Here is a 56,802-nt window from a genome sequence, read left to right as displayed (position 1 = left end):
TCTTCTCGCCCTGCGCAAACGTGCTGTTTCCAGCGGTGCCGGGAAGGAACCGGCTGAGAAGGGCTTGGACGGCAGGGACAGGCTGCTGGTGGACTTCCGGGATCCCGAACAGTTCGCCGAGGAATTGGCCTCGTATGGCCCCCACCTCAAAGTGGTTGAACCTGCCGAGCTGCGTGCCGCCGTCGTACGCCGGCTCAAAAGCGCTGCGGAGTTCAATGCGTCCCCGGCCATCCCCGTGGAATTCCCCGAAGCTGCGCGCGCGCAGCGATCAAGGAAACGCACGTCCGAAGACCAACTCACGCGCATGCTGCAACTGGTGCCCTTCCTGGTCCACCATCAGGGCCTGCACGTACAGGAGGTAGCTGACCGCTTCGGCATCAGCCGCAAAGCACTTATCGACGACCTGAAAATCCTGATCTGTTCCGGGCTGCCCGGAGGCTACCCGGACGATCTCCTGGACATCCAATGGGAAAACGACCATGTGTACATCACGGAGCATTTGGACCTGAACCGTCCTGTTCGCTTCAGCGAGGACGAAGCCGCGGCGCTGCTGACTGGATTGTCGATGCTCGGCGATCTGCCTGCACTTGCAGGTTTGCCCGAAGACGAACCGGGCAGCGCCCTGGAGTCTGTGACCATCAAATTGACGGGTGCCGCAGGACAGGCCGGACGCTTGGCCGGTGCCGTTGCAGGCCAGTCGGTGGCACCCGAGCAATCGGAAGCCTTCGCCACCATCACGCACGCCATCAGGGACGGCCAACAACTGCGCCTGAGCTACCTTTCCCCGCAAAGGGATGAAGTAACCGAGCGCGACGTGGACCCCCTGCGGCTCTACTCCCTGGACAACACCTGGTACTTCGAGGCCTTCTGCCATAGCAAGTCGGGACTCCGGAATTTCCGGCTGGACCGTGTGCAATCCCTGGAACCCAATGGCCGTCCTGTCTCCGGGACAGCAACTGCTGATGCAGACTTTCCGGCACGGCTCTTCACGCCCAGTGACGACGACGTCCTGGTGGTGCTTGAGTTGACCCGGCAGGGTGCTGGCCTGGCTGACGACTACTACGCCGAGCGCACTGCCGAATTGCCCAATGGCGGACTGCTCGCCGAGGTGCGCTTTGGAAATGTGGAGTGGTTACCAATGTTTGTGTCCCAACATGGAGGGACGGTGCGGGTGCTGGACCCTGCGCAGTTGCGCCAGAAAGTCCAGGCGTGGCTCACAGCGGCCCTGGACCAATACGGTGCCGTTTCCTCGTCGGACATCGTGGCTGGCTAGACTACTCAGATGCCTTGGTGGTTTTGGATCCTGCTGTGGATCGCGCTCATAGCCCTGTCGTTGCTCCTCCATGTGACCTTGGGTTTTCGGCTGTTCAGGAAATTCATGGCCACTGTTCACGAATTAGGGGACGCTGGGAAACGTTTCAGCCATGTTTCTCCTGCCGCAGAAACCTCCGATGTTGAGGCCCCGGAACGCCACCCGGAGGCGGGATCCGCAATTTTTGCCTCGCCGGAGCAGATGCGTCATGATTACCTGACGGCCAAAGCCTTCCGCCAGGAAGTTCGTCGCCAGAAGCGCGTTCAGCGCAAAGCAGAGCGGGGTCAGCCCCAATCCCTGCACGACATTGAATTCAGATAGACGTAGGATGTATCCAAAAGGAAAGGACCTCCCCACATGAGGCTCGAAGGCTGGCATCTCATCATCATCATCGTCCTGGCTCTGGTGCTTTTCGCTGCACCGAAGCTGCCGTCCATGGCGCGCAGCATTGGCCAGTCGATGCGTATCTTCAAGTCTGAAGTCCGGGAAATGAAGAAGGACGGGTCCTCCGAAAAGAAGGAAACCCAAGACCCCTCTGACGCCGTCGAAGGCAGGGTTGTAGACCACCCCGACGTAAAGGCCAAGAACACCGGCGAGACCGACGTTCCGCCCTCCAACCGCGTCTAAGAAGAAGTGGTAGAGACGAAGGGGCGCAAGGCCAACCCCGAAGCCCGGATGGCGCTCCTTGACCATCTTAAGGAGCTGAAGAACCGGCTCTTCAAGGCTGCCATCGGCGTTATTCTTGGGACGGTGCTGGGCTTCATCGTCTATCAACCCCTCTTGGAAGCTTTGATCAAGCCGATCAAAGACCTCAACGAAAAAGAGGGCCGCGCTGCCAGCCTCAACTTTGATGGCGTAGCCAGCTCATTCGACCTCATGGTGCAGGTCTCCGTATTCCTTGGCGTGATCCTTTCCAGTCCTGTCTGGATCTACCAGCTGTGGGCCTTCATAGTCCCTGGCCTGCACAAAAAAGAGCGTCGGTTGGCTCTGTCGTTTGTAGCAGCTGCCGTTCCGCTGTTTATCGGCGGCGTCCTGTTGGCATGGCTCGTGCTCCCCAACGCAGTGCGTGTCCTGACGGACTTCACGCCCACCGGCGCTTCGAACTTCATTAGCGCCGAAATCTACCTTGCGTTTGTCCTCAGGCTTCTTCTGGCCTTCGGAATCGCTTTCCTGGTGCCGGTGGTACTGGTCGGGCTGAACCTGGCCGGAATCGTCAAGGGCAAGCAACTGGTTAAAAGCTGGCGGATCACTATTTTCCTGGTCTGCCTTTTCGCGGCCATGGCTGCCCCGGGTGCCGACGCCATGAGCATGTTCTACTTGGCGGCGCCCATGCTGCTTCTGTTCTTCGCTGCCATCGGCGTTTGTCTCTGGAACGACCGCCGGCGGGAACGCCGTGCCATCAAGCGTGCTGCTGAGACCGAAGCCACGGCAGATATTGCTACCCCGGCCTCGGATCTGGAGAATCTCTAGACCTCAGGCCATTAGGCTTGGTGCATGTCCTCCATTTCCGGGTCTCCATCACCATCAGACCGCTTTCAGGCGGCAGCTCACCGGGCAGCTGAGGCCAAGACATATCTTGGTGCCTTTGCCCGGACGCTGGACTTCGAATTGGATGACTTCCAACGTGAGGCGTGCCGCTCATTACAGGAGGGCCGCGGCGTCCTCGTCGCGGCTCCCACGGGGGCGGGAAAAACGATCGTTGGCGAATTTGCCATCTATCTGGCTTTGGAACGTGGCCTCAAAGCGTTCTACACAACACCCATCAAGGCGCTGAGCAACCAGAAATTCTCCGAGCTCGCCGCCAAGTATGGCTCTGCCAACGTTGGCCTGCTGACGGGCGATACAACCATCAACGGTGAGGCGCCCGTTGTGGTCATGACCACCGAAGTCCTCCGCAATATGCTGTACGCCGACTCGGAGACGCTCGGTGACCTCGGCTTCGTCGTGATGGACGAGGTCCACTACCTCGCAGATCGCTTCCGCGGAGCCGTCTGGGAGGAAGTCATCATTCACTTGCCCAGTGAAGTACAGGTTGCTTCGCTGAGCGCAACGGTCTCCAATGCCGAAGAGTTTGGTGCATGGCTGGATACCGTTCGGGGCGATACCGACGTCATCGTGTCCGAGCACCGGCCCGTGCCACTGTGGCAGCACGTCATGGTGGGCAGGGAGATCGTTGACCTCTTTGCCGGTGATACCACTTTCGATGAAATCGCTCCCCAGATACCGGACACAGAAGTTCCGGACCTTAGCGATGCTGACGACGCCGTGGACGAGGCCACCCTCCCGGCAGAAACCCGGAAGACCGCCGTCAAGAGTTCCGTGGCATCTCCGGTCCGCCAGGCAGTGACCGGCCCCGAGTTCGAAGTGAACCCGGATCTGCTGGCAATGGCCCGCTCCGAGAGCCGGATGAACTTCAACGGCCGCTTCGGCCACGGTGGCCGGAGCCGCCGTCGGCAGGACCGCTCCAGGGATGAACGGCAGAACACTGAACAGCGCAGCCCAGTCCGGAAGGCAAGCCGCCCCCAGGTTATTGAAAGCCTCAACCGTCAGGGCCTGCTGCCTGCCATTACGTTCATTTTTTCCCGGGCCGGTTGTGATGCTGCAGTGGCCCAGTGCGCGGCATCGGGACTATGGCTCACTACCGAACGCGAACAGCAGATCATTGCGCAGCGGGTGGATGAAGCAAGCCATGAAATCCCTGCCGATGATCTCGATGTCTTGGGATTCTGGGGCTGGCGCGACGGCCTCATCCGGGGCTTCGCGGCTCATCACGCGGGCATGCTTCCCACCTTCAAGGAGGTAGTGGAGAAGCTGTTTGCGGATGGCTTGGTCAAGGCAGTTTTTGCCACCGAAACGTTGGCGCTCGGGGTGAACATGCCCGCGCGTTGCGTGGTGTTGGAAAAGCTTGAGAAGTTCAACGGCGAAGCCCACGTCAACATTACGGCGGGGAGTACACGCAGCTCACTGGCAGGGCTGGACGCCGCGGTATCGACGTCGAGGGCCATGCCGTAGTGCTGTGGCAGCCGGGAACGGATCCCGCTGCCGTGGCTGGCTTGGCGTCCCGCCGCACCTACCCGCTGAATTCCAGCTTCAGGCCCACGTACAACATGAGCATCAACCTGATTGCCCAGTTTGGCCGGGTCCGGGCACGGGAAATCCTCGAGTCGTCCTTCGCGCAGTTCCAGGCGGACCGCTCCGTCGTAGGGCTGGCGCGGCAGGTCCGTGGCCGCGAGGAGTCGTTGGCAGGATACGCGAAATCCATGGAGTGCCATCTGGGCGACTTCACCGAATACGCCAGGCTCCGGCGGGAGCTCAGTGATACTGAACAGTTCGCTGAACGGAACTACCACCGCGCGCGAAAGTCCAGGGTGGCGGATTCACTGACGAGGCTCATCCCAGGGGACGTCATCAGCGTCTCCAGCGGCAGGCTGGCGGGCTACGCCGTCGTGCTTGATTCCGATGCCAACGCCCGCGAGCCGAGGCCTTCTGTCCTCACCTCGGACAATCAACTGCGCCGGATCGGCGTCCACGACGTCGATGCCCCGGTGTCTCCTGTGACCCGGATCAGGATCCCGAAATCCTTCAACGCCAAGGTCCCCAAATCGCGGCGTGACCTCGCTTCCTCCATGCGCCATGCCATCAGTGACGATGCTCCCAAGTCGCGCCGCAACAGCAGGCATGAAGACTTTGGCCTGGGTTCCCGGCTCCCGGACCAGGAACAGAAGATCACTGAACTACGCAGGGCGCTCAGGGCGCATCCTTGCCATGGTTGCAGTGAACGCGAAGACCACGCCCGCTGGGGCGAGCGTTGGTGGAAACTTCGCAAGGAGACAGACGGCCTGATCCGCCAGATCCAAAGCAGGACCAACACGATTGCCAAAACTTTCGATCGCGTATGCGACGTCCTTTCGGCCTATGGGTACCTCGAAACCAACGACGCCGGCAAGGTCACCATCAGCACGGACGGGCAGCGGCTGCGGCGCATTTACGGTGAGAAGGACCTGCTCATTTCACAATCCATCAGGCGTGGTGCCATCAACGATCTCGATGCTGCCGAGCTGGCCTCCTTGGCCAGCACCCTGGTGTACCAGGCAAAGCGTGAAGACCGGGGCCTTCGCCCGAGGATGCCATCGATTGCGCTGGAAACGGCGGTCGACATCGTCGTCCGGGAATGGTCCCAACTTGAGGACACCGAGGAACAGAACAGGCTTCCGCTGACCGGCGAACCGGAGCTGGGGCTCATGTGGCCCATGTACAAGTGGGCCAAAGGCCGCCATCTTCAGGACGTGCTCAGCGGCACTGACCTTGCTGCAGGCGACTTCGTCCGTTGGGCAAAGCAAGTGGTTGACCTCCTGGACCAACTCGCCAAAATTCCACAACTGGATCCCCGCTTGACGCGGATCTGCCGTGAATCCATCGATCTGGTCCGCCGGGGGGTCGTGGCTTACTCCACCATCGCCTGACCCGGAACCGTTTTCGAGACCCCAGACCTTCTTCAACGCTCGAGGAGCACACCGCATGAACCAGCCAGGCCTGTCCGCCGGCGACCGCCCCCACGAAAACGTCCGCAAGGTGACCCTTTACCGGAACGGTTCGATCTATACCGCTGCCGATCCGTTCGCTACCGCCATGGTGGTGGACGGTGACACGGTCGCGTGGGTGGGCTCCGAGCAAGCAGCGACGTCCATCGCGGATTCCACCATGGACATCATTGATCTTCGGGGAGCCCTCGTGGCGCCGGGTTTTGTTGACTCCCATGCTCACTTGACGGAGACGGGCCTCGCTTTGGCTGGACTGTCCTTGACGGGCGTGCGCTCTGCCCGGGAACTGCTGGACGCCGTTGCTGCCGCTGGCGGTACCGGGACTGTCTTTGGGCATGGCTGGGACGAAACAACCTGGCAGGATGCCACCCTTCCAACGCTTGAAGGGCTGGAACAGGCCTCGGGCGGCAGGCAGGTTTACCTTTCCCGCATTGACGTTCACTCCGCCCTCATTTCATCCTCCCTTGCGGCGGCGGCAGGCCTTGCTGGCATGGACGGCTTCACGGGGGACAGCGCCCGCGTAGTAAGGACTGCCCACACCGCCGCCCGCCTCGCGGCGCGGCGCTTCAGTGAGGCCGAACGGAGCGGGTATCAGGAACAGGCCCTGCATTATGCGGCTTCCAACGGCTATGTTGCCCTTGCGGAAATGTCGGCCCCACACATTTGCGGGCCGGAAGATCTTCAGATGGCCATGTCCTGGAACAGGCAAGCCGGCAAACCGCAGGTGCTGCCGTATTGGGGCGAGCTGGCGTCATCGGAAGATCACGCCCGCAGGATCCTGGACAGCGTGGGCCCCGACGTCCTGGGCTTGGCGGGAGATCTGAACATCGATGGTTCCATCGGTTCGCGGACAGCTGCCTTGAGGCAAGACTATTCCGATGCGCCAGGTCAACGGGGCAACGTGTATCTTTCAGTGGATGAAGCCGCCAAGCACCTTGCTGCATGCTCGCTGCTGGGAATCCAGGGCGGTTTCCACATCATCGGTGATGCAGGACTTGATGTTGCGCTTGAGGCATTGGACGCCGCAGCTGACGAGGTGGGGGAGCAGCGGATCCGCGCGGCGGGTCACCGCTTTGAACACGTTGAGCTCGCCGACCAGTCCGCCGTCGAGAAGCTGGCCAAGTACTCAGTGACTGTCAGCATGCAGCCGGCATTCGACGCTCTCTGGGGAGGCCCTGGGGGACTCTACGAGCAACGACTCGGCGGCCGCAGCCAGGCAATGAACACGTTTGCGTCCTTCTACGCCAGCGGAGTTCCGATCACCTTTGGCAGCGATAGCCCGGTCACACCGCTCAGCCCTTGGTCCAGCATCCGGGCCTGCCTGGAACACAGCAACCCGGACCAGCGCATTTCAGCGCGCGCGGCTTTCCTTGGCCATACGAGGGCGGGCTGGCGGGCCACCAAACACAGGAACCCTCTCATGGGCCAACTCGTCCCTGGTGCGCCAGCCAGCTTCGCGGTATGGGAAATTGAGGAACTCATGGTGCAGGTAGCGGATAGCCGTGTGCAGTCCTGGAGCACCGATCCCCGTGCCCGCACCCCCTTGCTCCCGGCCTTGGATACTGGCAACGATCCTGTATGTCTGCAGACGGTGAGGGAAGGCCAGGAGCTCTTCGCGCACGAATCCCTCCGGGTCTGAGCCCATTGTTTCCTTGAGGTTTGAACTCCCCGCCTGAACTGGGACGATGCACGAACGCGCAGGTCAAGCCCTGGTTGACAGCTTTTGTAAAGTCCGTAGCATTGAGGCTCAACAGATTGTTAAGTCCTGGGGCTTTCCCGGGAGTAATTATCTGGTTCGCGGCCAGGATATGGCTTGGTGGCGGTACGCGAGTGGGCAGGCCCATAGGGCCCTAGAAAACAGTTCGTCCGGCAAAATGCCTGTCCGGACAACACTGGTCCTGGGTCTATGGACCTGCCCGCAGCGCTTAAGTCTGTGTGGCCGGGGCCACAGCTGCCCGTAGTAGTGCACAGGATCGTCCTATAATGGAGAGTTGCGCCAGAACGCCAGCCCTGAGGCTGGTCCGGCACACTGACCGCTCCATCAAGGAAAGGCCTCTTCTTGCGTGTCCTGACGATCATCCCTACCTACAACGAGCTGGAATCGCTCCCCAAGACATTGGGCCGGCTGCGGACCGCAGTGCCTGAGTCGGACGTCCTGGTGGTTGATGACAACAGCCCGGACGGCACGGGACAACTTGCTGACGGTATTGCCGCCGAGGACAAGCAAGTGCACGTGCTGCACCGCAAAGGCAAGGAAGGCCTTGGCGCGGCCTACATCGCCGGCTTCAAGTGGGGCCTCGCCGCCGGGTATGACGTTCTGGTCGAGATGGACGCCGATGGCTCCCACAAGCCCGAGCAGCTGCCCCTCCTCCTTGATGCGGTCAAAGAGGGCGCCGATCTTGCCATGGGCTCGCGCTGGGTACCGGGAGGCAGTGTTGTGAACTGGCCTCTCTACCGCCAGGCAATCTCCCGTATTGGCAGCACGTATGCCCGCATCATGCTTGGCTTGAAAATCAAGGACGTCACGGGCGGCTACCGTGCTTTCCGCCGCAGCACACTTGAAGCCCTCAAGTTGGATGAAGTGGATTCAGTGGGTTATGGCTTCCAGGTTGATCTTGCCTGGCGCGTGGCAAAGCTCGGCCTGCGTATTGAGGAGCGTCCCATCACCTTCGTTGAGAGGGAACTCGGTGCATCGAAGATGAGTGGCAACATTGTGGTGGAAGCCATGATCAACGTCACCAAATGGGGCTTGGCGGCACGGTGGGCCAAGCTCACCGGAAAACAGCCTGCCCTCGCAAAATAAAGGTAGCTTTCATAAGAAAAGGCCGGAGCGGTTCCCAAAGGGAACCGCTCCGGCCTTTTTGCTTGAGTTTGAAGACTAAGCTGAGCGACGCTCTCCGCGGCGCTCACGCAGGATGTTCAAACGATCCTCAAGGATCTGCTCCAGCTCCGGAAGGCTGCGGCGTTCCAGAAGCATGTCCCAGTGGGTACGGACGGCCTTCTCGTTGGCATCCACGGGACGCTCGCCGTCTACGAGCAAGGCTTCCTTGCCAGTCTTGGAAACCCAAACAGGGGGGATCTCGGCTTCAGCAGAGAAGGTGACGAAGACCTGCTCGCCGTCCTCGCAGCGGTATTCAACCCGCTGGCGCGGTGCCGGTTCAACGCCGGACTCGGTTTCCATGCTTTGGGCGCCAAGACGCATACCCCGCAGGCTGCGATCGCTCATGATTACTCCCTCTGTCTGTTCGCGGAGTCTGAACTCCGCGCTAGCCGTAAGCCGTTTTCACGGTCCCTACGGACTACTTCTGCACACCTTGCATCACTAATTGCAACGCCTGGCCAAGCTTTAATGTTCCATCCACACTGAACCAGCCGGACAAATATCCCATTATACGCGGATGGATGGTAAGTACCCAAAAGCAGTACAAAATGCGATGAGCGGCCAGCCGTTTGGCTGACCGCTCAACTGCCTGAGAACAGAGTTATTCCGCGGGCCTTGACTGTGCTGCCGTGGTGGATTCCACGGGAGCTGCCGGCTCCGAAGCGGCAGCTTTGTTGCTGCCGCCAAAGAAGCCAGCAGCATCGGAGTCACCGTTGGCGCCTCCGAGCGCACTGCCAATGCCCTTCAAGGCCTCGCCAACTTCACTGGGGATGATCCACAGCTTATTGGAACTGCCCTCGGCGAGCTTGGGCAGCGTCTGAAGGTACTGGTAAGCCAAAAGCTTCTGGTCCGGGTTGCCCTTGTGGATGGCGTCAAAGACTTTCTGGATGGCCTGGGCTTCACCGTCCGCCCGAAGGATGGCGGCCTTCGCATCACCTTCAGCTGCGAGAATGGCCGCTTGGCGCTGGCCTTCTGCTGTAAGAATTTGCGACTGCTTGGTTCCTTCAGCAGTCAGGATGGCTGCTCGACGGTCGCGCTCTGCACGCATCTGCTTTTCCATCGAGTCCTGGATGGAGTGGGGCGGATCAATAGCCTTCAGTTCCACACGCGAGACGCGGATGCCCCAGCGGCCTGTGGCTTCATCCAACACTCCACGCAGCTGGCCATTGATCTGGTCACGGGAGGTCAGTGCCTCTTCGAGGTTCAGGCCACCCACAACGTTACGAAGCGTGGTGGTGGTCAACTGCTCTACCGCCTGGATGTAGTTGGCGATTTCATAGGTAGCCGCCCGGGGGTCCGTTACCTGGAAGTAGACCACGGTGTCGATCGAAACCACGAGGTTGTCCTCGGTGATGACTGGCTGCGGCGGGAAGGACACCACCTGCTCACGGAGGTCGAGCAACGGCAGGAGCCTGTCGACGAACGGAATCAGGATGGTAAGGCCCGGGTTGAGCGTGCGCTGGTACTTGCCGAGGCGTTCAACGACGCCGGCACGTGCCTGCGGGATGATCCTTACCGAGCGGACCAACACGATGATGACAAAAATGACGAGAACAATCAGCACAACTGCTGCCGCTGTTCCTCCTAAACCGTCCATGCGTCTCCTTGATTCCCCAATTGCGTGGCTTGCTTTGGCCTTTTGCGGGCAGGCTGCCAGCCTGTTATCCGCAGAATTCTGGTTTTCCGGTTCGAATCAGCGCGGGCTGTTTTCGGCAGGCGAGGCTACTACCGCCGTCGCGCCGTCAATCCTGGTGACCTGAACGGTAGCTCCGGCGTCGAGGACTCCCGCGGTGCTGCGGGCGCTCCAGACATCGCCGCCGATCTTTACCAGCCCGCTGGTGCCCGTGACGGCTTCAATGACAAGTGCGGGCTGACCGATGAGCCGGTCGATATTCGTCCGTTGTTCTGCCGGTCCCTTATGCAGGTGTTTCAAGGCGACCGGCCGGACGAAGGCGATCATCAAGAGGGAGACCACGCTGAAGATGACGATCTGGAGCCAGAAATCCGCCCCGGCGAAGTCGGCAATGAGCCCTGCCAGTGCGCCGCCACCGAGCATGATGAAGAAGAGGTCGAGGGTTAGCATCTCCACCACCGCGAACGCGAGGAAGACCGTGAGCCAGAGCGCCCACCAATTCTCGCCGAGCCATTCAAACATCATTTCCCCCTTGGTCCCGGACCCCGCCGCAGACGGGGTCACAGTCGCTGTTCCTCCATCCTAGCCCGACGCTGAGTCCCTCGTCAGGAAGCCGAAGCACCCACCGTAAAGAGGCTGATTCGGAACTTCGCCGTGGTCGCTACGGTTCCATCCGCATCGGCCAGCAGAGCGAGTTCTTCGGGCTTGATGTGGTGACCGGCCGGCCCCATATAGGCGATGTCAGCCAGCTCGGAGCCCGTGAGGGTGAGCGGCACGTCCAGGTTGTACGTTGAATCAGCGTGGAAATAGCCACCCAGGGATTCAGCCAAGCGCTCGGCTTTGCCCTCCTCAATGCTGAGCATTCCGGTGCGGGCAGCGATTTCAGCCAAGTGTCCTGGCTGCGGTGTCACCACAATCAGCTCTCCACCAGGCCGCAGCACCCGGGCGAACTCTGCCGGATTCCTTGGAGCGAACACCACCAGGACCACGTCCACCGCGTCATCGGCAATGGGCAGCGGACGCCAAATGTCCCAGACGAGGTTGGCAGCATCCCCGTTGAGCCGTGCAGCGCGGCGGAGCGCGAATTTGGAGATGTCCAGACCTATCGCAGAAGCCGGAGTCCTTTCCAGGACACGGTGGAGGTAGTGCCCGGTGCCCGTTCCGGCGTCGAGAACCACGGCCCCGGGCCGCTGCAGCGATGCGGCTGCCAGACCCGCAACGCGCTCGGCCAAAGCAGCGTAGTGTCCGCGGTCCAGGAATCGATGCCGGGCTCCCACCATCTCCGCCGAATCAGCTTCGAAGACTGTGCCCTTACCTGTCAGCAGGTTGAAGTAACCCTGTTTGGCGGCATCGAATACATGCCCGGAACCGCAAACAAGCCTCCGCTGTGGGTCCTCGACAAGCTGAAACCGCCCTTCGCAAACGGGACAACGGAGGGCGGCAACGGCATCGGACAACATGGATTCAATCCTACGGTGGGCCGGAGTGTCTGGTGCCTGCGCCAGGGCGGCGGGGCTAGGCTCACCAAGGTGAAACCCGAGCAGCTGCCTTTGTTGAACTCCGTCTCCGCCCCAGCCATCCATCCGGACGGCACTAAAGCGGTGGTATCCGTCGTCAGGCCTGATTTCGACGCCGATACTTACGTCGGCCAATTGTGGAACGTACCGCTGGACTCCAGCAAGCGCCCACGACGTATCACCCGCGGGTTCAGGGACACTTCGCCGGCTTTCTCGCCTGACGGCCTCGTTTTGGCCTTCCTGCGGAGCGACGCAGAGGGAAAAGCACAACTGTTTGTTGTGGAGTCGGCAGGGGGCGAACCACAGCAGGTCACGGATCAGCACGGCGGGGTCAACGGGTTTGCGTGGGCGCCCGATTCCCATCGGGTGGTCTTCACCAGCCGTGTTGCAGAACCGGGCCGCTATGGAACGGTCGACGGCGTTGCTTCCGGCAGTGAAGACGCCCGGCTTATCGCCGTGAACCAGTACCGGATGAACGGTGTGGGGTACGTCCTGGACCAGCGCCAGCAACTGTTTGTGGTTGACGTGCCGGAATTGGGAGGCGAGCCTGTTGTCATTCCCCGCGGCAGAGCCGCCCACGAACGGCCGGGTGCCAAGGTAACCGGGGTTCCCGATGCCAGGCAGATGACGTTCGGCGAATCGGACCATGAGGCGCCATGCTTCTCGGCCGACGGCAGATTCCTCTATTTCGTAGCCGCTCTCCACGACGGGCATGATGAGGACCTCGTAACGTCCGTGTACCGGATTGACGCAACAGGCGGCGAACCCGAGCTCGTCAAACCCCACAACCCAAAACTGCAGACCGTCACGGCGGTGCGGGCGTCCACTGATGGCCGCTCGCTCTTCTTCACCGCGCAGGACCTGGGCGATACAGGACGGGATTTTGTCGCGCGCAACAGCGTTCTCTACTCAATGCCTGTCATCGGGGGAGATGCCGTGGCCCTCACCGACGTCGAGCATTTGGACGTCTCAGGTCCGCTGGAACCGAGCGGACCGGACAGCGTCCTGGTCTTGAACACAGCATTGGGCAGCGTGGAGCTCCTCGATGTCACGGCGGCGGGTAGCATTACGCCACTGGTCCATGGCGCCCGCGTGGTTATTGGAGCCACAGTTGGTGCCAATGGCGAAATTGCCGTGAGCTTCCTGGATGCGGCCACCGCTGGCGACGTCGCCTCCCTGGAGCGTGGTGAACTGCGTCTGCTGACAGACTTCTCGGCGGGACTTCGGAACAGCTCACGGGTCAGTGAGCCTGTGGATTTCCAGGCAACCGCCGACGACGGATACCCCGTGAACGGTTGGTTGGTGCTACCCGACGGCCCCGGACCGCACCCTGTCCTGCTGACCATCCACGGGGGTCCGTTCTCCCAATACAGGGGAGCCTTCTTCGACGAAGCGCAAGTCTATTCAGCTGCAGGATACGCAGTAGTGATGTGCAATCCGCGGGGCTCCTCAGGCTATGGACAATCCCATGGACGGGTCATCAAGGAGCGGATGGGAACCGTGGACATGCAGGACGTGCTCACTTTCCTGGACGCTGCCTTATCCGCCCACGCAACCTTGGACGCGGACAGCGTGGGCATCATGGGTGGATCCTATGGCGGTTACCTTACGGCGTGGACCATCGCACACGACCACCGTTTCAAAGGGGCAATTGTCGAACGCGGATTCCTGGACCCAGTCAGCTTTGCGGGCACGTCCGATATCGGCTGGTTTTTTGGCGGCGAGTACGCTGGAGCCGCACCCGCTCAGCTTATGGCTCAGAGCCCCTTGGCCGTAGGCGGCTCCGTCGTGACACCGACCCTGGTGATCCACAGCGAAAACGACCTTCGGTGTCCTCTCGAACAAGGGCAGCGGTACTACGCGCTCCTCAAGGAGAGGGGAATTGAGACGTCGTTACTCGTCTTCCCGGGCGAGGACCATGAATTGTCGCGTTCCGGGACACCGCATCACCGCAAGCAGCGGTTCCAACACATCCTTGGGTGGTGGGCCAGGTATCTGCCGACTGCATCAAACCATATGGCGGACTGATGCAAGCCACGGACCAGCTAGCCGTGCAGGAAGCCGAGGGTCCGGCGCGCGTCCTCAATGTCCGGGTTGGTCCACCGTAATGAGTGTTCCGCGTTGCTGGAAAGCGATCGCATTTCTGCTTTGTCCACGTAAAGGATTCCCTGCAGGTGGTCCGTTTCGTGTTGCACTATGCGTGCCTGCCACCCTGAGAACCATTCCTCCACAGGGCGGCCCTCTGGCGTGAGGTAGCTCAATTCCACATTGCGGGTTCTCGTGACCACCGCTTGGTAGCCGTTAACAGACAGGCACCCCTCATAGAAGGACGCTGTCTCGTTTCCCAGAGGCCGATATTTCGGGTTGAGGACAGCCATAAACTCCAGCGGCTCCCTGTGCCGGACAGTTGCCGACTCCGGATCCACCTCGTACTTGTCTTCAAGGACTGCCAACTGCAAGGGAATGCCCAACTGCGGAGCCGCCAGTCCAACCCCCGGTGCCGCATGCATGACCTCACGCATCCGCTCGATGAACGCCGCCAATTCAGCGCCATCAAGCTGGCCGTCATATGGCGCGGCCTGTTGCCGGAGGACCGGGTGCCCGGCTTGAACGATCGGCGGAAGTTCCTCTGTTTCAAGTAGCCGCAGGACTGCGTCCCTGATCTGGAGGGGATTAAAGTCAGTAGCCGGGCTGGGCGCCTCGGAGTGAGGTTGCTGCGTCATGACTTGAGCCTAACGCGAAGGCTCCTCTTCGCGCCTGTGTCCTGCGCCCGGGTGCGCCCTTACCAGGCCTCGGTCTCCGCGTTCAGCTAGGCTCGTCGGATGACTGAAAGCAACGCCCTGGACCATGTACTCGGGTTTATCAGGACGGTTGAGTCCGGCGGCGGCGCCGCTGAGATCAGCCCGTACCTGGCCCACGACTTCACACTGACGGAATGGCCGCACGCACTATCCAAGACCGGTTCCACCAGGTCCCTTCAGGAGACTCTCACTGGCGCGGATCACAGTAAGAACATCGTGGCGAACCAGAGCTTTGAGGTGGTCCGGACCACCTGCGAAGGCAACCGGGTAGTCCTGGAGATGAACTGGTCAGCCACGTTGCTCCTGGACCTCCCACACTGGGACGCCGGCGAAACCATACGTGCGCGGAGCACCGCTGTCTTTGAGCTGCGGGACGGTTTGATCATCAGCCAGGACACCTACGACTGCTACTACACACTCCCTGAACAGGCAACGTCCTGAAGGAACGCGCACGAGCTAGCGCATGGTGAAGCGCCGCTCCACCAACGCTGAGACAGCAGGAAACTCCAACGCATAGCTAAAAAACGAGTTCCTGGCCGCCATGATTGCCGGAGGGAGGGGCCTTCCAAGTGCCATGTTCAATCCCGCCTGCAAGGATGCGCGGGCCGCTGCCCGGCGTCGGTCCTTCTCGAACACCTGAAGCTGGCGACCGACAGCCTGTCCCCTGAGGGAGGCATCAATAAGAGGCGCCAGGGCAGCCGCATCAAGCCATCCAAGGTTCATTCCCTGGCCACCAATGGGACTGATCTCGTGGGCGGCATCGCCCAACAACACCGTTCGGCCATGGATCATGCGGCCCGCAAGCCTGGACTGGACATCAAATGCGCTCAACATGGTGTTGCTTTCCGGATCCAGCACGGCGCCGGTCCGGGCTTGGACCATGACAGCGAGGTCAGCCGCCGTCGCCCCATCCGCCGGGGCTCCAAGCCGTACCACCCATCGGCGAACATCCCCAGGCAAGGGGAAAGACTCCACGATCCCCTCGGGTTCCAGATACAGGACCGCGTTGTCTCCGTGGCCTGTCCCATCAAGGAAATCTCCCATCAGATAACTATCCGGATAGCTGCGGGCCGGAAGGTCGGGGAGAAGACGTTGTCGTATCAGCGAGTGGGCTCCGTCAGCTGCCACCAAAAGACGGCTGGTGAAGGTGTGTTCTCCGGAAGGTGAGACCGCCCGGACGCTGACAGTGCCGCCGTCGTCGGCAAAATTGCGCACGTCCGCGCCGCGGATGATCGCCTCAGAGTCCAACGCCAGGATCGCTTGCTCCAGTGCCTGCTCCGTCACTGGTTGCGGGACCGCAAGGATGAAGGGGAACTCCGGGTCCCCTGTAAAGGGCAGCTCGGCGATTTTCTTGCCTTTACTGTACGCAACGCCCTGCGGGATCCGCACACCGGATGCCAACAGCGGCGCGGAAAGACCGGCCCGGCCCAGCTCAAGGAGCGCCGGCGGGTGAATCCCTATTGCCCTTGAACGGTGGCTCCTGGTCGGACGGCGTTCAAGGATTCGGACGTGGTGCCCTTGTTTGAGCAACAAGGCGCCCATGAACAGACCGACCGGGCCGGCACCCACGATGATGACGTCAAGCACGTCCGTCCCTCACGTCCAGGATCCATCGCCGGCATGCTCATGGACGAGCAGGTTGTGCCACGGTCCGTTTCGATCCACCCTCCATCCTTCCGGAGCCGCAGCCTGGAGCTCCCCGGAGGTGAAGCTGCGCTTGATGGAGACCAAACCGTCACCGCAGATGAAAGAGCCGACGCCCAAAGGCCAGAAGCCTGCCGCGAAGAGAAGGTATGCCATGTTGCTCCGCTTGAGGTCATTGTGCAGCGCGAGCCTCCGGCACAGTACTTCTGAGTCGTTCAACACCCCGGCGAGTTGGTCAGCATCGAGGTGGTGGAGGATGTGATTGGAGAGGACGATATCGAACCTCCTGCCCTCCGCGACAAGATCCGCACTGTGCGCCCGCCGGTAGGTGACGCCTTCCACCGCTGGCGCCCGGGTCGCAAAACTATATGCCCGTTCGTCAGGGTCTATGGCAGTTACCTTCAACGCAAATCCATCCTTTGCGGCCCATCTGGCCAGGCTTCGAGCGACGTCCCCACCACCGCACCCGATGTCCAGAACCGACGCCGTGCCGCCGGCTGTAAGAAGTGGACGGAAGCGGTCAAGGTAAGTCCGGTGCCATCCCGAAAGGAGGCGGTTAACCACCGGGAAGCGGGCGTAGCTGCGATCCAGCCGCTGGAGGTCACAATCAGGCCGGTCCATGTCCTCGATGGCGTCCACGTCCCTGTCCTTCAGGGATCCCCACGGGCTCACAGGGCCGGAGAGACCAACGTAAACAGGCCAGTCTCTACCGTAAGGCCAGGACCGAACGCCATGGAGCAGATTCGCTCCTCGCGTTGATTTGCGGGTTGCCCAAGCATGTACTTCAAGACAAACAGCACAGTGGCGCTACTCATGTTGCCGTATTCCCTGAGTGTTTCCCTTGCCGGGACCAGTTGCTCCGTGGTGAGTTCGAGCTTGGATTCGACCTTATCCAGAATGCTGCGCCCACCGGGATGAATGGCCCAGTGCGTTATATCGCGATAGGGGAGTTCTGCCAGTTGCGGCTCTTTGGCGAGCAACGGCTCCAACGCCCCCGTGATGTGCTCCTCGATGATGTGGGGCACGTAGGAACCCAAGACCATTTCAAAACCCTCGTCGCCAATATTCCAGGCCATCGCCTCTTCACCAACGGGGGTGAGGACCGTTTCGAAGTGGTCCAGCCTGATCACCGGTTCGGGTCCTTGGGGTTGCTTGGACGTCACGATGGCCGCGGCCGCACCGTCGCCGAAGATGGCCGAGCCCATGATCGTGTCAGGGTCGTTGGAGGTGCGCACGTGCAGCGAACAAAGCTCCACACAGATGACCAAAACGACGGCGGCTGGATCCGCCAGGCAGAACTGCTTGGCTGCCTTCAAGGCCGGAAAAGCGGCGTAGCAGCCCATGAAACCGAGGTGGTAGCGCTGCACGGCGGGGTTCAGTCCCAGCGCCCGGACGACCTTGTAATCGGGGCCAGGATTGAAGAATCCCGTGCAGGACACAGTGATGACATGGGTAATGTCATCGAGGTCGATGTCCGGCACGCGTGCTACTGCAGCCTTGCCGGACTCGATAAAGAGTTTGGTGGCCTCCGTGGCAAAAATCTCGTTCCGGACCTTGGTGCTGGGGCTAAGCACGTGATTGGTCGAAGGGTCAAAGAATCGCGGATTTTCCGGATGCGCGTCGAGGCTCAACTCTTCCACCGCCGTATAGCGGGTATCTATTGCAGCTGAGTCGAAGCAAGTGGAGACCAGTCGCGATCCGAGCCGCGTCAGGCCTGGTTGGGCTGCGAAGACGTCGCGTGCCTGCGACTGCACGAGGATGGTTGGCGGAACTGCGGTTTCAAGGGACCTCATGTATACCGGCATGCTTCATTCTTAGCGAGTCGGCGGCTGATGACAATGGTTGGAACGGCTCGGCCTTCGCGTCCTCCCCAAGGCCTGCAGAACGTGCGGTTAGTGTGGACAGTGACCGTTGCCGCATTCGTGACGACGAACGAGAATTTTACGTACTGGCCTCACGTTGGTCAGTCCTGGCCAGGCGGCGCCGACGGGGGACTGTTGGGCAGCACCGACCAACAGATGCCGACCAACAGGTGGTGGCCTGTAGATGCCGCCTAACAGATGGAGAGATCATGAGCATTGCCACGAGCCCCGACACGCAGTCTTCTGCGTCGCACGTAGCAGACACCCACGACCTCATACGGGTGCAGGGTGCGCGCGAGAACAACCTCAAAGACATCAGCATCGAGATCCCCAAACGTCGCCTCACGGTGTTCACGGGTGTCTCCGGCTCGGGCAAGAGCTCGTTGGTCTTTAGCACCATCGCGGCGGAGTCCCAGCGAATGATCAATGAGACGTACAGCGCTTTTGTTCAGGGCTTCATGCCTTCATTGTCGCGGCCGGACGTGGACATGCTGGAAGGCCTGACAACGGCCATCATCGTGGACCAGGAGAGGATGGGCTCAAATCCGCGCTCAACCGTGGGTACCGCTACAGATGCCAATGCCATGCTCCGTATTCTCTTCAGCCGGCTCGGGCAGCCCCACATCGGATCGCCGAACGCGTACTCGTTCAACGTGCCTACCGTAAAGGCCAGCGGGGCCATCACGGTGGATCGCGGCGAGGGCAAAACCAAAACGGAGAAGGCCAGCTTCAATCGCCTGGGCGGCATGTGCTCACGATGCGAGGGAATGGGCTCAGTCAACGATTTCGATCTCACCGCGCTGTACGACGCCAGCAAGTCCTTGAACGAGGGCGCGCTCAGCATTCCCGGGTACACGATGGATGGCTGGTATGGCCGGATCTTCAGCGGGTCAGGCTTCTTCAACATGGACAAGCCAATTGCCAAGTTCACGAAGAAGGAGCTCCACGACCTCCTGTACCGGGAACCGACCAAAATCAAGGTCGAAGGCATCAACCTCACCTATGAAGGCGTCATACCAAAAATCCAGAAATCGATGCTCTCCAAGGACGTTGACGCACTTCAACCACACATCCGGGCCTTCGTGGAGCGGGCCATCACCTTTACCACCTGTCCAGAGTGTGAGGGCACCAGGTTGAGCCCGGAGGCACGTTCTTCCAAGATCAGAGGGAAGAGCATTGCGGATGTGTGCACGATGCAGATCAGTGACCTTGCTCTATGGATCCGGGAAATCGATGAGCCCTCAGTGGCTCCGCTTCTCAAGGGACTGCAGCACCTCTTGGACTCCTTCGCCGAGATAGGTCTCGGATACCTGTCGCTGGATCGGCCTGCCGGTACCTTGTCCGGGGGAGAGGCGCAGCGAACCAAGATGATCCGGCATCTGGGCTCATCCCTGACTGACGTCACTTACGTCTTCGACGAGCCAACTATCGGCCTGCACCCGCATGACATCGAGCGTATGAACCAGTTGCTGCTGCAGTTGCGGGACAAAGGCAACACGGTGCTGGTGGTCGAGCACAAGCCTGAAACGATTGCGATCGCTGACCACGTGGTGGATCTCGGACCTGGCGCGGGCACAGGCGGCGGCACGGTCTGCTTCGAAGGCGATCTGGACGGGCTGCGGGGGAGTGACACCATCACTGGGCGCCACCTCGACGACCGCGCATCCATAAAAGAGCGGGTACGGACAGCTTCCGGCACTCTTGAGGTCCGTGGAGCTTCCACCAACAATCTTCAAAACGTGGACGTTGATATTCCTCTGGGCGTGCTGTGTGTGCTCACAGGCGTGGCCGGATCGGGCAAGAGCTCGCTGATTCACGGGTCGGTGGCCAAACGCGACGGCGTCCTGGTGATCGACCAAGGTGCCATCAGGGGTTCCCGCCGAAGCAATCCTGCAACTTACACTGGGCTCCTTGAGCCCATACGCAAGGCATTCGCCAAGGCCAACAATGTGAAACCGGCACTCTTCAGCTCCAACTCCGAGGGCGCGTGCCCCACCTGCAATGGCGCGGGCGTCATTTACACGGATCTGGGCGTCATGGCGACGGTGGAATCAACGTGTGAGGAATGCGAAGGAAAGCGCTTCCTGGCGTCGGTATTGGAGTACAAGCTTGGCGGGCGCAATATTGCAGAAGTGCTTGCAATGTCTGTCAACGAGGCTGAGACCTTCTTCAGCGAAGGGGAAGCCCGCACACCGGCCGCCCACAAGATCCTGGACCGCCTGGCCGACGTCGGACTCGGTTACTTGACGCTGGGACAGCCGCTCACAACACTGTCCGGCGGGGAACGCCAGCGGCTCAAGCTTGCCACGCAAATGTCGGAGAAGGGCGACATCTACATCCTGGACGAGCCGACCACAGGCCTCCATCTCGCCGACGTCCAGAACCTGCTCGGCATGCTGGATCGTTTGGTCGAGTCAGGCAAGTCAGTCATCGTGATCGAGCATCACCAAGCGGTCATGGCACATGCCGACTGGATTATCGACCTCGGACCTGGCGCCGGACACGACGGCGGCAAGATCGTTTACTCTGGCACGCCAGCTGACCTTGTGGCCGACCGCTCGACGCTGACCGGCAAGCATTTGGCGGTTTACGTCGGCGCCTGATACTTGGCTGGCCTGAAAAAATGCCAATACGACTTGCTTCAGAGTGGCCGACCCTAACTTCCTGCTATAAATTCCCTCTAACTCCTTGACTATTTCCCGTGATATGGCACACACTTACTCAGGACTTTGGACTATTTACAGACCATTAAGAAATCTTGAGAACCGGGGGAAGCATGTCCACATTTTCGTCAGGGCTGGTCAAGGATGACAACACCCACAGCAAGGAAACCCACAGAAAACCCTATCTCCGCGTTGCAACCACGACTGCGATAGTGGCGACCCTCATGTCGGCCACGTCGTGCGCCACACCTCCTGCCACCAACACTGGGCCAGCGGCCGAATGCCGCCAACTTGACGCCCAACTGGCATGGCCGGGGGAGGTCCGGGAACAATTGCAAAAGACCATTGACGCCCACAGCAGCTGCACAGGAACAGCCCACGGAGACAAAGCTCCGGTGGCAATTTTTGACTGGGACAACACTGTAGTGAAGAACGACATCGGCTACGGCACGAACTTTTGGATGCTGCGGCATGACAAAGTCCTGCAACCGGCGAATAAGGACTGGAAGAGCACAAACCGCTACCTTACGGATGCGGCAGCGACGGCGCTGTCAACGGCATGCGGCACAGACACACCCGCTGGCCAGCCCCTCAAAACCAGCAGCAACATGGACTGCGCTGATGAAATCCTCGCCATCCTCGAGGACAAGACCCGTTCGGGCGAGCCAGCTTTTGAGGGCTTCAATGCCCGGCACCTCGTCGGCGCCTACGCCTGGGGTACGGCCCTGTCTGCCGGATATACCGAGGAGCAGCTCGGCCAGTTCGCACTCGCGATGAAGCAGGAGAACCTCTCCGCAGCACAAGGCAGCATGCAGACTGTTGGAAGCCAGCACGTGGACGGTTACATCCGGATCTACCCACAGATGAAGGACCTCATCGGCGTCCTTCAGGCACACGGCATCGAAACATGGGTGGTTTCCGCGTCGCCAGAGCCGGTGGTCAAGGCGTGGGCCGGCGACGTCGGCATCGACGCCGGGCACGTCGTGGGAGTCCGCAGCGTCTATGAGGATGGCATCCAAACCGCCCATCTGAAAGGCTGCGGCGGAATACCCGACGGCGAAGATTCCGTCATGACCTACATCGAAGGAAAACGCTGCTGGGCCAATCAGGTGATCTTCGGCGTCGAGGGTCCTTCAGCCTTTGAGCAACTGCCTGCCGAACGCCGCCAGATCCTGGCCGCCGGCGACTCCGGCACAGACGTAACCTTCGTTGGCGACGCCACCGAAGCCAGGCTGGTGGTGAACCGGAACAACGCCGAAATTATGTGCCGAGCCTACGACAACGAGGACGGCAAGTGGCTGATCACCCCAATGTTCATCGACCCCAAACCACAGCGTAACGAGCCGTATCCATGCACCACCAAGGCGTACACCAACCCGGACAGCAGCAAGGGGCCAGTGGTGCGCGAGCACGGCAGCGTTATTCCGGACCAGGTGGATCGCGTCCATTGAGGGGACTTCCTGGTAGCCGCTTCTGTCGCGAAATGTCTTACTTCAGGCTTCCCATGGTCACGCCGGAGCGCCAATAGCGTTGCATGGCAATCATGAGGACGATCATGGGAATCGTGGAGACGAGGGATCCTGTGATCACCAGACCGGTCAGGTCATACTGACTGTCAGTTCCGCGCTCGAGCCATGAATAGAGTCCGAGCATGACAGGCCATTTGTCTGCGCCCTTGAGGAAGACCAGAGGCCACATGAAAGTGTTCCAGGAAGCCACAAAGTGAAGGAGAAATATTGTTGCACCCGCAGTTGTCATGAGCCTGAGACCGAGGGAGAAGAAGATCCTGTATTCACCGGCGCCGTCGATCCTTGCTGCCTCCATGAGCTCACTGGGGACGGCTCCTTCGGCGTATACCTTCGCCAAGTAGACGGAAAACGAGCCAAACATACCGGGCAGGATCATGGCCCAGATCGTGTCGTAGATACCCATCTGCGTGAAGAGCACAAAGGAGGGGACGATCATGAGGGTTCCAGGAATGAGGAACGAAGCGATAATGAGGCCCATGGTGAACCCTCGCCCTAGATAGTGGTACTTGGCGATGGCATAGCCTGCGGCCAAGGCAACCAGCGTTAACCCGACCGAGCCCAGCGTCGCGTAGACCACGGTGTTCCAAAGCCACTGGGCAAAGATTCCGTCCTGATAGGTGAAAAGGTCTGACAGGTTGTCCAGGAGGCTGAATTCACCAAACCACAAGCCATTGGTTGTATACAGCTGTTCTTTCGACTTCGTTGACGCCACGATGAGCCACCACAGTGGACCTGCGGAGTAGACGGCCAGGAAAGCCAGGATTCCCAGCATGACCCAGCGGGAAACTCCCACAGCCTCGTTCGCGGATCGCTGTACATTTGGATTTCGCCTTCTCTTACTGGGCAAACGAGCAGGGGTGGGGGCGTCTACTGCTTCATGGACTGTCCGGCTCACCTCGGGCTGCAATGATGCCTGGGTCATGACTCGATCCTGTTCGTAAAGCGGTAAATGATGGTCGATACGATGCCCACCACGACTCCGAGAACGATTGAGAGTGCCGTGGCGTAGTTGATGTTTCCCACTTGGAAAGCCTGGTTGTAGATCATCATGGCGGGCGTGAAGTCCTTGGTTATGGTCTCCGGAGTCACGGCTCGGAAAAGCAGCGGCTCGTTGAAAATCTGGAGGGTTCCGATAATTGCCAGCAGGCTCGTCAGAACGAGGGAGCCGCGCAGGAACGGCACCTTGATGTCCTTCGCGATTCGCAGTTCCCCCGCCCCGTCGATGCGGGCGGCTTCGAAAATTTCATGGGGGATCGACTGAAGGGAGCCGTACATGATGAGCATGTTGAACCCGATTCCGCCCCAGATTGCCAGGTTCCCAATTGAGGACCATATGGTGTTGCCGGCGAAGAAATTTACCTGTAACCCGAACACCTGGAGGAAATCACTCAGTGGTCCAACAACTGGGCTGTAGAGAAAAATCCAGACCATGGTGGCCACCAACCCTGGGACCATGTAAGGAAGGAGCAGCACGATCCTGAACCGCGCCGCGACCCGCCGCCGAACGCCGTCGAGCACCAAGGCCATGGCGAGGCTGACCAACTGGCCAAGCGGAACGACGATGATGGCGTAAATGAACACGCGAAACATTCCAGCCCAGAAGGACGTGTCCGCGAGGGCTTCGGCAAAGTTGTCAAAGCCAACAAAGGTTGACGTTGCCTTGCCGAAGCCGAGCCCGGACGTCTTGGTCGCAAAAACGCTTTCCTTGAGTGCCATCGCGACAGGAATGAGGGTAAACAAGGCAAACCCGAGAAGGAAAGGCAGGCTAAGGGACGCACCTTTCAGGTCCTGCTTTACGCGCCACCCGGATTGTGCCCGAAGGACTGTCCCCGCGCCACCGCTGCTGCTTCTCTTTCGCCTGGTGCTTCCACGAGGGAACCGGCGACGCTTGGTAGCTGCCTGCATAGTTGCTGTCATGAAGTCCTCCTGCTCTCATCGCACCCAGCCGTTAGCTGCCGGTGCTGAATGAGATGCCCTTCTTTTCCAGGTCCGATGTCACGAAGTTCTGGACATTCTTCAATGCTTCGCTCAACTTGATCTGGCCGGCGACGGCCTTGCCCCATTGATCTTGCAATTCGGGGAACCACGCGTCGTAGTTCGGTCCCAGCTCGAATTTGCCTACCGTAGCCTTCTGGGCCTCCACCATGACTTCTGCAGCTTTGGTGTCGTCGACGAAGAAGCCCTTAGGGATGACATCCTTGACGTAAGGGGACGGGTCATTCAGGGAGGAAGGCAAGCCTACGGAACCAGTCTTGGGGTTCTTACCCGCTTGGATGCCTTCTGGCGTTGCCAGCCAGTCAGCATACTTGACCACAGCTTCGGGGGAGTCGCAGCCAACGGGGACAAAGCTTGGAGTTGAACGGCCTGGAGTAGCCTTCTTGTCGGAACTGAACTGCGGGATCTCCACTGCCTCCCAGTGGCCTGAGGTGACGGGAAAGTTCGTTTTGTAGCCGGTGAGCGACCACCATTGGGTGGTTGTGGAAGCCATCTTTCCTGAGTCGAAGTACGAGTACAGGGCGGGCCTATCCTTATAGGTCTGGTTTGAGACGAAGTCATTGTCGATAAGTTGCTGGATGATGTCGGCCGCCGCAATCGTGGCCTTGTCGGTAAAGTTCACCTTCCATTTGTCGCCGTCTATCGCGAACCACTCCGCGCCGCCTTGCTGGGCAAGGTTCATCAGGGTGCTGGGGTCTTCTCCGGCGAGGTTGGTGACGTCTACGCCGTTGGCTTTGAAAATTTTGCCGGCGTCTACGAATTCCTGCCATGTGGTAGGTATCTTCACTCCGTATTTGTCGTACGTGTCCTTGTTGACGATCATGAACTGCCCATCAGATCCGGAGGGAAGACCGTAGTAGCGGTCATTCACTTTTGCCGCGGCCTTTGCACCGTCGTTGTAGGTGTCCTCCGTAGGAGTGACTGCGTCAGTGATGTCCTGGGCCCAGCCGTTGACCACCATGGTGGTCAACGGCGCGAAGCCCTGGACCAGGCATGGAACATCGCTCTTGGCTTCCATTGCGTTCCGGAAATTTGTTTGGGTAGCGGTGTTGGAAGCCTGGAGAACGTAGTTGACCTTGACATCGCTCTGTGCGGCGTTGAACGCGTCCGCTATCTGCTTACCTGTTTCGGCATTCCAGCCCCACACGTCAATCGTGACGGGGCCCGAGTGGGCCGCTGGGGCTGCTGGTGAGGCAGAGCCGCCGCCGCATGCCGAAAGTAGAGCGGCCGAGGTTAGGACGGCAGCACTCAAGGTGACCCTCCTGCGGTGTGTGAACTTCACAAGTCTCTCCTTTGAGGTGGTACGAAACGTGGGGAAGGGCCGCGCTCCCCACGCGCTGAGGCTGGGCTGAACGAGGCAGGAAATCGTTATCCCAAGCATGAGTGATGAAGACCACAATGTCAACGCGTTAGCGCTAACAACCCGGTGAGGGTGCGCTGTGGCCCATCCCAGAAGGACCGAATGTCGGGGGAGTAGCCGACTCTTTCGGCCACGACGATTACTGGTGGAAGTTTGGCCAGCGAACTTACCTGGCACCACCAGAACGGCCCCTACGGATGGAGTTCCATCCGTGGGGGCCGTTAGCCGCTGACCGACTTCGAGCGGCAGCTATCTTTTCCGTGTATCAGACTGATGTGATCTACTACGGCAGCGATCTCGCCTGCTACTTCCAGAGCGAGTTATTCAACGTTCCTGACCGAAAGTCTCCCAGCCACCACGTCGATTTCTGGTCTGAACTGGCGGAAGGCCAGTGGATTTAGGGGTCACTACCTAAGACTCTTCGACCGACGTAAAGCCATTGGCAGGGAGTGCGCCTGCAGGTCGAGCATGTCGAATGTGCCTACCAGCGCGGAACATCAAGCGGTTGGCCGTTGATGCTGATATCAGAGCTCCGGATGGAGATTCCTGCTTCTTCGGACCACAGCATGAACTCAATCAGCCAAAGCGCCGCAGCGTGATCGTTGGCAGCTTTCCGTAGGCCGTCCGGCCGCGAAGAACCATTCATGCCCCAGCGGTGGAACTGCACGTAATGATGCGGCCCGACCTGGCTATCGACGTCGAACGTCAAAGAAGAAACTGAACCGTCTCTAACGTGGGGAAATCCCCTTCTGCTCCCACGCTTTGACTGGCAGCAGGACGTGTTGATGTGGGACGAGTAGCCCTACGGCTAGATTTATGGCGTGAGTTCCCTTGTTGAAGAAGCCATAGAGGTTCTCTATGCCGCGAAGATTCCGTTAGCTCCGGGCTTATCGCCTTGGCAAATCGAAGACGTTGAAGAGCAGTTTTCGTTCGAGTTCAGTCCTGATCATGCGCAATTTCTGGGTCTCGCGATGCCTATTGGCCCTAGCTGGATTGATTGGCTGGGCGATCCCAAGGGGATTCAGAAGAGGCTCGACTGGCCGCGCGATGGCGTGTTGTTTGATGTTAGGGAGAATGTTTTCTGGCCCGAGGAATGGGGCGAGCGGCCCACTGAAGTTGAGGAAGCCCTCCTAGCAGCACGTGAGCGCTTGCGCACCGTGCCTACCCTCATCCCGATCTATTCGCACCGTTTTATGCCGGCAGCTCCTGCCCCTGCGGGCAGCCCGGTTTTTTCCGTGCATCAAACTGATGTGATCTACTACGGCAGCGATCTCGTCTCCTACTTCCAAAGCGAGTTCTTCAACATTCCTGACCGAAAATCACCCAGCCATCGCGTCGATTTCTGGTCTGAGCTGGCGGAAGGCCAGTGGATTTAGGGGCACTGCCTACGAATCTTCGACCGACATAGGGCGATTGGCAGGGAGGGCGCGTGAAGCGGTCGAGCAAGTCGAAAGCGCCTACCAGCGCGGAACACCAACGGGTTGATCGTTGATACTGACATCCGAGCATCGGACGGAGATTCCGGCTTCTTCTGACCACAGCATGAAATCAATCAGCCAAAGTGCCGCAGCCTGATCGTAGTCAGCTTCGACCTGGGTGACCTCGGCATACGACCAAGGCCCTGGGATATTGCTGCTGAAACGGCATTCAACGACGTCACTGCAGGTCACGAGATAGTCTTCGGTCACGCCCTTGTCGAGGACGCGGATCCGGAGCTCGCTGCGTTGAGTGATGGGATCAAGTCCGAAGTGGGTAAGGCTGCCACCCCACAATTGATTCATTGCCGCGATGGTTTGGGGGCTTCCTTGTTGAGGGCTATCTTCGGTGTTCATTGTTCTGCTGACGTGCCTTTCTGACTCTGGGCCCTGGCTACTGACTCGATGTATTGGGCGTAGTTGGCCGAGGAATCGATGGCGTGGCGTTCGATGGTGATTGGAGAGTATCCGAGGGCTTCCGCAATGATGGCCACAGGCGCGACTTTGGTGAGTTCGTGGAGCGTGCCAAGTCTGGCCGCCCGGCTGCTGAAGGCCGAGCTGAGCCGTTCGGTGAGGGTAGAAGCCCGCAGATGTCTTCCGGGAGCGCCGCCGCGGAACACCCAGTTGCTGTTGGGGTGCGCGGCCGTCTGATCATGCGTCGGGGCGGCAGCCAACTGGCGCCAAGGCTCATCGAGCGGGTGCGTGAGGGCAATCAGGACGGTCCCGAGGGTGATGGTGACGTCCTCATCGGTGACCTGGACGTGGTCCCAAGTGAGTTTGACGACGTCGGAGACCTGCTGGCCAAAGACCAAGATGAGGATCGCGGCCGCACGGTCTCGTGGGCTCATCTCGGTCGCGCGGGTGAGGCTTTGGACGATTTCTTGTTGCTTGGCTGCGTCGAGTCGGGGGCTGGTGCCGCGGCGGTGGGGTTGCAGCTTCAAGGAGGGGCCGATGAGGTTGGTTTTGCTTGCCCAGTCGAGGAAGCGTGATGCGATGCCTCTCGTCGTGGGGCCTTCTGCCTGCCAGCGGTCCAGATGCGCCTGCGTGATGGCTGTGAGTTCGGCGCCGTGCTCAGTGAGCCAGTTGAGCAGTTCGATGGCGACGGTGACCGATTGTTTGGCCCTCAGGAAGGTGCCTTGGGTGACTTCGTCCATTTGGTTCATGCGGCGTTGGTGGTGCCAGCGGATGTAGCGGCGGATGATGTCGCGATGGTTCTGGGTGGTGATCCGGTCGATCGCTTGCCCGGCCCAGCTGCTGAATCGTGTGTTGAGCTCGTCGCGGCGCGGCAGGACCTGGTGTTCCACGAGCAGACCGCGGACGTATTCACGGGTTGCCGAGGCGGCCAGCTGGTCGAGGCCGGCGTGCGTGATGTCGGGCGATGCTGCCAGCTCCCGGAGGAAGTCGGTGACATGGGGCTGCTGGATCCACGTGAGCCCACTGTTGGCTCGTTTCATGGATTTCAGTGCTGTTGCGATGGCCTGAAGTTCGGGGGAGCGGGTCTGCTCTTCCGGGGTGAGGAGCCGGTCGACTGTTGCTGCGAGGACGCATGCCCAGCAGCGGTTTCCTGAGTGGATTTCGTCTTCGTTGCCGCAGCCGATGCAGTCGATGTTGAGTTTGACGCCGGAGCATCTGCGGCAGGCCGGGAGCGCGTTTACCCGGCCGGGCAGGATACCTTCGTGGCCGCAGGCGCAGGTGCCACGGGTTCGTTTGGCTTGCTGGTAGCAGTAGCCGCAGATTCCGTTGTCGGGCCAGCGAACGACGATCTGGTGGTGTTCTGAGCAGCGTCCGCAGGGTTCGGGCCACTTCGTGGGGTCGCTGGGTTTCCGGGGTCTAGGCATCTTCGTCCGGTGGCAGGACCCTGATCCGCCGTGCGACCGGGGAACCGGGCTGGATTCCCAGGTCCTCTGGCCGCTTGGGGGCGTTGGCGGTCTTGGCCGCCCTCATCTGGACGAAGGGTTCAAACAGGTCATTGGGTGTGCATTCGAGGATGTCGCAGAGCGCCGCGAACGTCTGGGCGGGAATGCGTTCCGGTGTTCCCGTGACAAGCCGGTGAACCTGGGCGTTGGAGAGGTTGATGCCGCGGGCTTTGAGGAGGGGGAGAAGTTCGGTGGTTTTCCAGAGGTTCCGTTGGGCCATCATCTGCCGAAGGTTCCATCGGTAGCCGATCCGTCGCTGTTCAGCCATGGGCCGTTCCCTTCGTCAGTACCGCCGCCGCGTAGCCGCTGAGCGATCATCTTCTGGACAGTCTTCTGTTTGAAGTCCGCCGACACGGAAGTATAGAGGGCTGTGGTCGATGAGTAGCTGTGGCCGACCTGCTGCTGGATAAACAATGGATCGTAGCCGGCCTCGATCAGGTGAGTGACATAGGAATGCCGCAAGGTGTGCAGGGACAATTCCTCCGGCAAACCCGCGGTTTTCCTGATGCGCTGGAACGCCCGGTCGAAGTTGCGGTAAACGGTGGAACCGGAGCGCTCGGAGGGCCACATACTCGCTGAACGGTCCGCGGTGGCGAAGCGTTTGCGGCCATCAGGGGAGAGCCAGTACTCCAACTGACCGACGACCCAATCGAACTCCGGGACGGTCAGCACGGTCCGACGCCGAGGACCTGAGCCCTTGGTTCCTTTAGCCCACCGCACCTGCAGTGCGCCGAACCGGCCGAACTGTTCAACGTGGGGATTGGGGCCGAAATCGACGTACTCGAGCATCGTCAGTTCCCGGCGGCGCAGCCCGTAAGCGTAGGCAACCTTGAACGCCGTCGAATCCCTCAACGCCGGCAACCAACGCTTGGAGCGCTTGGAGAACTCCGTATCCACCACATCATCAGCGACATCGAAGAACGTTTGAAGCTCCGCCCTGGTGAACGCGCGGCGGCGCGGCGGCACGGCATCGTCAGTGGCGTGCCGCGGTGAGTTCCACTCGAACACGACCTGCACCGGGATATCGGCGAACACCCGTTCGCAAAGGGCCGCCCACCCATAACGCCCATCGGTCAGGTAAGCACAAAACGCCTTGATCGCTCCAGCGTTGGACCGGAGCGTGGACAACGCCAAGCCAGGGTCTGAACTGCGCCGGTCCGCGAAGAACTCGTCCACGTGGTGCGCCGACCACGTCCACGGATACTCGTTTGCGTGCCCCTGGAACCGCTCAACGACACTGCAGGAACTCTTGATATACGCGGTCGAGAGCCCGCGTGCCAGCATCTGCGCGCGCCAACCATCAAGCATCGCCTCGAAAACCCGGTCCTCGGCCCGCAGCAGCCCAATGTTCTCAGTGTTCAGAAAGGCAGGAATCCGCCCAGGTTCGATAGTCACGAGCAGAACTCTACGCAAGAATCTCTCATTTAATGAGAGATTACGCCGTTACGACGGGCCATGACGCGGCCGAGCCGTCGGCCGTTACTCGACGTCGCCTTCAGCACAACCGAAGCTGACGTGGGAAAACGCTGCATGACAGGTTTGGACGAGTTATCTCATCTACTTCTACTCGTCCCACTCTAACGCCGATAATCTACATTATGTAAAGTAACGAGGAAGAGGCCACCCCCACTGCGGCCTATCCAGTGCGGGACCCTGCCTGTTTCATCCCTGCCTGAACTCCCACCAACTCAGCCAACACCCCCGTGCACCGGAGGCAATCGTCCAAGTGCAAGCGAACTTTCTCCTGGGCGGCCTGGCGCATGGCATTTCGGACGTATTTACCTAAGTAGCGCGAAAAATCCGTGCAGGGGTCCGTAGCTGATTCCTGCACGTGTTTCTGCAGGTACGCATGGCGGAGACCCTCACGCGCCCGGATGAGCAATGACGACACAGCGTTTGGAGTCAGTTCCATGGCCCGTGCCGCTGCAGCCGGCTTCATGCCCTCAACGTCCACCTGCCAAAGTACGGTCTGCCAGCGGGATGGCAAGGACCGGAAAGCCAGCATCAGGATCGTGTTCTCGAAATCTTTGAGAACAGGATCATCAGTGCCAAGCATCACTTCACTCACAGCGCCGTTCACCGTCGCCGCTGCCCGTCTGCTTTGCAGATTGCGGCGGTGCGACATTCGCCGAACGGTGGTCAACAAATAAGCCCTGAATGAGTCCACCGGTCCCCTGCCGTCCAGCAGGGATTTCAGGATCGATGCAAACGCCTCGGAGACCACATCGTCAGCGTCCGTTGGATTATCTGATTCAGTCCGGGCGACATAGGTGGCAATGCCGTGGTGCCGGCGAAAAAGTTCCTCGTAGGATCCAGAGTCACCCCCGCGCACGGAAGCAAGCAGAAAGGGCTCACTCTCGCCCGCCGGGTGTGTGCCCGCTCCCCTCCCCTGCTGACTTTGTGCAGGTTTCAGAAGCACTTGTACTTGCTGAGCCGTCATGGAAGATTGGACGCGGCCGAACGGCAGGACGGGAGCAAGCATGGCTGCCTTCCGAAGTGTTTGAGTGGTGACGCCTAGAATCTAGGCAGCAAGTGATTGGTCACACTCAAAACGCAGGCAATTTGTTGGAAGCAGACGTTCCATGCAGGATTTCGACTTTGATGAACGGGACCTCAAACTCCTGCATGCCCTTCAGATCCGCCCCCGGGCACCATGGACGGTCTTGGCACCTGGTGTGGGTGCCGATGCAGTAACCTTGGCGCGACGCTGGAATTTTCTGTCCGGTGAAGGGCTGGCATGGGTAGCGACCTACCGTGGGCTCGGTTCCAAAGTCGCCTTTGCCCTGGTGGAAATTGAATGCTCGCCTGCCAGCATGGCAAGCGTGACCGAAGAGCTTGCGGCCGATCCGGATGTGCTCTCCATGGATCACACCGCAGGTGGCAGGGACATGGTCATCACGGTCATGAGCCGCGATGACGCCTCCCTCGGACGTTTCGTTTTGGACCGCTTGCCAGCCGTCAAAGGAATCCGCAGTACAAGAACCCATCCGGGCATCAATCTGCTGGCGGACGCCCGCAGCTGGCGGTTGCGCTCTTTGCAGGAGCACGAGGTAAGACTCATAGAGCGTGAAGCACCCCAACCAAGTCCGGCCGCGAAGGGTGCATCGGCAGATCTGGAAGAGCAACTTTTTGGGATCCTGCGCGCTGATGGTCGAGCCTCGATAACTGAAATATCCCAAAAGTTGGGAATCAGCCCCCCGCGCGCGAAGAGCGCTCTAGGCGCAGCCCTGGCTCAGGATCGGATCGTTGTCCGGCTGGAATTGGCCCGCACGTTATCGCCTTGGCCCGTAAACGTTTGGTACTTCCTCCGTGTGCCAGCCACGCAGGCGGAGGCAGTTGCGGGCCGGTTGGTCGGTCTCGGAGAAGTGCGTCTGGTCGTCACCACAGGTGGGCTGTATTCGATTGTGATGTCGGTCTGGCTTCGCCGTCTCGATGACATGACCATTCTCGAACGGCAACTGGGTGAAAGGTTGCCCATGGTGGAGATTATGGACCGTTCAGTCGTCTTGCGGACACCTAAGCATGTTGGCGTCAGGCTGGATCCTTCGGGCCGCCGCATCATGTAAAGGCCGGAATGGGAATGCCCCGTCCAACGCGAGTCGGACGAGGCATTCGTTTACTCAGTGTTCCGCGCGTCTGCTACTGCTCCTGTTGTTGCGCTCCTGCAATATTGACCAACCAAGCAATCCCGAACTTGTCCACACACATCCCGAAGGTGTCACCCCACGGTGCGCTTTCAAGTGGCATGGTGACGGTACCGCCGTCGGCGAGTTTGTCCCAGTAACCACGAAGTTCGGCTTCATCCTCGGACTGGCCGCTTAGTGACACCGAGATGTTGTTGCCCGGGTTGTAGTCCATGCCGTTCGGCGTGTCGGCAGCCATCAGCGTCAGACCGTTGGGTGTTACCAGCATTGCGTGCATGACCTTCTCCGCTTCGGCGGGGTCTTCGCTTGCCTGATATTCGCCGAAAGTGCTGAGCGTCAGTTCGCCACCGAAGACGGACTCGTAGAAGTTAATTGCGTCCCTGGCATTATCGCGGAACGAGATATATGGGTTGAGGCGGGTTGTCATTAGTCAGTTCTCCTCATGGTTGTGATAGGTGCGCACGTCACCGTGCGGTAATGCTAGCAGCGCCCAAGGCGCCTGTCCCCCGAACTTCAGTCGCCGTCGTACGCCTTTTGCAGAACGTTGATATCAAGCTTCCGCATCTTCAACATGGCTTCCATTGCCCGCTGGGAACCTGCTGGATCCGGACCATTCAACAGGCTCGGCATCCCAGCAGGGACGATCTGCCATGACAAGCCAAACTTGTCCTTCAGCCATCCGCACTGGCTTTCTTCTCCCCCTCCTTCCAAGAGCGCATTCCAGTAACGGTCCACCTCGTCCTGCGAATCGCAGTTGACCACGAGGGAAACTGCTTCGTTGAAGGTGAAAGCGGGTCCCCCGTTCAAGGCCATGAACTGCCGTCCTTCAATCTCGAAGTCCACGGTAAGAACCTGTCCGTCTGGACCCGGCATCGATGTCAGGATGGACGAATCATCAAATGTCGATGTGTAGAACTCCGCCGCTTCTGCCGCCCGGCCGTCAAACCACAAACAGGTGGAAATCTTCTGCATTCTGCAAGTCCTCCAGGATCGTGAGGAACCACTTGTCCCCCGACTGAGGCTAGTCCTGTGGGTTCCACCACACAACGGCGCCCGACGGCGGCTGTCACCTGACGCGTTATGCGCACCGGCGCGGGGCCTGCTGATCAAGCAAGAGTTAGTCGCCTGCCGTCCTGATCCGGCTGACCAGGCCTACGGTATTGGCCTCGCTGTCCTGGATGAAGGCCATCCATTCCTCTGAGTCTGCCGGTCCGAGGAGGTCATCCTCATGGGTGAAAATTATGTGCGGCTCCGAAATGATCTTGACGCCTTTGCTCCTCAACGCCGCCACCGTGCCGTGAAGGTCTCCAACCTCGAAATAGAGCAAGGATGACGGCGCTCCTTTCTCCAGCAGAAGCCGCACGCCACCAACGTCAAAGAAGAGGAGCCCGGGAGGGTCGTACAAGGCCTTGGGCTCGGCGCCCAGCAGTGCAGCGTAGAAGGCCGCCGCCCGCTTCAGGTCTTCGGCATGCTGGGCCACTTGAACGAATCGCATGATCTCCTCCATTAATTGGGGTGCGTCGTTGGTTCCTGCCTGTCATCGTGGCCGCAGCAGAAACCAAGCGCAAGAGAGAGCCTGCGGGACGTCAACTTCGCGCCAGCACTTCCGCCCCGATAATGTCAGAACATGCCATCACCGCTTAGATCCTGGATTCCTGCTGCCGCCGCCGACCTCTTGTTGATTCTTGTCTTCGCCGCGATCGGCCGCGACGCCCATGCCCGGGGAGACATCATCACAGGCGCCTTTGTCACGGCCTGGCCCTTCCTCGCTGGTGCCGGCGTTGCCTGGCTGGTCGCGAGGGTTTGGCGTGCGCCCTATGCCCTCTGGCCTTCGGGCATTTTCGTCTGGATGGGTGCCGTAGTGATCGGCATGGTGCTCAGGGCGGTAACTGGCCAGACGGTGGTGTTGCCCTTTGTCATCGTGGCACTTATCAGTCTGGGTGTTTTCCTGCTCGGCTTCCGCGCCATCCTCGCGTTAATTCGGCGCACGTCACGCAAGCGCCAGTCCAAGGTCTGAAAGGCCCCTGCATCTCCTATGTACTAGGCTGAAGTGCGTCCGCAATGAAGCTTTTCCGGAAAGGCCCCACGTGATCACTGCTTTCGTCCTGATCAAGACCGATGCTTCGCGCATTCCGGAAACCGCCGAGCAGATTTCGGCCATCCAGGGCATCAGTGAAGTCTATTCCGTCACTGGAGAATGGGACCTGATCGCTGTAGCCAGGGTGTCCAAGCATGAAGACCTCGCGGACGTCATCGCTGACCGCCTGTCGAAAGTGGATTCAGTAGTCCACACCACTACTCACATAGCGTTCCGTGCCTATTCCCAGCACGATCTCGACGCCGCCTTTGCGTTGGGATTCGAATAGGGTCAGGGACCCCTGAAGATCACGATTCGAAGCGGCAGCGCAGTCTGGCGACCGCACAGTCCGCCGAGGCTGTGGCTAGTCTTTGGAACTCTGGCTAAGGGCGATCCACTTAGTCAGGACGCCGGCGGCCTTACCTGAATCCACGGACTCTGCTGCCAGTGTGAAGGCAACCCGCATACGTTCCAAAAGGTCGCCGTCGGCGTTCAGATCAACGGACACCAAGCCAGCGGCGGCATTCAAGAGGACAGCATCACGCACAGGACCTGTCTTGCCATCAAGGACCTCACGTACAACCACTGCATTTGCGGCGGCGTCCCCGCCCCGCAGATCCGCAACGGTGGACGGTTCGATACCGAGCTCAGCGGGTGAGAACACCTGTTCAGTGACAGTTCCGTTCCTTATCTCCCAGACAGTCGATGGCCCCGTGGGCGTCAATTCGTCCAGTCCATCGTCACCACGGAACACGAGGCCGCGGCTGCCGCGACGGGCAAGGACGCCCGCCACCAGAGGAGCCATCCGGGCGTTGGCGACGCCAACTGCCGAAGCCTGAACATGAGCAGGATTTGTCATGGGGCCGAGAAAATTAAAGGCCGTGGGCACAGCCAACTCCCGCCGGGGTACTGCAGTATGACGGAACGAGGGATGGAAAACCTGCGCAAAGCAGAAGGTGATTCCTGCCTCCTCCGCATTCCGGGCAACCTGGTCAATCGAAAGGTCCAGGCGGACACCCAAGGCTTCCAATACATCGGCAGAACCGGACGTCGACGACGCCGCCCGGTTTCCGTGTTTGACGACCTTCGCGCCCGCACCGGCTGCCACAAGGGCTGCCATGGTGGAGATGTTGACGGTGTTAAGCCTGTCCCCGCCCGTTCCCACGATGTCCAGCTTTTCACCGGAGATCTGTATGGGGTTGGCATTCTGAAGCATGGCCTCCACAAGGCCGGTCAGTTCTTCCACCGTTTCGCCCTTGGCACGCAGGGCAACCAGGAAGCCCGCGATCTGCGCGGGAGTCGCTTCGCCGGCCATGATCGTGTTCATGGCCCACTCAGTATTGCCCACTGCAAGGTCGTCGCCGTTGATCAGTGCTGAGATGAGCCCTGGCCAGTTATTGCTGGCTGCAGGTGCCGATGCCGGAGAAGTCACCCCTTGATGCTATCGACCGGGCTGCACGGATGACCAATGTGAACCGGACCGGGAACTTTTCCGCGCGATTTCGCGTCTTTGTAGAAAAAGTCTCCCGAATCGGTGGTTTGCATTGGGAACTCTGGACTTTTACAGACATAATGTCCTTGTGACATCTGCGACCCATGCCCCCAGTACCCCGGCGCACCCGACGCTGAACCGCCCCAATCTGGTTTCTGTTGGAACCGTTGTTTGGCTGTCCAGTGAGTTGATGTTCTTCGCCGGTCTCTTTGCCATGTACTTCACCCTGCGCTCCACATCAGGACTGATGTGGGCCGAGGAGTCGGCCAAGCTCAACTTCCCGTTTGCGCTCGTTAACACGATCGTCCTCGTGGCCAGTTCCTTTACTTGCCAGATGGGCGTTTTCGCCGCTGAGCGGCTTGAACCGCGCCGCACCGGCGGCCCCCTGCAGTTCACCCGCTGGGGCATGAGCGAATGGTTCGTCCTCACCTTCATCATGGGTGCCTTCTTCGTAGCCGGACAGACCACGGAATACGCGATGCTCGTCTCGGAGCACGTATCCCTGTCGTCCAATGCCTACGGTTCCGCCTTCTACATGACTACGGGCTTCCATGGCCTTCACGTCATCGGCGGTTTGATCGCGTTCCTGTTCATTATTGGCCGCGCGTTTGCAGCCAAGAAGTTTGGGCACTTTGAAGCGACATCCGCGATCGTCACCTCGTACTACTGGCACTTCGTGGACGTCGTCTGGATTGGCCTCTTCCTGGTCATCTACGTCCTGAAGTAGCCCGGCTTTGACTCTTTTTCTACAAGAGGCAGAATTTCAAGAAGCGGCTCGCGGAGCCGACGCAGGATCGAATAAAGGAACCACCACGTGAAGGCACTCTCGCAGAAGCGACGTCACCCACTGGCAGCCATTGCGCTGCTGCTGATGGGCCTCCTCCTCACTGGTGGGCTGTACGCCGTTGCCACATCTGTCAACCAGGCCAAGGCCGACACCACCAGCTACAGCGCAAGTGACGTAGAGCAAGGCGGCAAATTGTTTGCCGCCAACTGCGCCACTTGCCACGGCATGGGTGCAAGCGGAACCAAGGACGGCCCCTCGCTGGTCGGCGTGGGCGCCGCAGCAGTTGACTTCCAGGTTGGCACCGGCCGCATGCCCATGCAGATGAATGGCCCCCAGGCGCAGAAGAAGCCCGTTCAGTTCAACGAGGAGCAGACCAGCCAGCTGGCCGCTTACGTTGCATCGCTCGGCGCAGGCCCTGCGATTCCGGAAGAACACCTCCTTGACGAAAAGGGAGATGCAGCCAAAGGTGGCGAGCTCTTCCGCGTCAACTGCGCCATGTGCCACAACGCTGCCGCAGCCGGCGGCGCCCTGACGCGCGGCAAGTTTGCTCCCGCGCTGGCAGATGTCACAGGAAAGCACATTTACGAGGCCATGGCCACGGGTCCGCAGAACATGCCTGTGTTCAACGATTCGAACGTCTCACCCGAAGGTAAGCGCGACATCATCACCTTCCTCAAGACCATCGAAGCCAACGGCTCACCTGGCGGTGCCGATCTCGGCGCCCTTGGCCCGGTGTCTGAAGGCCTCTTCGTCTGGGTTGCCGGCTTGGGCGTCATCATCGCCTTCACCATCTGGCTGACGTCACGCACGTCATAGTCCGGACGAGACAACAAACTTCTGCTGCATGTTCAGCAGTTTCGAACTGAAAATTAACTCGGCCCAGGCCGAGACAACGAGAGAAGGATGAGGCGAATTATGGGCAACCATAGTGACGGCAGTCCGAACCACTCGGGCACCGTAGCTACGGCTGGTCAGAATGAAGTGGAGAAGTTCCAGGATCCTGGGCTTCCTCCGCATCGTTTGCGCCTGGCTGACACGGACCCGGTAGCCGCAAAGCGAGCCGAGCGTCAGGTAGCCATTTTGTTTGGCACCTCTGTCATCGGCACGCTGATCTTCCTGGTGGCGTACTTCGCCATCGATTTGGGCGACGAATCGACGATTGCAAACATCCGTACCCAGAACCTGCTCCTGGGCCTGGGCACGGCGTTCGCAATGCTTGGCATCGGCACCGGCATCGTGCACTGGGCCAAGGCCCTGATGCCCGATCACGAGGTGTCGGAAGAGCGCCACGCTATCCGTCATGAGGAAGATCGCCAGGCTGCGGTGCGCATCGTCGACGACATCGTCGAGGAAACCGGCATTAAGCGTCGCCCGCTGATCCGCAACACCCTTCTTGGTGCCGTTGCCCTTGCTCCGCTCCCTGCTCTCGCTATTTTCGGCGACCTGGGACCGCGTCCTGATGACAAACTCGCACACACCATGTGGGCTCCTGAAGGTGGCAAGCTCAAGCGACTGACCCGCGACCCCGATGGCACTCCCATCAAGGCTTCGGATGTCACCATCGGTTCGGCCTTCCACGTCATTCCCGAAGGTCTCAACGAACTTCACGAAGGCAAGCTGAACGAAAAGGCCAAGGCCGTCGTTCTGCTGATGCGTCTCGATCCCAACTCGCTGAACCCCTCCGAGGGCCGCGAGAACTGGAGCTACAACGGCATTGTTGCTTACTCCAAGATCTGCACCCATGTTGGTTGCCCGGTTGCTCTTTACGAGCAGCAGACACACCACCTTCTGTGCCCGTGCCACCAGTCCACGTTTGACCTCACGCAGGAATGCAAGGTCATCTTTGGACCGGCCAGCCGTCCGCTCCCCCAGCTGCCCATCGCAGTTGACGCAGAAGGCTACCTCGTCGCTACCAGCGACTTCAAAGAACCTGTAGGACCGAGTTACTGGGAGCGTGACGAGCATGAGCGCCTCATCAACAGCTGAAGCCCCCTTCGTAGCGAAGACAAAAGTTGGCCGTTTCACTGATTTCGTGGACGAACGTGTAGGTGGCTCCGGCATCCTGCGCGAGTTCGGCCGCAAGGTCTTCCCGGACCACTGGTCATTCATGTTCGGTGAGGTGGCGCTGTATTCCTTCGTCATCCTCCTGATGTCGGGTACATTCCTGACTTTCTTCTTCGATCCCTCGATGGCTGAAACCCACTACCAGGGTTCCTACACGCCGTTGTACAACGTCGAAATGTCCGTGGCCTACAGCTCATCGCTGAACATCTCCTTCGATGTCCGCGGTGGCCTCTTCATGCGCCAGGTGCACCACTGGGCGGCACTGCTGTTCGTGGCCTCCCTGGGTGTCCACATGCTGCGCGTCTTCTTCACCGGCGCGTTCCGCAAGCCGCGTGAAATGAACTGGGTAGTGGGCGGCGTCCTGCTGATTCTGGCCATGGCTGCCGGCTTCACTGGCTACTCCCTCCCCGATGACCTCCTTTCCGGCAACGGTCTGCGCATCATCGATGGCGTTATCAAGTCCATTCCGGTCATTGGTACCTACATCTCGTTCTTCCTCTTCGGCGGAGAATTCCCGGGCACAGCGATCATTGGTCGTCTCTATGTGCTTCATATCCTTCTGGTTCCGGCCCTGATTCTGCTCATGATCGTGATTCACCTGTTCATGGTTGTGGTGCACAAGCACACGCAGTACCCCGGCCCGGGACGCAACGACGGCAACGTCGTCGGTTACCCCCTTGGACCGGTTTACGCTGCCAAGGCTGGCGGGTTCTTCTTCATCGTCTTCGGCGTCCTGGCCCTTATGGCAGCTGCCTTTACGATCAACCCGATCTGGAACTACGGCCCTTACGACCCCTCTCCGGTTTCCGCCGGTACCCAGCCTGACTGGTACATCGGATTTGTTGACGGCGCACTTCGCCTCATGCCTGGCGTCATCAACAACTTCCACTTTGAATACATCATCTTCGGACACACGCTGACGCTGAACGTCCTGTTGCCGGCACTCGTGCCCGCGGGCATCATCTTCACCGTGCTGTTCATGTACCCGTGGATCGAACGCTGGGTAACCAAGGACAACCGTGAGCACCACGTCCTTGACCGTCCCCGCAACGCACCCACCCGTACCGCGATCGGTGTTGCAGGCTTCACTTGGTACTGCGTCATGTGGGCAGCGGCAGGCTCGGACCTCATCGCAACGCACTTCCACGTATCCCTGAACGATGTCACGTACTGGTTGCGCACACTGTTCTTCATCGGCCCTATCCTCGCTTTCATCGTGACCAAGCGAATCGCACTCGCTCTGCAGCGTAAGGACCGCGAGATCGCCCTCCATGGGCGTGAGACCGGCCGTATCGTACGGCTCCCCCACGGTGAGTTCATCGAGGTACACGCTCCCCTGGACGAGTACAAGCGCTATAAGCTCGTTGGATTCGAATCTCCGGTTCCGTTGCCGGCGACGCCGAACGAACACGGTGTCGTAACCCGCAAGGAAAAGCGGCGTGCAGCGCTCTCCAAGTGGTTCTTCGAAGACCGTGTTGCTCCGGCAACTCCTGCGGAACTCGAAGCAGCACACGCGCATGGCCACCACGAGGCCATCGAAGCTGGCGCGGACCAGAAGAGTCTCAGCCACTAGTTCCAGATTGAAACAAAGAAGGGCACGATCCACACGGATCGTGCCCTTCCTTGTTGTATTTGCCATTTGTGAGTGGGCCGTTACGGACCGACGCCGGCACTATTGACTTCGGTAACCGGAGGAATAGTTGCGTGTGGGCCGGACCCCTGGTCGCTGCAGCGGAACCCAGAGCTTGTAGCGGTCTGCCCGATAGTACGAAACGGAGTAGTCCACCATTGCCCGGGCCACGAAGGCATGACGCTGGATCTTTAGCAGGGGTGAGCCCACGTCCACGTTCAACAGCCTCGCCGTTGAAGGGGATGCGGCCGTCGCCTCGATCATGTCCTCTCCCCATTCCATGACCAGCCCGAAGCGTTCGCTGAGGACGTTGTAGAGCGACGTGGGCGGCGCCTCATCCAATAGCCCCGGGACGCGGTGTGCCGGGATGAAGTTCTCGTCGACGCTCATGGGCTCGTTGTCGGCCAGCAGCAACCGCCTGAAACGGACCAACGGCGTGCCTTCCTCAAGCTGAAGCTCCCGCGCCAGAAAAGCACTGGCAGCAATCTGCTCAAAGCTCAACACCTTGGCAGCCGGAACCATCCCGCGTCGTTGCATCTCCTCGCTGTATGAGGTCAACTTCACTTGGAGATCAAGTTTGGGTTTCTTGACGAACGTACCGAGTCCCACCACCCGCTCAATGACTTCCTCACCCACCAAGGCATCAATGGCTTGCCGTACGGTCATCCTCGCAAGGCCGAACCTTAGCGAGAGGTCCCGCTCAGAGGGCAGCGACGAACCAGGCGGACACGACTGGGCTATGAAACTCCTCAATATCTCCCGTAGCTGGATGTAAATAGGTGTGCTGCTGGTCCGGTCGATTTCACCGGCGATACTCGCGGCTTCAGGCATGACGAGCGCCCAACATGAAATGAGTCATGCCTTAAGGGTAGATCAGCCAGGGCACAGGTCTAGACCAGCTGGTGTACCCGATATGGAGAGCAGGCCAAGCGGCGGCTACGCTTGTATGGATCAAATTTCACGGACGGATATTCCGTCTTAGCAAAGGAGCTGGCTTGCCGGAGCAGAAATCCTTCGTCGCAGCAGAAATAGGCTTGCATGCGCGAGCGGCAGCGGTGTTTGTCCGGGCCGTAACTGACACTGGCCTGCCAGTCACGATAAGGAAGCCCGATGGGCCGCCGGTAGACGCACGCTCCCTCCTGGAAGTCATGACAGAAGACTTTGGCCATGGCTGCGAGGTACTCCTGGAGGTGGCTCTGGACGCCCTCCAAGACGACCAAAGTGTCTCCGACGCTCGTATTGCCCTCCTCAGCCTTTCTACCGTTCTGGAGGGCACTGAAGCCCGATTGAAGGCCCAATGACAGCTCTGGACTATCTAAAAATGGCCAGCGACCCAGGCTAGAGACAGCATAACGACGTCGGGCCCCACCTTTTGGTGGGGCCCGACGTCGTTATGCTGTTTTGCTGCTAGTGGGCGTGGTCGCCACGGCTGTATTCGAAGACCCAACCGACCAGTGCCACAACGGCAAGTCCGCCCGCGATGAAGGTGATCCAGAAACCCACCGCAAGGCCCAGGAAGCCGCTTGCGCACGCAATGCCGAGAACCAGCGGCCACCAGCTCCAAGGGCTGAAGTGCCCCTGTTCGCCCGCGCCCTCGTGAATTTCAGCATCAGGGCGGTCTTCTGGACGCATGCCAATCCGCTTGCCAGTGAACCCCAGGTAAGCGCCGATCATGCCTACGAGACCGGCAACCAGGAGAATACCCAGAACGCCGACCCACTCATGCCATTCCGTCAGGAAGCCGTAGGCGATGGCGACCGGGACAAAGAAGAATGCTCCTGCTCCAAAGAGCCACGATTCAATTTTCACTTGCGAACGTCCTTCTGGTCGGCGTTGCCCAGCAGCACTGCTGCGGGGTCCGGGGACTGGGCGGTGTGGACCTGGGCCAACTCAGGGTGGTGCAGGTCCAGTGCCGGGCGCTCAGAACGGATACGAGGCAGGGAGGTGAAGTTGTGGCGCGGCGGCGGGCAGGAAGTTGCCCATTCCAGCGATGCACCGAAGCCCCAGGGGTCATCAACTTCTACCTTCTTGTTGCTGCGCCAGGTGATGTAGACGTTCCAGAAGAACGGCAGCAGCGAGGCCCCAAGGACGAAGGACGAGATCGTGGAGAACTGGTTCATCCAAGTGAAGTTGTCCTGCGGCATGTAGTCGGCGTAACGGCGGGGCATACCCTCAACACCCAGCCAGTGCTGGATCAGGAAGGTGCCGTGGAAGCCAAGGAATAGAAGCCAGAAGTGAATCTTGCCCAGACGCTCGTTCAGCATCTTGCCTGTCCACTTCGGCCACCAGAAGTAGAAGCCGGCGAACATGGCGAACACAACCGTACCGAAGACCACGTAGTGGAAGTGTGCCACCACGAAGTAGGAGTCCGAGACGTGGAAGTCCAGTGGCGGGGACGCAAGGATAATACCCGTGAGGCCACCAAACAGGAAGGTCACCAGGAAGCCGATGCTCCAGAGCATCGGAGTCTCGAAGGTGATGGAACCCTGCCAGAGAGTACCGATCCAGTTGAAGAATTTCACGCCGGTGGGCACCGCGATCAACATGGTCATGAACGCGAAGAACGGGAGGAGCACGGAACCGGTCACGTACATGTGATGTGCCCAGACGGTGACGGACAGTGCGGCAATTGCGATGGTTGCGTACACAAGGCCCTTGTAACCAAAGATCGGCTTCCGGCTGAACACCGGGAAGATCTCGGACACGATGCCGAAGAACGGCAGGGCGATGATGTACACCTCGGGGTGGCCGAAGAACCAGAAGAGGTGCTGCCAGAGGACGGCGCCGCCGTTTTCGGGGTCGAAGATGTGGGCACCAAATTTGCGGTCCGCACCGAGGGCGAACAGGGCAGCGGCCAGCGGCGGGAACGCCATAAGGACGAGGATGGACGTCACCAGGGCATTCCAGGTGAAGATCGGCATGCGCCACATGGTCATGCCGGGGGCACGCATGCAGATGATCGTGGTGATGAAGTTGACGGCACCCAGGATGGTACCGAAGCCCGACAGTGCGAGGCCGAAGACCCACAGGTCACCGCCGACGCCGGGCGTAAAGGTGGTGTTCGACAGTGGCGCATACGCGAACCAGCCGAACGATGCAGCACCCTGCGGAGTGATGAAGCCGGACACAGCAATGGTGGAGCCGAAGAGGAAGAACCAGAAGGCCAGCGCGTTCAATCGCGGGAAGGCGACGTCGGGGGCGCCAATCTGCAGGGGCATGATGACGTTTGTGAAGCCCGCAAACAGCGGTGTCGCGAACATCAGCAGCATCACTGTGCCGTGCATCGTGAACATCTGGTTGTACTGTTCCTTGGTCTGCAGTATCTGCATACCGGGTTCGAACAGTTCTGCACGGATCAACAGCGCCATGACGCCACCGAGGCAGAAGAACACGAAGGACGCGATGAGGTACATGTACCCGATGGTCTTGTGGTCCGTGGAGGTGATCCAGTTGACGACTATGCGTCCCTTGGATTTAGGAACTACGGGAGCCTCTAGGGTCCCGGCGGATTGAGTGTAAGTAGCCACGTCGCTCCCCTTACTTGGTTTCGATCAGGTCCGGGTTGCGGTCGTATTCCGCACCGAGCAGGCCCGTGTTGCCATCCTGGCGAAGCTTGTCCATGTGGTCCTGGAATTCAGACTCGGAGACAACCTTGACGCGGAACAGCATTTCGGAGTGGTATTCACCGCAGAGTTCGGCGCACTTGCCATCGAAAGTGCCCTCCTTGGTGGGAGTGAACCTGATGTAGTTGGTCTTGCCGGGGATCATGTCCCGCTTCTGCAGGAAGGCCGGAACCCAGAAAGAGTGGATGACATCGCGGGAGTTCAGCTCCAGGTCAACCGACTTGCCAACGGGCAAGTACAGCGTGGGGAGCAGGTCCTTGTTGACCTCGTTGCCGGTCAGGTGGGCCTGAACGCCGGCCTCGTGGAGGTCTTCGTTAATGACCTCGCCCTTTTTGTAGTTGAAGTCCCAGGCCCACTGCTTGCCGCGGACGTCAATGACGACATCTGCCGGCTGTGAGCGGTCATCGATCGCGCGCTGGTCCTGGTCGGTGAAGTAGAAGAACACCAGCACCATGAACAGCGGAATGGTCAAATAGAAGACCTCAAGCGGCAGGTTGTAGCTGAGCTGCTTCGGGAATCCCGTGGTGCCCTTACGGCGGCGGTAAGCGATGATGCACCAGACCAGGAGGCCCCACGTGATGATACCGACTGCCAAGGCGGCGATCCATGAGTTGACCCAGAGGTCCATGATCCGGTCAGTGTGGTTGGTCGTGCCGCGCTCAGTTGGCAGCCAACCCTTCTCTACCTCTGGTGAACATCCGGTCAAAACCAACGCGCCGGCTAGTGCCAAGCCAGTGATCGAGGTGATCTTTATGCGTCGGCTGCCGGTTCGGTTCTGCGAACTCACAGACGGCCCTTCCTCTTGTTGCTGTCTCCCGGCAGGCCAAAGGCCACCGGGCACACTAAAAGTTTTACTACCCGATGTAGAGCTTACCGCTATGAAGCGGTTTTCGCGCACATGTCGGCGCCGTGGCTCCGAATGCGTTGGAACGCATGCGGAGGGGCGCCGACATGCGGCGATAGCTCACGTCAGTGGAACGAGTCGCCGCAAGCGCAAGACCCGCCGGCGTTCGGGTTATCAATGGTGAAGCCTTGCTTCGAGATGGTGTCCTCAAAGTCGATGCTGGCCCCACTCAGGTACGGGACGCTCATCTTGTCCACTACCACTTCAACGCCGTCGTAGTCACGGACGGCGTCGCCGTCGAGCAGACGCTCGTCGAAGTAGAGCTGGTAGATCAAGCCGGAGCAGCCGCCCGGCTGGACTGCAACGCGCAGACGCAGATCGGTGCGCCCTTCCTGTTCGAGGAGGCTGCGGACCTTGCCTGCTGCGACATCGGTCAGATTGACCTCGTGCGTGGGAAGCTCCTCGTCGGGGACGAGCTGTGCTCCGGTGCTGTTTTCGTTGGTTGCAGTGCTCATTGGCCTACCTTCTTATGACGCTCCTGGCGGCGGCGCCGGAACGCAGCCTGCCCTTACCCAATTACGTACGGGTTATAGCTCCATGCTACGTCGCGCAGACGCTGAGCTATAACTTCTGACGTAACCACGGACCGCATTTACTTGTTCCCGGCGTGCCCCGCCATCCATAAACGACACACCTAAACGCCATTGCGATGCTTAGCGATCAAGGCCTTCGGCATTAAGCCGCGCCAGCATCAGCGACTCCGCCAGCACAGCATGACGGAAATCGCCGATGTCCAGTGATTCGTTGGCACTGTGGGCGCGGGAATCCGGATCCTCTACACCTGTCACCAGAATCTGGACATCGGGATACATCTCGGTCAGGTCGGCAATGAACGGGATGGAACCGCCGATTCCCATTTCCACGGGTTGGACTCCCCAGGCCTCCCCCAGGGCCCAGAGTGCCACCCTGGCAGCTGCTGAGGACGTATCGGTCGCGAAGGCATTGCCCCGCTCCCCCGGCGTGAATGTTACTTCGGCACCGAATGGTGCGCGGGACTCAACGTGGTTCTTCAAAGCCTCCATGGCGGCGTCGGGATCTTGTCCGGGGGCCAGCCGCATGCTGAACTTGGCCCGGGCCGCGGGAATGAGCGTATTTGAGGCAACGGCAACGGCGGGAACATCCATGCCGATGATGGACAGCGCCGGCTTTGTCCACAAACGGGAGCCGATCGTCCCGCTCCCGGCGAGTTTGACGCCGTCGAGCACTGAAGCGTCGGCGCGGTATTCGGCCTCCGTCAGGTCAACCGCAACGTTGTCATTTCCAACAAGGCCGGCCACGGCGACATTTCCTTCGTCGTCGTGGAGGGTCGCGATGAGACGGGACAGCAGGGTGGGGGCGTCCAGCACCGGGCCACCGTACATTCCCGAATGCACCGCATGCTCCAGTACACGGACTTCGAAGGTGCCATCCACGAGCCCGCGAAGGCTGGTGGTCAAGGCGGGAATGCCCACCTTCCAGTTGCTGGAGTCCGCCACCACGATCACATCGGAGCGGAGAAGCTCGCGATGTTCCTCAAGGAATGTCCGAAACGTGGGCGAGCCCGCTTCTTCCTCGCCTTCAAAGAAGAAGGTCACGCCGAGGCCAAACTCATCCCCCAGGACCTGCGTCGCAGCAGCGTAAGCCGCCAGATGGGCCATGATGCCGGCTTTATCGTCAGCCGCGCCGCGACCATAGAGCCGGCCTTCCCGTTCCTCCGCAATGAAAGGCTCGGAGGTCCATAGAGTCCGGTCGCCTGGAGGCTGGACATCATGGTGCGCATACAAGAGAATCGTGGGCTTACCGTCGCGGGCGGGACGGCGGGCGACGACGGCGGGACCGCCGGGCGTTCCGTCCAATTTGTCGCAGCGCAGAATTCGGACGTCATCCATTCCCGTTGCCCTTACCAAGGAGGCGACAGCTTCGGCGCTGCGATCCAGTTCGGCGGGGTCGAAGCTTGGCCACGCGATTCCCGGGATACCGACGAGGTCCTTCAAGGAGCCAAGAGTCGTGCTGAATGATTCATCGACTGCTTTAGCCAAAGCGGCTATAACTTCGGAGTGGATGGCCTCGTTGGACGACGGATCCTCAGTGCTGTGGCCGGAGTTCCGTCGCTGATTCTGCGGGATCTCCGCATGTTCTGATGTCATGCCCAAACTTTACAGCTGACCAGGAGACGGCAAAGGAAGGCGCGATGGGCTCCCAGCTCGAAGGACACCACGGGCTCCCGTAATCTGCGCCACCTTCCTGCGGGGTATTCTGTATGGGTGTTCGGACGCAAAAAGGAAGAGCCCAGCGCTCAAGCAGTAGTTGACCAGGCGCATGCCGCCGCCCAGGAACCGGGTGCCGGAAAGGGCGCCCCTACCCCCAAGCGGAAGGACCAGGAGGCAGCTCGAAAGCGCCCGTTGGTGCCCACTGACCGCAAGGCTTCCAAGGAGGCCGAACGCGTAGCGATTCAGGACCAGCGCCAGAAAATGCGGCAAGCACTGGATACAGGTGACGAAAAGTACCTGCCGCTGAGAGACAAGGGTCCCCAGAAGCGTTTCGTTCGGGATTATGTGGACGCCCGGTTCAGCCTCGGCGAATACCTGATGTTCGGCGCCCTGCTCTTCGTGGTGATCTCGCTGATTATCCCGGCCACCAGTTCACAGATCACCTACGTCCTGGTTGGATTCTGGATCATGTTCCTTGCCGTCTTTGTGGATGTTTTCATCCTTTCGCGCAAGCTCCGCAAGCGCCTGGGCGAGAAGTTCGGTGAAGTCGAGCGCGGATCAGTCTGGTATGGATGCATGCGCGCTCTGCAGTTCCGCAAGCTCCGCCTCCCCAAGCCGCAGGTCAAGCGCGGCCAATACCCCGCTTAGCGCCACGCCGAAGAGGCCCCAACCCACTACTAATACGAAGACCCCGGACCATTGGTCCGGGGTCTTCGTATTGGGCCTTCGTGTTGGTTCGTTCCTGGGTAGAACGTTTTGACTAGCGCGAGGCCCGCTTCCGGATCTTGACGAGGCCCTTGTTGATGCGTGATGCCCAGAACGGGCCCTCATAGAGGAACGCGGTGTAGCCCTGCACCAGGGTTGCCCCTGCATTCAAACGGTCCTGGACATCCTGGGCTGACTCCACGCCGCCCACGGCAATGAGTACGAGCTGATCTCCCACGGCGTCCTTGAGTCGTCGCAGGACCTCCAGTGATCGCTGCTTCAGCGGGGCACCTGAAAGCCCGCCGGCTCCCAGTGATCCAACCTTCGCAGCATCAGTGGCGAGGCCGTCCCGGGCAATGGTGGTGTTGGTTGCGATGATGCCGTCCAGCTTGAGGTCAAGCGCAAGCCGGGCGACGTCGTCGATGTCCTCATTGCTCAGGTCAGGCGCAATCTTGACCAGGAGTGGAACATGGCGACCAGCAGCTTCATCTGCAGCATCCCCCACGGCCCGGAGCAGCGGCCGAAGAGTTTCCACGTTCTGGAGCAACCGTAGCCCCGGCGTGTTGGGCGAACTGACGTTGACCACCAGGTAGTCGGCGGCGGGAGCGAGGCTCCGGGCGCTGACGAGGTAGTCTTCTGTGGCCTCATCCAGCTCAACAACTTTCGTCTTACCGATGTTGACACCAATCACGGGTCGTACATCGGCGTGGAGGCGCTGCAGTGCAGCTTTCGCCGACTTGAGTCGCGGAGCCACCGCTGCTGCACCATCGTTATTGAAACCCATGCGGTTGATGACGGCGCGATCCTCAATCAATCGGAACAAACGCGGCTTTTCGTTGCCCGGCTGCGCCTGCCCGGTGATGGTTCCGACCTCTACATGGCCAAACCCCAGATCGGCCAGCGCTTCGATTCCGTGGCCTTCCTTGTCAAAGCCGGCCGCCAAGCCGAAGGGAGAGGGGAACGTCAACCCAAAAGCTTCGGTTCGAAGGGACGCATCCGGAGCTGTGATCCTGGCAAGAACCCGGCCTGCACCGGTGCGGTGGGCCGCCCGGATCGCTTGAAAGCCGATCTTGTGTGCTTTCTCGGCATCCATCCAGGAGAAGGCGAGCTTGAAGAAGGTGGGGTAAACACGCATGGTCCTAGTTTTCCGGTTTACTGACAACTCACCAAACCCGTGACCTTGCCTGCGGCTAGCATGTAGGCATGCCGCTACAAGATCGTGATGCAGATCATGGGAATCGAATCCTCGCCGACGTCATCGTCGTAGGTGCAGGCTTGTCCGGACTGGTAGCGGCAGCAACTGCTTACGCGGCAGGCAAGCGCGTGGCGATCCTGGACCAGGAACCAGCCGCATCCCTGGGTGGGCAGGCGCATTGGTCCTTCGGGGGCCTGTTCATGGTTGACACCCCGGAGCAGCGCCGGCTCGGTGTCAGGGATAGCCCTGAGTTGGCGCTCTCGGACTGGATGGCCTCCGCAGGCTTTGACCGAGCAGACGACGCGATAGCGCGGCAGTGGGCCGAAGCCTATGTCCAGTTTGCTTCTGGTGAGAAGCGCGCCTGGTTGAAGAGCCTCGACGTCGGCATCTTCCCTTTGGTGCAATGGGCAGAACGCGGGGGTTACGGCCCCCAGGGACATGGAAACACTGTTCCCCGGTTCCACGTCACGTGGGGAACGGGCCCCGCCCTCGTGGAACCGTTTCTGGCCAAGGTGCAGGAAGGTGTTCAGGCCGGGAGGGTGTCCCTGCACTTCCGGCATAGGGCTACTTCATTGACGACGACGGCCGGCCGGGTGGCGGGCGTCTCGGGCCAGATACTGGAACCCTCGACGGCGGTGCGCGGCCAAGCGTCCTCGCGAACCGCCGTCGGGGGTTTCGAGGCCACGGCGGGCGCTGTCGTAGTGACCACAGGCGGCATCGGTGGCAATCACGAGACCGTGCGTCGGCAATGGCCGGGCAACGCCGCACCGGTCGACATGCTCAGCGGTGTTCCCGCATCAGTGGATGGTGATTTCCTTCCTGTTGCGGAATCCCTCGGTGCAGCGTTGGTGAATGGAGACCGCATGTGGCACTACCCCGAGGGAATCCACAACTACGATCCCGTGTGGCCCAAGCACGGCATCCGCATCCTTCCCGGTCCGTCATCGCTGTGGTTGGATGCCGAAGGGCGACAGTTGCCCGCACCTCTGTTTCCGGGCTTCGATTCCCTTGGCGCGCTTCGCCACATCGTCGCCACCGGTCACAGCTACTCGTGGTTCGTCCTGAACCGCACCATTGCGCTGAAGGAACTCGCCCTTTCCGGTTCCGAGCAGAACCCGGACCTGACCGGGAGGGACGTGTCACTGCTCGTTTCCCGACTGAAACCAGGCAGCGATACTCCCATACAACGTTTCCTGGACAAAGGCATCGATTTCATTCAGGGATCCTCGCCCCATGACCTTGCCGGGAAAATGAACGCACTCACGGGGAATCAACTGATCAACGCTGACCAGTTGGACGCGCTGGTGCGGGCCCGCGACCTTCAAGTGGCAAGCGGGCTGGGCAAGGACCCCCAATTGGCTGCTATCCGGGCGGCCCGCCGTTTTGCCACTGACAAACTGATGCGGGTGGCTCCCCCGCACCGCCTGGCGGATCCTGCCCACGGACCGCTCATTGCGATCAGGCTGTCCGTCCTGACAAGGAAAAGCCTGGGAGGGCTGCAGACTGACCTTCGCTCCCGGGTCCTGGACCAGGAAGGCCGGGTGATCCCGGGCCTTTACGCAGCCGGTGAAGCGGCGGGCTTCGGCGGAGGCGGTATCCACGGGTACAGGGCGCTGGAGGGAACTTTCCTGGGTGGATGTCTTTTCACCGGCAGGGCCGCGGGACGCGATGCTGCGGCGAGTGTCTAAGCTGAAGGCATGGATTGGTCGACCGACATACTGGGAATGGACTTCCAGTCATGCGCCTTGGACGTGGAAGGACCTTACGGTGTGGTGCGCCGTGCAACCTTGGTCCGTCACCGGCCGGAGTCGACCACCCAGGAGGGCCAGGCAACGCACGGCGCATTGCTGTTCCTGCATGGCTGGAGCGACTACTTCTTCAACGTGGAACTTGCCAGGTTTTGGGCAGGGCACGGGTACGAATTCTATGCATTGGACATGCACAACCATGGAAGGAGCCTGACCTCAGGTTCGCCGGGTGGATACGTGGCCAACCTTGGCGACTACGACGCCGAAATCAGCCGAGCCCTCGAGGTCATCCACAGCGACAGCCTGGGACCTCGCCGGAACGGCGTGGCCATGATGGGCCATTCCACCGGAGGCCTCATCGCAGCATTGTGGACGAGCAAGCACCCGGGCCAGGTGCAACACCTGATACTCAACAGTCCTTGGCTCGAAATGCATGGCAACTCGATTGTCAGGCGCGCCGCACAAGTCATGGTGGGACCCATTGCCAGAGTCCGCCCCGAGATGGTCTTAAGGCTGCCGGAGCGTGGATTCTACTTCCGTAGCATCAGCAATACCGCCGAAGGCGAATGGCCGCTGGATGAAAAGTACCGGCCACCCCTTGCCTTTCCCGTCAGGGCCGGTTGGCTTAGCGCCGTCCTGGCGGGCCACTCACAGGTTGCACGCGGCCTGGACCTGGACATCCCGGTCCTGGTTCTGACATCGGCCGCCAGCGCCAACGGAATGGTGTGGCAGGAGTCCATGCGGCGTTCGGATGCTGTACTGGACGTCAGCATCATCGCACTGCGTGCCATGGCCTTGGGCCGCAGCGTGACTCTGGAAAGAGTGGATGGCGGGCTGCATGATGTCTTCCTGTCCGCACCCAACGTCCGGGCAGATGCCTACGCGAGGCTTTCACGATGGATTCGCGGGTACATGGAAAGTGACTTGCCGCAGGTACGGCAGGAAGGGGACGCATGACCACCACTGAAGAGTCGGTATCTCTGTGGCAACCGGACATCCTGGGCGCCGGATACGAACGCCTGGAACTCCCCCTGTCTCCTGACGAGGAGGGCGCGGTCAAAGCAACACTCGTCCGGCATGCCCCGCCAGTCACAGCCGCAACTCCTCACGGCATCCTTGATTTCTTCTCCACCTTCACGCAACGCAGGCGACGTACGGCGTCCATGGATCCCACGGGGGCGCCACGAGTGGTTCTCTACCTGCACGGTTGGGCTGACTACTTCCTCCAGACCGAACTCGCCGAGTACCTGACGGCGTCAGGCTTTCATTTCTACGCGCTGGATCTTCGGAAATTTGGACGGAGCCTGCTACCCGGTCAGACGCCCGGATACACCACCGACCTGGCTGTCTACGACGAAGACATCGAAGCAGCCTTGCTGGAGATCGAACGGGACGTTGTGGCCAGGACCAACAGTCCAGCGTCGCCAACCATTCACATGCTCGCGCACTCCTTGGGCGGCCTGATTGCTTCTTTATGGGCGGACCGCCATCCAGGCAGGATCGGGACACTTGTCCTGAATTCGCCATGGTTGGAGCTCCAGGGCAGCAGCCTGATTCGCAGCATCGCCATGCACCTGGTGGAGCCCTTCGCGCGAACCGACCCCAAGCGTCCGTTCAGGTTTCCCGAGATGCCTGCCTACTGGGAGAGCGTCAGCAGCCAAGCCCACGGCGAGTGGCCGCTGGATCCCGTCTGGCGTCCGCGCGGCTCATTCCCCATCCGCGCTGGTTGGACAAAGGCAGTGCTTGCCGGCCACAAAGCGGTAGAGCGAAAACTCAACATCGATGCCCCTGTGTTGGTCCTTTTATCGGGCCGGACACGGATCCAGGCCGAATGGACGTCGGACCTCATGAGGGCCGATGCCGTGATCGACGTCGAGGAGACATCCCGGCGCGCGTTGGGCCTGGGCAGGAGAACGGCTGTGTTCCGCTACCCGGGGGCGCTGCACGACATCTTCTTGTCGCGGAGGACCATCCGCCACCAGGCGTACCGTGATGTGTCGGTCTGGCTTTCGTCTTACCCGTATTGAAGTAGCAGACCCATGCTAGTTTCCGGCTGGCGCTGCGTCGACTGCCCCACCGTAGCGGCGATCCCGCTTGGCATAGATCTCGACGGCGTCCCAGAGTGTGCGCCTGTCGACGTCAGGCCACAACGTGTCCATGAAGACGAATTCGGCGTATGCGGACTGCCACAGCAGGAAGTTTGACAACCTCTGCTCCCCGGAACTGCGCAGGAAGAGGTCCACGTCGGGGAGGTCCGGCTCGTCCAGGTACTTCTGGATGGTCTTTTCCGTCACCGATCCCGGCTTGAGGCGCCCGGCGGCAACGTCCTCAGCTATGGCCGAGACGGCGTCGGCGATTTCTGCCCGGCCGCCGTAATTAACACACATGGTCAATGTGCAGGTGTCGTTGGCCTTGGTGAATTCTTCGGCCTCTTCAAGCTCACGGATCACCGAGCCCCAGAGCCGGGGCCGTCGACCGGCCCAGCGAATCCGGACTCCCCATTCATCGAGTTGGTTCCGTTGGCGACGTAGCACATCTTTGTTAAATCCCATCAGGAAGCGGACTTCCTCTGGGGATCGGCGCCAATTCTCGGTGGAAAACGCATACACGCTGACGTATTTGATGCCTAGTTCAATGGCTCCGGCCATAACGTCCAGCAGTGCCGGCTCGCCGGCCTTGTGCCCCTCAATTCGCGGCAGTCCCCGCTGGTTGGCCCAACGTCCATTGCCATCCATGACAATCGCTACATGCTGCGGAATAAGTTCACTCGGAATGGTGGGCGGAACGGCACCTGAAGGATGTCCGTAGGGGGCCACTACGGGCGAAGTCCGCGCCCGGGTTGTCTTGCTTTTCTTTCCAAGTGCCACAGTCAGCTTCGCTCCACGTGTTTGAGTGATTTCAAGGCGCGTTCCAAATGCCATTGCAGGTAACTGGCCACCAGTCCGGCCGCTTCGCGTCGATGCCGCGAATCCGAGGCGTCAGCGACGCTCCAATCCCCGGTCAGGAGGGCTCCGAGCAACAGCACGGTTTCCGGCGCCGGAGCCGGTGAGCCGGGCGGGCGGCAATCGCCACACACCATACCCCCCAGTGGCGCGGCAAAGGCCGTGTGCAGGCCGGGCCTGCCGCACCGGGCGCAATCAGTAAAGCTCGGCGCCCATCCGCCAGTGGCCAACGCGCGCAAGAGATAGGAGTCCAGAATAAGTTCCGGAGCATGGTCCGAGCGGCTGAGCGCTGCCAAGGCACCTACCAGGAGGTTGTACTGGGCGGTGCCGGATTCAGCGTCCGCGTCCGTAAGCTTCTCGGCCGTCTCTGTCATGGCAGCAGCTACAGTAAAGCGGCCATAGTCCGCTGCAATGCTGCTCCCATAGGCGCCTTTGGCAACAGCCTGGGTGACGATATCCAGAGTCCGGCCGGAGATGAGCTGCAAGTCCGCCACCATGAACGGTTCCAGCCGGGCGCCGAAACGGCTGGTGGTCCTCCGCACACCTTTTGCGACCGCACGTACTTGCCCGTGATGCTTGGTCAGCAGGGTAATAATCCGATCTGCCTCGCCCAACTTATGGGTGCGGAGCACAACGGCATCGTCCCGGTAGGACCGTGCTGCAAATGAGGAGGGATTGGCCACAACTAATCTTCGCACTAAGCCAGTGTCCAAGGAGGACCACAAGACCGTGTGGTGACGGTATTTCCCGTCACCACACGGTCCAGGCGTTAGGCCCGGGCGTCCCGAACTGCCCGGTTTACGGCAGAGATGAGTGCCTTGAGTGAGGAAGTGGTGGTGCTGGGGTCGATTCCCACGCCCCAGAGGACACGTTCGCCCACCGCGCATTCAACATAAGCAGCCGCGCTTGCGCTGCCACCCTCTGACAATGCATGTTCGCTGTAGTCGAGCACACGGACATCAACGCCGTCGTGGTGCAGGATGTCCAGGAGCGCGGCGATTGGGCCGTTACCATGGCCGGTCCTGCGCACCTCTACGCCATCGATCCGCAGGTTTGCGTTCATGGTCATGGCGCCGGTCTCATCCGTTTCGGTGCTTACGCTACCCAAGGAGTACCGGCCCCACTGGGCTTGTTCCTCATCGGAGGGCAGGTATTCATCCTGGAAGATCTGCCAGAGCTGTGCCCCGCTGACCTCGCCACCAACAGCATCTGTCCGGCGCTGGATGACGCCGGAGAATTCAATCTGGGCGCGCCGCGGCAGGTCGAGATTGTGCTCGTTCTTCAGCAGGTATGCCACGCCGCCCTTGCCGGACTGCGAGTTGACCCGGATAACAGCTTCATAGCTTCGGCCCAGGTCCTTGGGATCAATAGGCAGGTACGGAACCTGCCAGGTGAAGTCGTCCACGGGTACGCCTGCCGCGGCAGCATCCTTCTCGAGTGCTTCGAAGCCCTTCTTGATGGCGTCCTGGTGCGAGCCGGAAAAGGCAGTGAAGACAAGGTCGCCGCCATAGGGCGAACGTTCGGGAACCGGCAACTGGTTGCAGTACTCGACCGTGCGGCGGATCTCGTCGATGTCAGAGAAGTCGATCATGGGGTCCACGCCCTGGACAAACATGTTCAGGCCCAGGGTGACGAGGTCAACGTTTCCTGTGCGCTCACCATTGCCGAACAGGCAGCCCTCAATGCGGTCTGCTCCAGCCAGGTAGCCGAGTTCCGCGGCAGCAACGCCGGTACCACGATCGTTGTGCGGGTGCAGTGAAATGATGATGCCGTCGCGGGGATGCAGATTGCGGTGCATCCACTCGATGGAGTCGGCATAGACGTTGGGAGTTGCCATCTCCACCGTGGCCGGCAGGTTGATAATGACCTGCTTGTCCGCTGATGCTTCAAAAACATCTGCAATCGCATTGCAAACGCGGGCTGCATACTCCAGCTCGGTTCCGGTGAACGACTCCGGAGAGTACTCGTAGGTGATGTGGGTATCGGTCAGCGTCTCTTCATACTTCTTGCAGAGGCGGGCACCCTGCAGGGCGATATCAAGGATGCCGTCCTCGTCCTGGTTGAAGACAACCCGGCGCTGCAGCACAGAAGTGGAGTTATACAGGTGCACGATCGCCTGCTTGGCACCCACCAAGGACTCGTAAGTCCGTTCAATCAGGTGTTCACGCGCCTGGGTGAGGACCTGAATAGTGACATCGTCCGGAATGTGGCCGCCTTCGATCAGCTGCCGAACGAAATCAAAGTCGGTCTGGGATGCGGAGGGAAACCCAACCTCGATCTCCTTGTATCCCATGTTGACCAGCAGCTGGAACATCTTCAGCTTGCGCGCCGGGCTCATGGGATCGATCAGCGCCTGGTTACCATCGCGCAGGTCCACTGCACACCAGCGTGGGGCCTTGGTGATGACTTTGTCCGGCCAAGTACGATCCGGAACTTCGACAGTGATCTGGTCCTGGAACGGCAGGTAGCGGTGAATCGGCATACCGGAGGGCTTTTGTGCATTACGCATGTCGTGTTGGCCTTTTCTCTAAGATCTAAATGAAAGCTTAGCCGGGCACAACTAAACTCCGCGGCGAGGGTGGCCCAGCTTTCAGATAGCTTTCAGGCCTCGCCGCGGCAGCTAAGAAGAAGCATTCCCGCACGCACAAGTTCACAGTAACACGGTGCGTATGA

56 protein-coding genes and 1 pseudogene (1 of these 57 cut by a window edge) are annotated in these 56,802 nt (G+C 60.3%); 26 read left to right on the top strand and 31 right to left on the bottom strand.

Annotated elements, in window-relative coordinates:
* From ACTAQJ_RS03195 to ACTAQJ_RS03165, 7 genes and pseudogenes are all read left to right on the top strand, one after another.
* Positions 1-1,273 carry the 3' portion of a helix-turn-helix transcriptional regulator gene (locus ACTAQJ_RS03195; protein ID WP_498700640.1) on the top strand. It extends 767 nt beyond the left edge of the window, so only the last 1,273 of its 2,040 coding nucleotides appear in the window; its start codon lies beyond the left edge, outside the window; the stop codon is at positions 1,271-1,273.
* Positions 1,274-1,282: 9 nt separating this feature from the next.
* On the top strand, positions 1,283-1,633 hold the full coding sequence (locus tag ACTAQJ_RS03190; RefSeq protein WP_498700639.1) for a hypothetical protein: 351 nt from the start codon (positions 1,283-1,285) through the stop codon (positions 1,631-1,633).
* 36 nt (positions 1,634-1,669) lie between these two features.
* On the top strand, positions 1,670-1,939 hold the full coding sequence (gene tatA / locus ACTAQJ_RS03185; protein WP_431115294.1) for a Sec-independent protein translocase subunit TatA: 270 nt from the start codon (positions 1,670-1,672) through the stop codon (positions 1,937-1,939).
* Positions 1,940-1,945: 6 nt separating this feature from the next.
* A complete protein-coding gene (gene tatC / locus ACTAQJ_RS03180; protein WP_477515679.1) occupies positions 1,946-2,782 on the top strand; it encodes a twin-arginine translocase subunit TatC in 837 nt (278 codons plus the stop codon).
* 24 nt (positions 2,783-2,806) lie between these two features.
* Positions 2,807-5,775, top strand: a pseudogene (locus tag ACTAQJ_RS03175) (DEAD/DEAH box helicase).
* A gap of 55 nt (positions 5,776-5,830) precedes the next feature.
* On the top strand, positions 5,831-7,492 hold the full coding sequence (locus tag ACTAQJ_RS03170) for an amidohydrolase (RefSeq protein ID WP_498700636.1): 1,662 nt from the start codon (positions 5,831-5,833) through the stop codon (positions 7,490-7,492).
* A gap of 420 nt (positions 7,493-7,912) precedes the next feature.
* Positions 7,913-8,656 (top strand): polyprenol monophosphomannose synthase, encoded by a 744-nt coding sequence (locus ACTAQJ_RS03165; RefSeq protein ID WP_224090400.1) that lies wholly within the window; start codon positions 7,913-7,915, stop codon positions 8,654-8,656.
* Between the two features lie 75 nt (positions 8,657-8,731).
* Here the strand turns inward: ACTAQJ_RS03165 and ACTAQJ_RS03160 are convergent, their stop codons facing one another.
* The 4 genes from ACTAQJ_RS03160 to ACTAQJ_RS03145 all read right to left on the bottom strand — a co-directional run bounded on the left by ACTAQJ_RS03160 (position 8,732) and on the right by ACTAQJ_RS03145 (position 11,827).
* A complete protein-coding gene (locus ACTAQJ_RS03160) occupies positions 8,732-9,079 on the bottom strand; it encodes an RNA polymerase-binding protein RbpA (RefSeq protein ID WP_021470504.1) in 348 nt (115 codons plus the stop codon).
* Between the two features lie 256 nt (positions 9,080-9,335).
* Positions 9,336-10,331, bottom strand: a complete 996-nt coding sequence (locus ACTAQJ_RS03155; protein WP_477515682.1) for an SPFH domain-containing protein — start codon at positions 10,329-10,331, stop codon at positions 9,336-9,338.
* Between the two features lie 96 nt (positions 10,332-10,427).
* A complete protein-coding gene (locus ACTAQJ_RS03150) occupies positions 10,428-10,889 on the bottom strand; it encodes an NfeD family protein (RefSeq protein ID WP_216925837.1) in 462 nt (153 codons plus the stop codon).
* An 83-nt stretch (positions 10,890-10,972) separates the two neighbouring features.
* Positions 10,973-11,827, bottom strand: a complete 855-nt coding sequence (locus ACTAQJ_RS03145; protein ID WP_498700631.1) for a methyltransferase domain-containing protein — start codon at positions 11,825-11,827, stop codon at positions 10,973-10,975.
* A gap of 69 nt (positions 11,828-11,896) precedes the next feature.
* Between ACTAQJ_RS03145 and ACTAQJ_RS03140 the strand changes: the two genes are divergently transcribed.
* Positions 11,897-13,912: an alpha/beta hydrolase family protein gene (locus ACTAQJ_RS03140; RefSeq protein WP_498700626.1), complete on the top strand. Its 2,016-nt coding sequence runs from the start codon at positions 11,897-11,899 to the stop codon at positions 13,910-13,912.
* A 17-nt stretch (positions 13,913-13,929) separates the two neighbouring features.
* Here the strand turns inward: ACTAQJ_RS03140 and ACTAQJ_RS03135 are convergent, their stop codons facing one another.
* Positions 13,930-14,607, bottom strand: coding sequence for a peptide deformylase (locus ACTAQJ_RS03135; protein ID WP_431115302.1), 678 nt, complete (start codon positions 14,605-14,607; stop codon positions 13,930-13,932).
* A 99-nt stretch (positions 14,608-14,706) separates the two neighbouring features.
* On the opposite strand from ACTAQJ_RS03135, the gene ACTAQJ_RS03130 reads away from it, so the two are divergent.
* Entirely contained in the window at positions 14,707-15,126 is a 420-nt protein-coding gene (locus ACTAQJ_RS03130; RefSeq protein WP_498700622.1) for a nuclear transport factor 2 family protein, read from the top strand.
* Between the two features lie 15 nt (positions 15,127-15,141).
* Here the strand turns inward: ACTAQJ_RS03130 and ACTAQJ_RS03125 are convergent, their stop codons facing one another.
* From ACTAQJ_RS03125 to ACTAQJ_RS03115, 3 genes are read right to left on the bottom strand one after another with little or no spacing between them, the layout of a single operon-like run.
* Positions 15,142-16,272, bottom strand: a complete 1,131-nt coding sequence (locus tag ACTAQJ_RS03125; RefSeq protein ID WP_498700620.1) for an FAD-dependent oxidoreductase — start codon at positions 16,270-16,272, stop codon at positions 15,142-15,144.
* Positions 16,273-16,281: 9 nt separating this feature from the next.
* Positions 16,282-17,001, bottom strand: a complete 720-nt coding sequence (locus ACTAQJ_RS03120) for a class I SAM-dependent methyltransferase (protein ID WP_431115305.1) — start codon at positions 16,999-17,001, stop codon at positions 16,282-16,284.
* Positions 16,998-18,134: a type III polyketide synthase gene (locus ACTAQJ_RS03115; RefSeq protein WP_498700617.1), complete on the bottom strand. Its 1,137-nt coding sequence runs from the start codon at positions 18,132-18,134 to the stop codon at positions 16,998-17,000. The genes ACTAQJ_RS03120 and ACTAQJ_RS03115 overlap by 4 nt, the downstream gene beginning before the upstream one ends.
* 266 nt (positions 18,135-18,400) lie before the next feature.
* On the opposite strand from ACTAQJ_RS03115, the gene ACTAQJ_RS03110 reads away from it, so the two are divergent.
* Positions 18,401-20,794 carry an ATP-binding cassette domain-containing protein gene (locus ACTAQJ_RS03110; protein WP_431115308.1) on the top strand — a complete coding sequence of 798 codons (2,394 nt, stop codon included), beginning with the start codon at positions 18,401-18,403 and terminating at the stop codon, positions 20,792-20,794.
* A 173-nt stretch (positions 20,795-20,967) separates the two neighbouring features.
* Positions 20,968-22,305, top strand: a complete 1,338-nt coding sequence (locus tag ACTAQJ_RS03105; RefSeq protein WP_498700613.1) for an HAD family hydrolase — start codon at positions 20,968-20,970, stop codon at positions 22,303-22,305.
* A gap of 37 nt (positions 22,306-22,342) precedes the next feature.
* Here the strand turns inward: ACTAQJ_RS03105 and ACTAQJ_RS03100 are convergent, their stop codons facing one another.
* Genes ACTAQJ_RS03100 through ACTAQJ_RS03090 form a run of 3 tightly spaced genes read right to left on the bottom strand, consistent with a single transcriptional unit; the run spans position 22,343 to position 25,660 of the window.
* Entirely contained in the window at positions 22,343-23,305 is a 963-nt protein-coding gene (locus ACTAQJ_RS03100; protein ID WP_498700612.1) for a carbohydrate ABC transporter permease, read from the bottom strand.
* Positions 23,302-24,300: a carbohydrate ABC transporter permease gene (locus tag ACTAQJ_RS03095; protein WP_498700610.1), complete on the bottom strand. Its 999-nt coding sequence runs from the start codon at positions 24,298-24,300 to the stop codon at positions 23,302-23,304. Before ACTAQJ_RS03095 ends, ACTAQJ_RS03100 begins: the two co-directional genes overlap by 4 nt.
* A gap of 31 nt (positions 24,301-24,331) precedes the next feature.
* Positions 24,332-25,660 carry an ABC transporter substrate-binding protein gene (locus ACTAQJ_RS03090; protein ID WP_498700609.1) on the bottom strand — a complete coding sequence of 443 codons (1,329 nt, stop codon included), beginning with the start codon at positions 25,658-25,660 and terminating at the stop codon, positions 24,332-24,334.
* 338 nt (positions 25,661-25,998) lie between these two features.
* Between ACTAQJ_RS03090 and ACTAQJ_RS03085 the strand changes: the two genes are divergently transcribed.
* Positions 25,999-26,139, top strand: coding sequence for a hypothetical protein (locus ACTAQJ_RS03085; RefSeq protein WP_498700606.1), 141 nt, complete (start codon positions 25,999-26,001; stop codon positions 26,137-26,139).
* Between the two features lie 80 nt (positions 26,140-26,219).
* Here the strand turns inward: ACTAQJ_RS03085 and ACTAQJ_RS03080 are convergent, their stop codons facing one another.
* Positions 26,220-26,405: a hypothetical protein gene (locus ACTAQJ_RS03080; RefSeq protein ID WP_431115314.1), complete on the bottom strand. Its 186-nt coding sequence runs from the start codon at positions 26,403-26,405 to the stop codon at positions 26,220-26,222.
* A gap of 154 nt (positions 26,406-26,559) precedes the next feature.
* Here ACTAQJ_RS03080 and ACTAQJ_RS03075 point away from each other — a divergent pair, with 154 nt between their 5' ends.
* Positions 26,560-27,114 (top strand): hypothetical protein, encoded by a 555-nt coding sequence (locus ACTAQJ_RS03075; protein ID WP_498700604.1) that lies wholly within the window; start codon positions 26,560-26,562, stop codon positions 27,112-27,114.
* 81 nt (positions 27,115-27,195) lie between these two features.
* Here ACTAQJ_RS03075 and ACTAQJ_RS03070 read toward each other — a convergent pair whose 3' ends face one another.
* Together ACTAQJ_RS03070 and ACTAQJ_RS03065 are read right to left on the bottom strand one after the other, a co-directional pair.
* A complete protein-coding gene (locus tag ACTAQJ_RS03070) occupies positions 27,196-27,570 on the bottom strand; it encodes a hypothetical protein (protein WP_498700603.1) in 375 nt (124 codons plus the stop codon).
* On the bottom strand, positions 27,567-28,667 hold the full coding sequence (locus tag ACTAQJ_RS03065) for a site-specific integrase (RefSeq protein WP_498700599.1): 1,101 nt from the start codon (positions 28,665-28,667) through the stop codon (positions 27,567-27,569). Before ACTAQJ_RS03065 ends, ACTAQJ_RS03070 begins: the two co-directional genes overlap by 4 nt.
* A gap of 114 nt (positions 28,668-28,781) precedes the next feature.
* On the opposite strand from ACTAQJ_RS03065, the gene ACTAQJ_RS03060 reads away from it, so the two are divergent.
* Positions 28,782-28,991: a hypothetical protein gene (locus ACTAQJ_RS03060; protein WP_498700596.1), complete on the top strand. Its 210-nt coding sequence runs from the start codon at positions 28,782-28,784 to the stop codon at positions 28,989-28,991.
* Between the two features lie 52 nt (positions 28,992-29,043).
* On the opposite strand, the gene ACTAQJ_RS03055 is transcribed toward ACTAQJ_RS03060, so the two are convergent.
* The 3 genes from ACTAQJ_RS03055 to ACTAQJ_RS03045 all read right to left on the bottom strand — a co-directional run bounded on the left by ACTAQJ_RS03055 (position 29,044) and on the right by ACTAQJ_RS03045 (position 31,461).
* Entirely contained in the window at positions 29,044-29,397 is a 354-nt protein-coding gene (locus tag ACTAQJ_RS03055) for a helix-turn-helix domain-containing protein (RefSeq protein ID WP_454812795.1), read from the bottom strand.
* Positions 29,349-30,524 (bottom strand): tyrosine-type recombinase/integrase, encoded by a 1,176-nt coding sequence (locus tag ACTAQJ_RS03050; protein ID WP_498700594.1) that lies wholly within the window; start codon positions 30,522-30,524, stop codon positions 29,349-29,351. Before ACTAQJ_RS03050 ends, ACTAQJ_RS03055 begins: the two co-directional genes overlap by 49 nt.
* 241 nt (positions 30,525-30,765) lie before the next feature.
* Positions 30,766-31,461 carry a sigma-70 family RNA polymerase sigma factor gene (locus ACTAQJ_RS03045; RefSeq protein ID WP_498700592.1) on the bottom strand — a complete coding sequence of 232 codons (696 nt, stop codon included), beginning with the start codon at positions 31,459-31,461 and terminating at the stop codon, positions 30,766-30,768.
* A gap of 250 nt (positions 31,462-31,711) precedes the next feature.
* Here ACTAQJ_RS03045 and ACTAQJ_RS03040 point away from each other — a divergent pair, with 250 nt between their 5' ends.
* Entirely contained in the window at positions 31,712-32,695 is a 984-nt protein-coding gene (locus tag ACTAQJ_RS03040; RefSeq protein ID WP_498700590.1) for an Lrp/AsnC family transcriptional regulator, read from the top strand.
* 73 nt (positions 32,696-32,768) lie between these two features.
* Here the strand turns inward: ACTAQJ_RS03040 and ACTAQJ_RS03035 are convergent, their stop codons facing one another.
* From ACTAQJ_RS03035 to ACTAQJ_RS03025, 3 genes are all read right to left on the bottom strand, one after another.
* Entirely contained in the window at positions 32,769-33,200 is a 432-nt protein-coding gene (locus tag ACTAQJ_RS03035) for a VOC family protein (protein WP_431115320.1), read from the bottom strand.
* Between the two features lie 86 nt (positions 33,201-33,286).
* The gene (locus ACTAQJ_RS03030; protein ID WP_498700588.1) at positions 33,287-33,745 is read right to left on the bottom strand and encodes a VOC family protein; all 459 of its coding nucleotides are present in this window, start codon (positions 33,743-33,745) and stop codon (positions 33,287-33,289) included.
* Positions 33,746-33,890: 145 nt separating this feature from the next.
* Positions 33,891-34,268, bottom strand: a complete 378-nt coding sequence (locus tag ACTAQJ_RS03025; RefSeq protein ID WP_431115322.1) for a VOC family protein — start codon at positions 34,266-34,268, stop codon at positions 33,891-33,893.
* A 132-nt stretch (positions 34,269-34,400) separates the two neighbouring features.
* On the opposite strand from ACTAQJ_RS03025, the gene ACTAQJ_RS03020 reads away from it, so the two are divergent.
* Complete coding sequence (locus tag ACTAQJ_RS03020; protein ID WP_431115323.1) at positions 34,401-34,790, top strand: DUF3054 domain-containing protein; 390 nt, start codon at positions 34,401-34,403, stop codon at positions 34,788-34,790.
* Between the two features lie 70 nt (positions 34,791-34,860).
* A complete protein-coding gene (locus ACTAQJ_RS03015; protein WP_223932953.1) occupies positions 34,861-35,139 on the top strand; it encodes an Lrp/AsnC family transcriptional regulator in 279 nt (92 codons plus the stop codon).
* A 75-nt stretch (positions 35,140-35,214) separates the two neighbouring features.
* Here ACTAQJ_RS03015 and trpD read toward each other — a convergent pair whose 3' ends face one another.
* Positions 35,215-36,282 (bottom strand): anthranilate phosphoribosyltransferase, encoded by a 1,068-nt coding sequence (trpD, locus tag ACTAQJ_RS03010; RefSeq protein WP_431115324.1) that lies wholly within the window; start codon positions 36,280-36,282, stop codon positions 35,215-35,217.
* A 148-nt stretch (positions 36,283-36,430) separates the two neighbouring features.
* Between trpD and ctaE the strand changes: the two genes are divergently transcribed.
* The 4 genes from ctaE to qcrB all read left to right on the top strand — a co-directional run bounded on the left by ctaE (position 36,431) and on the right by qcrB (position 40,766).
* A complete protein-coding gene (gene ctaE / locus ACTAQJ_RS03005) occupies positions 36,431-37,069 on the top strand; it encodes an aa3-type cytochrome oxidase subunit III (RefSeq protein ID WP_431115325.1) in 639 nt (212 codons plus the stop codon).
* A gap of 87 nt (positions 37,070-37,156) precedes the next feature.
* Positions 37,157-37,945, top strand: a complete 789-nt coding sequence (gene qcrC / locus ACTAQJ_RS03000; protein ID WP_431115326.1) for a cytochrome bc1 complex diheme cytochrome c subunit — start codon at positions 37,157-37,159, stop codon at positions 37,943-37,945.
* A 99-nt stretch (positions 37,946-38,044) separates the two neighbouring features.
* A complete protein-coding gene (qcrA, locus tag ACTAQJ_RS02995) occupies positions 38,045-39,115 on the top strand; it encodes a cytochrome bc1 complex Rieske iron-sulfur subunit (protein ID WP_498700581.1) in 1,071 nt (356 codons plus the stop codon).
* Entirely contained in the window at positions 39,093-40,766 is a 1,674-nt protein-coding gene (qcrB, locus tag ACTAQJ_RS02990) for a cytochrome bc1 complex cytochrome b subunit (RefSeq protein ID WP_431115329.1), read from the top strand. Before qcrA ends, qcrB begins: the two co-directional genes overlap by 23 nt.
* 99 nt (positions 40,767-40,865) lie before the next feature.
* On the opposite strand, the gene ACTAQJ_RS02985 is transcribed toward qcrB, so the two are convergent.
* Positions 40,866-41,654: a GntR family transcriptional regulator gene (locus ACTAQJ_RS02985; RefSeq protein ID WP_431115330.1), complete on the bottom strand. Its 789-nt coding sequence runs from the start codon at positions 41,652-41,654 to the stop codon at positions 40,866-40,868.
* Positions 41,655-41,818: 164 nt separating this feature from the next.
* On the opposite strand from ACTAQJ_RS02985, the gene ACTAQJ_RS02980 reads away from it, so the two are divergent.
* Positions 41,819-42,124 (top strand): HPr family phosphocarrier protein, encoded by a 306-nt coding sequence (locus ACTAQJ_RS02980; RefSeq protein ID WP_498700578.1) that lies wholly within the window; start codon positions 41,819-41,821, stop codon positions 42,122-42,124.
* A gap of 106 nt (positions 42,125-42,230) precedes the next feature.
* Here the strand turns inward: ACTAQJ_RS02980 and ACTAQJ_RS02975 are convergent, their stop codons facing one another.
* The 5 genes from ACTAQJ_RS02975 to ACTAQJ_RS02955 form a co-directional block, all read right to left on the bottom strand.
* On the bottom strand, positions 42,231-42,632 hold the full coding sequence (locus tag ACTAQJ_RS02975; RefSeq protein WP_498700576.1) for a cytochrome c oxidase subunit 4: 402 nt from the start codon (positions 42,630-42,632) through the stop codon (positions 42,231-42,233).
* Complete coding sequence (gene ctaD / locus ACTAQJ_RS02970) at positions 42,629-44,350, bottom strand: aa3-type cytochrome oxidase subunit I (RefSeq protein ID WP_216925611.1); 1,722 nt, start codon at positions 44,348-44,350, stop codon at positions 42,629-42,631. Before ctaD ends, ACTAQJ_RS02975 begins: the two co-directional genes overlap by 4 nt.
* Positions 44,351-44,360: 10 nt before the next feature.
* Entirely contained in the window at positions 44,361-45,233 is an 873-nt protein-coding gene (gene ctaC / locus ACTAQJ_RS02965) for an aa3-type cytochrome oxidase subunit II (RefSeq protein WP_431115332.1), read from the bottom strand.
* Positions 45,234-45,415: 182 nt separating this feature from the next.
* The gene (locus ACTAQJ_RS02960; protein ID WP_216925609.1) at positions 45,416-45,805 is read right to left on the bottom strand and encodes a HesB/IscA family protein; all 390 of its coding nucleotides are present in this window, start codon (positions 45,803-45,805) and stop codon (positions 45,416-45,418) included.
* A gap of 198 nt (positions 45,806-46,003) precedes the next feature.
* On the bottom strand, positions 46,004-47,476 hold the full coding sequence (locus ACTAQJ_RS02955) for a dipeptidase (protein WP_498700575.1): 1,473 nt from the start codon (positions 47,474-47,476) through the stop codon (positions 46,004-46,006).
* A 117-nt stretch (positions 47,477-47,593) separates the two neighbouring features.
* Here ACTAQJ_RS02955 and ACTAQJ_RS02950 point away from each other — a divergent pair, with 117 nt between their 5' ends.
* On the top strand, positions 47,594-48,187 hold the full coding sequence (locus ACTAQJ_RS02950) for a DUF3043 domain-containing protein (protein ID WP_431115334.1): 594 nt from the start codon (positions 47,594-47,596) through the stop codon (positions 48,185-48,187).
* 112 nt (positions 48,188-48,299) lie between these two features.
* Here the strand turns inward: ACTAQJ_RS02950 and ACTAQJ_RS02945 are convergent, their stop codons facing one another.
* Entirely contained in the window at positions 48,300-49,379 is a 1,080-nt protein-coding gene (locus tag ACTAQJ_RS02945; protein ID WP_477515706.1) for a quinone-dependent dihydroorotate dehydrogenase, read from the bottom strand.
* Between the two features lie 68 nt (positions 49,380-49,447).
* On the opposite strand from ACTAQJ_RS02945, the gene ACTAQJ_RS02940 reads away from it, so the two are divergent.
* The 3 genes from ACTAQJ_RS02940 to ACTAQJ_RS02930 are packed head-to-tail and all read left to right on the top strand — an operon-like array spanning position 49,448 to position 53,214.
* Entirely contained in the window at positions 49,448-51,127 is a 1,680-nt protein-coding gene (locus ACTAQJ_RS02940) for an FAD-binding dehydrogenase (protein ID WP_477515707.1), read from the top strand.
* 9 nt (positions 51,128-51,136) lie between these two features.
* A complete protein-coding gene (locus tag ACTAQJ_RS02935; RefSeq protein WP_498700570.1) occupies positions 51,137-52,144 on the top strand; it encodes an alpha/beta hydrolase in 1,008 nt (335 codons plus the stop codon).
* Entirely contained in the window at positions 52,141-53,214 is a 1,074-nt protein-coding gene (locus ACTAQJ_RS02930) for an alpha/beta hydrolase (RefSeq protein ID WP_431115338.1), read from the top strand. The genes ACTAQJ_RS02935 and ACTAQJ_RS02930 overlap by 4 nt, the downstream gene beginning before the upstream one ends.
* A 15-nt stretch (positions 53,215-53,229) precedes the next feature.
* On the opposite strand, the gene ACTAQJ_RS02925 is transcribed toward ACTAQJ_RS02930, so the two are convergent.
* From ACTAQJ_RS02925 to leuA, 3 genes are all read right to left on the bottom strand, one after another.
* Positions 53,230-54,054: an isoprenyl transferase gene (locus ACTAQJ_RS02925; protein WP_431120233.1), complete on the bottom strand. Its 825-nt coding sequence runs from the start codon at positions 54,052-54,054 to the stop codon at positions 53,230-53,232.
* 2 nt (positions 54,055-54,056) lie between these two features.
* Positions 54,057-54,827, bottom strand: a complete 771-nt coding sequence (gene recO, locus ACTAQJ_RS02920) for a DNA repair protein RecO (RefSeq protein WP_431115339.1) — start codon at positions 54,825-54,827, stop codon at positions 54,057-54,059.
* A gap of 71 nt (positions 54,828-54,898) precedes the next feature.
* Positions 54,899-56,638, bottom strand: a complete 1,740-nt coding sequence (leuA, locus tag ACTAQJ_RS02915; RefSeq protein WP_431115340.1) for a 2-isopropylmalate synthase — start codon at positions 56,636-56,638, stop codon at positions 54,899-54,901.
* Positions 56,639-56,802: the final 164 nt, after the last annotated feature.

This window comes from Arthrobacter sp. alpha11c, assembly GCF_054149985.1.
This window is presented reverse-complemented; position numbering and strand designations above follow the sequence as displayed.

Coding starts and splice junctions, on each gene's coding strand:
- tatA (WP_431115294.1), top strand. CDS start 1,670: ATGAGGCTCGAAGGCTGGCATCTCATCATCATCATCGTCCTGGCTCTG.
- ACTAQJ_RS03065 (WP_498700599.1), bottom strand. CDS start 28,667: ATGAAACGAGCCAACAGTGGGCTCACGTGGATCCAGCAGCCCCATGTC.
- ACTAQJ_RS03095 (WP_498700610.1), bottom strand. CDS start 24,300: ATGACAGCAACTATGCAGGCAGCTACCAAGCGTCGCCGGTTCCCTCGT.
- ACTAQJ_RS02955 (WP_498700575.1), bottom strand. CDS start 47,476: ATGACATCAGAACATGCGGAGATCCCGCAGAATCAGCGACGGAACTCC.
- ACTAQJ_RS03155 (WP_477515682.1), bottom strand. CDS start 10,331: ATGGACGGTTTAGGAGGAACAGCGGCAGCAGTTGTGCTGATTGTTCTC.
- ACTAQJ_RS03040 (WP_498700590.1), top strand. CDS start 31,712: ATGCAGGATTTCGACTTTGATGAACGGGACCTCAAACTCCTGCATGCC.
- ACTAQJ_RS03030 (WP_498700588.1), bottom strand. CDS start 33,745: ATGCAGAAGATTTCCACCTGTTTGTGGTTTGACGGCCGGGCGGCAGAA.
- ACTAQJ_RS03070 (WP_498700603.1), bottom strand. CDS start 27,570: ATGAACACCGAAGATAGCCCTCAACAAGGAAGCCCCCAAACCATCGCG.
- ACTAQJ_RS03110 (WP_431115308.1), top strand. CDS start 18,401: ATGAGCATTGCCACGAGCCCCGACACGCAGTCTTCTGCGTCGCACGTA.
- ACTAQJ_RS03135 (WP_431115302.1), bottom strand. CDS start 14,607: ATGACGCAGCAACCTCACTCCGAGGCGCCCAGCCCGGCTACTGACTTT.
- ACTAQJ_RS02930 (WP_431115338.1), top strand. CDS start 52,141: ATGACCACCACTGAAGAGTCGGTATCTCTGTGGCAACCGGACATCCTG.
- ACTAQJ_RS03160 (WP_021470504.1), bottom strand. CDS start 9,079: ATGAGCGATCGCAGCCTGCGGGGTATGCGTCTTGGCGCCCAAAGCATG.
- ACTAQJ_RS03105 (WP_498700613.1), top strand. CDS start 20,968: ATGTCCACATTTTCGTCAGGGCTGGTCAAGGATGACAACACCCACAGC.
- ACTAQJ_RS02935 (WP_498700570.1), top strand. CDS start 51,137: ATGGATTGGTCGACCGACATACTGGGAATGGACTTCCAGTCATGCGCC.
- ACTAQJ_RS02960 (WP_216925609.1), bottom strand. CDS start 45,805: ATGAGCACTGCAACCAACGAAAACAGCACCGGAGCACAGCTCGTCCCC.
- ACTAQJ_RS03145 (WP_498700631.1), bottom strand. CDS start 11,827: ATGTTGTCCGATGCCGTTGCCGCCCTCCGTTGTCCCGTTTGCGAAGGG.
- qcrA (WP_498700581.1), top strand. CDS start 38,045: ATGGGCAACCATAGTGACGGCAGTCCGAACCACTCGGGCACCGTAGCT.
- ACTAQJ_RS03020 (WP_431115323.1), top strand. CDS start 34,401: ATGCCATCACCGCTTAGATCCTGGATTCCTGCTGCCGCCGCCGACCTC.
- qcrB (WP_431115329.1), top strand. CDS start 39,093: ATGAGCGCCTCATCAACAGCTGAAGCCCCCTTCGTAGCGAAGACAAAA.
- ACTAQJ_RS03115 (WP_498700617.1), bottom strand. CDS start 18,134: ATGCCGGTATACATGAGGTCCCTTGAAACCGCAGTTCCGCCAACCATC.
- ACTAQJ_RS03190 (WP_498700639.1), top strand. CDS start 1,283: ATGCCTTGGTGGTTTTGGATCCTGCTGTGGATCGCGCTCATAGCCCTG.
- ACTAQJ_RS03170 (WP_498700636.1), top strand. CDS start 5,831: ATGAACCAGCCAGGCCTGTCCGCCGGCGACCGCCCCCACGAAAACGTC.
- ACTAQJ_RS03035 (WP_431115320.1), bottom strand. CDS start 33,200: ATGACAACCCGCCTCAACCCATATATCTCGTTCCGCGATAATGCCAGG.
- ACTAQJ_RS03100 (WP_498700612.1), bottom strand. CDS start 23,305: ATGACCCAGGCATCATTGCAGCCCGAGGTGAGCCGGACAGTCCATGAA.
- ACTAQJ_RS02945 (WP_477515706.1), bottom strand. CDS start 49,379: ATGCGTGTTTACCCCACCTTCTTCAAGCTCGCCTTCTCCTGGATGGAT.
- ACTAQJ_RS02985 (WP_431115330.1), bottom strand. CDS start 41,654: ATGCCTGAAGCCGCGAGTATCGCCGGTGAAATCGACCGGACCAGCAGC.
- ACTAQJ_RS03055 (WP_454812795.1), bottom strand. CDS start 29,397: ATGGCTGAACAGCGACGGATCGGCTACCGATGGAACCTTCGGCAGATG.
- ACTAQJ_RS03130 (WP_498700622.1), top strand. CDS start 14,707: ATGACTGAAAGCAACGCCCTGGACCATGTACTCGGGTTTATCAGGACG.
- ACTAQJ_RS03150 (WP_216925837.1), bottom strand. CDS start 10,889: ATGTTTGAATGGCTCGGCGAGAATTGGTGGGCGCTCTGGCTCACGGTC.
- leuA (WP_431115340.1), bottom strand. CDS start 56,638: ATGCGTAATGCACAAAAGCCCTCCGGTATGCCGATTCACCGCTACCTG.
- ACTAQJ_RS02940 (WP_477515707.1), top strand. CDS start 49,448: ATGCCGCTACAAGATCGTGATGCAGATCATGGGAATCGAATCCTCGCC.
- ACTAQJ_RS03025 (WP_431115322.1), bottom strand. CDS start 34,268: ATGCGATTCGTTCAAGTGGCCCAGCATGCCGAAGACCTGAAGCGGGCG.